General features: G+C 70.0%; 36 protein-coding genes, 1 tRNA gene and 1 riboswitch. Of the genes, 11 read left to right on the top strand and 26 right to left on the bottom strand.

Translation table 11 applies throughout. The annotated features are described in order from the left end of the window. Positions 1 to 2,365, bottom strand: a 2,365-nt coding sequence (locus tag ACWDR4_RS42755; protein ID WP_450416656.1) for a FlgD immunoglobulin-like domain containing protein, incomplete at its 3' end; no start/stop codon positions are given. Between the two features lie 316 nt (positions 2,366 to 2,681). On the opposite strand from ACWDR4_RS42755, the gene ACWDR4_RS42750 reads away from it, so the two are divergent. Both ACWDR4_RS42750 and ACWDR4_RS42745 read left to right on the top strand, forming a co-directional pair. Further along, positions 2,682 to 3,914, top strand: a complete 1,233-nt coding sequence (locus ACWDR4_RS42750) for an IS701 family transposase (protein WP_450416654.1) — start codon at positions 2,682 to 2,684, stop codon at positions 3,912 to 3,914. Further along, on the top strand, positions 3,911 to 4,072 hold the full coding sequence (locus tag ACWDR4_RS42745) for a hypothetical protein (RefSeq protein WP_266796903.1): 162 nt from the start codon (positions 3,911 to 3,913) through the stop codon (positions 4,070 to 4,072). The genes ACWDR4_RS42750 and ACWDR4_RS42745 overlap by 4 nt, the downstream gene beginning before the upstream one ends. Positions 4,073 to 4,109: 37 nt before the next feature. Here ACWDR4_RS42745 and ACWDR4_RS42740 read toward each other — a convergent pair whose 3' ends face one another. From ACWDR4_RS42740 to ACWDR4_RS42730, 3 genes are read right to left on the bottom strand one after another with little or no spacing between them, the layout of a single operon-like run. Further along, positions 4,110 to 4,709, bottom strand: a complete 600-nt coding sequence (locus ACWDR4_RS42740; protein ID WP_450416652.1) for a hypothetical protein — start codon at positions 4,707 to 4,709, stop codon at positions 4,110 to 4,112. Further along, positions 4,706 to 4,906, bottom strand: coding sequence for a hypothetical protein (locus tag ACWDR4_RS42735; RefSeq protein WP_450416650.1), 201 nt, complete (start codon positions 4,904 to 4,906; stop codon positions 4,706 to 4,708). Before ACWDR4_RS42735 ends, ACWDR4_RS42740 begins: the two co-directional genes overlap by 4 nt. After that, positions 4,903 to 5,088 carry a hypothetical protein gene (locus tag ACWDR4_RS42730; protein ID WP_450416649.1) on the bottom strand — a complete coding sequence of 62 codons (186 nt, stop codon included), beginning with the start codon at positions 5,086 to 5,088 and terminating at the stop codon, positions 4,903 to 4,905. Before ACWDR4_RS42730 ends, ACWDR4_RS42735 begins: the two co-directional genes overlap by 4 nt. Positions 5,089 to 5,397: 309 nt before the next feature. Here ACWDR4_RS42730 and ACWDR4_RS42725 point away from each other — a divergent pair, with 309 nt between their 5' ends. Beyond that, on the top strand, positions 5,398 to 5,670 hold the full coding sequence (locus ACWDR4_RS42725) for a GntR family transcriptional regulator (protein WP_450416647.1): 273 nt from the start codon (positions 5,398 to 5,400) through the stop codon (positions 5,668 to 5,670). A gap of 121 nt (positions 5,671 to 5,791) precedes the next feature. Here ACWDR4_RS42725 and ACWDR4_RS42720 read toward each other — a convergent pair whose 3' ends face one another. Further along, on the bottom strand, positions 5,792 to 9,151 hold the full coding sequence (locus ACWDR4_RS42720; protein ID WP_450416645.1) for a S8 family serine peptidase: 3,360 nt from the start codon (positions 9,149 to 9,151) through the stop codon (positions 5,792 to 5,794). Between the two features lie 105 nt (positions 9,152 to 9,256). Here ACWDR4_RS42720 and ACWDR4_RS42715 point away from each other — a divergent pair, with 105 nt between their 5' ends. The 3 genes from ACWDR4_RS42715 to ACWDR4_RS42705 all read left to right on the top strand — a co-directional run bounded on the left by ACWDR4_RS42715 (position 9,257) and on the right by ACWDR4_RS42705 (position 12,680). Continuing rightward, entirely contained in the window at positions 9,257 to 10,237 is a 981-nt protein-coding gene (locus ACWDR4_RS42715) for a LysR family transcriptional regulator (RefSeq protein ID WP_450416644.1), read from the top strand. A gap of 138 nt (positions 10,238 to 10,375) precedes the next feature. Next, positions 10,376 to 11,596, top strand: a complete 1,221-nt coding sequence (locus tag ACWDR4_RS42710) for an acetyl-CoA C-acetyltransferase (RefSeq protein ID WP_450416643.1) — start codon at positions 10,376 to 10,378, stop codon at positions 11,594 to 11,596. A gap of 286 nt (positions 11,597 to 11,882) precedes the next feature. Then, positions 11,883 to 12,680 (top strand): hypothetical protein, encoded by a 798-nt coding sequence (locus ACWDR4_RS42705; RefSeq protein ID WP_450416641.1) that lies wholly within the window; start codon positions 11,883 to 11,885, stop codon positions 12,678 to 12,680. Positions 12,681 to 12,785: 105 nt separating this feature from the next. On the opposite strand, the gene ACWDR4_RS42700 is transcribed toward ACWDR4_RS42705, so the two are convergent. Next, positions 12,786 to 13,097: a hypothetical protein gene (locus ACWDR4_RS42700; RefSeq protein ID WP_450416639.1), complete on the bottom strand. Its 312-nt coding sequence runs from the start codon at positions 13,095 to 13,097 to the stop codon at positions 12,786 to 12,788. A gap of 104 nt (positions 13,098 to 13,201) precedes the next feature. Here ACWDR4_RS42700 and ACWDR4_RS42695 point away from each other — a divergent pair, with 104 nt between their 5' ends. Beyond that, the gene (locus ACWDR4_RS42695; protein WP_235478137.1) at positions 13,202 to 13,432 is read left to right on the top strand and encodes a DUF4287 domain-containing protein; all 231 of its coding nucleotides are present in this window, start codon (positions 13,202 to 13,204) and stop codon (positions 13,430 to 13,432) included. 118 nt (positions 13,433 to 13,550) lie between these two features. Here the strand turns inward: ACWDR4_RS42695 and ACWDR4_RS42690 are convergent, their stop codons facing one another. The 3 genes from ACWDR4_RS42690 to ACWDR4_RS42680 all read right to left on the bottom strand — a co-directional run bounded on the left by ACWDR4_RS42690 (position 13,551) and on the right by ACWDR4_RS42680 (position 16,107). Further along, on the bottom strand, positions 13,551 to 14,459 hold the full coding sequence (locus ACWDR4_RS42690) for a Bax inhibitor-1/YccA family protein (protein ID WP_450416637.1): 909 nt from the start codon (positions 14,457 to 14,459) through the stop codon (positions 13,551 to 13,553). A 217-nt stretch (positions 14,460 to 14,676) separates the two neighbouring features. Further along, positions 14,677 to 15,852: a 4-hydroxybenzoate 3-monooxygenase gene (locus ACWDR4_RS42685; protein ID WP_450416635.1), complete on the bottom strand. Its 1,176-nt coding sequence runs from the start codon at positions 15,850 to 15,852 to the stop codon at positions 14,677 to 14,679. Between the two features lie 171 nt (positions 15,853 to 16,023). After that, positions 16,024 to 16,107 (bottom strand) — tRNA-Leu (locus ACWDR4_RS42680). A gap of 435 nt (positions 16,108 to 16,542) precedes the next feature. Between ACWDR4_RS42680 and ACWDR4_RS42675 the strand changes: the two genes are divergently transcribed. Beyond that, complete coding sequence (locus ACWDR4_RS42675; protein WP_450416633.1) at positions 16,543 to 17,322, top strand: ABC transporter ATP-binding protein; 780 nt, start codon at positions 16,543 to 16,545, stop codon at positions 17,320 to 17,322. Positions 17,323 to 17,421: 99 nt separating this feature from the next. Then, entirely contained in the window at positions 17,422 to 19,959 is a 2,538-nt protein-coding gene (locus ACWDR4_RS42670) for an ABC transporter permease (RefSeq protein WP_450416631.1), read from the top strand. Positions 19,960 to 20,035: 76 nt separating this feature from the next. On the opposite strand, the gene ACWDR4_RS42665 is transcribed toward ACWDR4_RS42670, so the two are convergent. From ACWDR4_RS42665 to ACWDR4_RS42590, 16 genes are all read right to left on the bottom strand, one after another. Continuing rightward, positions 20,036 to 21,349, bottom strand: coding sequence for a class I SAM-dependent methyltransferase (locus tag ACWDR4_RS42665; protein ID WP_450416629.1), 1,314 nt, complete (start codon positions 21,347 to 21,349; stop codon positions 20,036 to 20,038). Between the two features lie 291 nt (positions 21,350 to 21,640). Next, entirely contained in the window at positions 21,641 to 23,029 is a 1,389-nt protein-coding gene (locus ACWDR4_RS42660) for an NAD(P)/FAD-dependent oxidoreductase (RefSeq protein ID WP_450416628.1), read from the bottom strand. A 409-nt stretch (positions 23,030 to 23,438) separates the two neighbouring features. Then, positions 23,439 to 24,392 (bottom strand): Ppx/GppA phosphatase family protein, encoded by a 954-nt coding sequence (locus ACWDR4_RS42655; protein ID WP_450416626.1) that lies wholly within the window; start codon positions 24,390 to 24,392, stop codon positions 23,439 to 23,441. Between the two features lie 155 nt (positions 24,393 to 24,547). Beyond that, on the bottom strand, positions 24,548 to 25,066 hold the full coding sequence (locus ACWDR4_RS42650) for a DUF501 domain-containing protein (protein ID WP_389352847.1): 519 nt from the start codon (positions 25,064 to 25,066) through the stop codon (positions 24,548 to 24,550). Between the two features lie 42 nt (positions 25,067 to 25,108). Then, positions 25,109 to 25,603, bottom strand: coding sequence for an FtsB family cell division protein (locus ACWDR4_RS42645; protein ID WP_450416624.1), 495 nt, complete (start codon positions 25,601 to 25,603; stop codon positions 25,109 to 25,111). Between the two features lie 117 nt (positions 25,604 to 25,720). Beyond that, positions 25,721 to 27,001 carry a phosphopyruvate hydratase gene (eno, locus tag ACWDR4_RS42640; RefSeq protein ID WP_006382731.1) on the bottom strand — a complete coding sequence of 427 codons (1,281 nt, stop codon included), beginning with the start codon at positions 26,999 to 27,001 and terminating at the stop codon, positions 25,721 to 25,723. A 332-nt stretch (positions 27,002 to 27,333) separates the two neighbouring features. Beyond that, entirely contained in the window at positions 27,334 to 28,044 is a 711-nt protein-coding gene (locus ACWDR4_RS42635) for a transglycosylase family protein (protein ID WP_450416623.1), read from the bottom strand. A 3-nt stretch (positions 28,045 to 28,047) separates the two neighbouring features. Then, positions 28,048 to 28,219: riboswitch (cyclic di-AMP (ydaO/yuaA leader) on the bottom strand. Between the two features lie 183 nt (positions 28,220 to 28,402). Then, positions 28,403 to 29,209 (bottom strand): transglycosylase family protein, encoded by an 807-nt coding sequence (locus ACWDR4_RS42630; RefSeq protein WP_450416621.1) that lies wholly within the window; start codon positions 29,207 to 29,209, stop codon positions 28,403 to 28,405. Between the two features lie 241 nt (positions 29,210 to 29,450). Then, positions 29,451 to 30,767: a cytochrome P450 family protein gene (locus tag ACWDR4_RS42625; RefSeq protein WP_450416620.1), complete on the bottom strand. Its 1,317-nt coding sequence runs from the start codon at positions 30,765 to 30,767 to the stop codon at positions 29,451 to 29,453. 30 nt (positions 30,768 to 30,797) lie between these two features. Beyond that, positions 30,798 to 32,690: a tetratricopeptide repeat protein gene (locus ACWDR4_RS42620; protein ID WP_450416618.1), complete on the bottom strand. Its 1,893-nt coding sequence runs from the start codon at positions 32,688 to 32,690 to the stop codon at positions 30,798 to 30,800. A gap of 72 nt (positions 32,691 to 32,762) precedes the next feature. Next, complete coding sequence (locus ACWDR4_RS42615; protein ID WP_450416616.1) at positions 32,763 to 33,791, bottom strand: nucleoside triphosphate pyrophosphohydrolase; 1,029 nt, start codon at positions 33,789 to 33,791, stop codon at positions 32,763 to 32,765. 98 nt (positions 33,792 to 33,889) lie between these two features. Next, a complete protein-coding gene (locus ACWDR4_RS42610; protein WP_450416615.1) occupies positions 33,890 to 34,552 on the bottom strand; it encodes a SurA N-terminal domain-containing protein in 663 nt (220 codons plus the stop codon). Between the two features lie 160 nt (positions 34,553 to 34,712). Next, the gene (locus ACWDR4_RS42605; protein WP_450416614.1) at positions 34,713 to 35,546 is read right to left on the bottom strand and encodes a glycoside hydrolase domain-containing protein; all 834 of its coding nucleotides are present in this window, start codon (positions 35,544 to 35,546) and stop codon (positions 34,713 to 34,715) included. Positions 35,547 to 35,683: 137 nt separating this feature from the next. After that, positions 35,684 to 37,168, bottom strand: a complete 1,485-nt coding sequence (locus ACWDR4_RS42600) for a protein kinase domain-containing protein (protein ID WP_450416658.1) — start codon at positions 37,166 to 37,168, stop codon at positions 35,684 to 35,686. A gap of 41 nt (positions 37,169 to 37,209) precedes the next feature. Further along, entirely contained in the window at positions 37,210 to 37,866 is a 657-nt protein-coding gene (locus ACWDR4_RS42595; RefSeq protein ID WP_450416613.1) for a hypothetical protein, read from the bottom strand. A gap of 186 nt (positions 37,867 to 38,052) precedes the next feature. Continuing rightward, complete coding sequence (locus tag ACWDR4_RS42590) at positions 38,053 to 40,521, bottom strand: N-6 DNA methylase (protein WP_450416612.1); 2,469 nt, start codon at positions 40,519 to 40,521, stop codon at positions 38,053 to 38,055. Between the two features lie 278 nt (positions 40,522 to 40,799). Between ACWDR4_RS42590 and ACWDR4_RS42585 the strand changes: the two genes are divergently transcribed. Together ACWDR4_RS42585 and ACWDR4_RS42580 are read left to right on the top strand one after the other, a co-directional pair. Next, positions 40,800 to 41,528 carry a hypothetical protein gene (locus ACWDR4_RS42585; RefSeq protein WP_450416610.1) on the top strand — a complete coding sequence of 243 codons (729 nt, stop codon included), beginning with the start codon at positions 40,800 to 40,802 and terminating at the stop codon, positions 41,526 to 41,528. Positions 41,529 to 41,721: 193 nt separating this feature from the next. Next, positions 41,722 to 42,519 (top strand): hypothetical protein, encoded by a 798-nt coding sequence (locus tag ACWDR4_RS42580; RefSeq protein ID WP_450416608.1) that lies wholly within the window; start codon positions 41,722 to 41,724, stop codon positions 42,517 to 42,519. Positions 42,520 to 42,564: 45 nt separating this feature from the next. On the opposite strand, the gene ACWDR4_RS42575 is transcribed toward ACWDR4_RS42580, so the two are convergent. Continuing rightward, positions 42,565 to 43,305, bottom strand: coding sequence for an N-acetyltransferase (locus tag ACWDR4_RS42575; RefSeq protein WP_450416606.1), 741 nt, complete (start codon positions 43,303 to 43,305; stop codon positions 42,565 to 42,567). Positions 43,306 to 43,502: the final 197 nt, after the last annotated feature.

Here is a 43,502-nt window from a genome sequence, read left to right as displayed (position 1 = left end):
GGCCCGCGCTGTCGAAGGTGACCAGGTCGCCGATGCCGTCCCGGCCGAAGTCGTGGCGCTCCGGGGAGCGGACCGACAGCGGCTTGTCGTAGATCACCGTGTCCGAGTCCGCGGTTATCTCGCTCGCGACCCGGGCGGTCAACTTCACGCGGTAGATACCAGTGCGGACCAGTGCCCCGTTCTCGGCGCGTCCGTCCCAGGCCGCGGTGACCTTCCCGCGCGCCAGGCCGCCGGTGACGGTCCGCACGACGGCCCCGGCGGAGGTGGCGACGGTCAGCTTCCAGCTCGCGGCCGGCCTGGTCAGGTGCCAGACGCCCTTGAAGTGGGTGCCCTGGCGCAGATCGACGGAGGTGGGGGCGGTGGCGTCGGTCGCCGCGAGCGGGGACGTGGTCACCTGCGGCCACTTCACCGCCAGATCACCGGACACCGTCGAGTAGGCGACCGGACCACCGAACCGGTCCACGTTCCAGAACCGGCCGCGCAGATCGGCCGGAGCATACGCCGGGGACGGCAGCGGGCCGAGGTTCTCCGTACCGACCCGGTCAGCGGGGACCGCGCCCCGCAGATAGGTGATCAGCAGCTTGCCTGCGTTGTCGTCCTGGGAGACCAGGTAGCCGTCGCCCAGCCGCGCGTAGCCGCGCGGTACGTCCTGCTCCGCGTGGGTCGTCTGGTCGTAGACGCCCGCTTGTTTGTTCGGTCCGCAGGACCAGTAGACGTACCGGCCCACCACCTGCAGATCGGTCGGGACGCAGGAGCCGAAGAACAGGCTGTCCAGCTTCCGCATCGACGGCAGCGAGTACCTCTCGTACTCGCCCAGCGAGTCGGTCCGGGCCGTCCACAAGGTGTTCCCCCACAGGGCGACGGCCGGCCAGGAGCCGGTGGCCAGCACCTTGCTCCCGTCCCGCACCTGCTGGGTACCCCCCGCCCGGACCACCGAGTACGAACCGGACGCCGCCACGACCGCCGACACCTTGTCGTCCGAGTGAAGGATGTTGCCCTCGCCCGTGCCGGTGAACCGCAGGCACTCGCTGCTGCACTGGACGTGGACGGGGCTGCCGAAGGGGTCTTCCACGTCGTACCCGAGGTCGCCCAGGTTCTCCGGCGGTGCGGCGGTCAGCGTGCCGTCGGCCGCCAGGGAGAGCGCGGAGGCGGTGAGATCGGTGGCGGACCTGTCCATGCGCTCGGTGCCGAGCAGCACCCGCCCCTGGTCGACCGCGACGCCTCCGACCTCGTACACCGAGACCGCGGGCAGCGGCGCCACCGGCTCGACGACCGGGACCCCGTCCGCGCCCAGGGTGACGCGTTGGACCGCCCAGTGCTCGGCGTCCGTACCGCCCTCGATGGAGAAACTGCCGTCGTCGCCGTCGACGAAGTCGCCGGCCGAGGCGGTCAGCAGGGTCCGCGCCGGGCCGCCGGTCACCGGCACGGCGAGGATCGCGTTCGTGGCGTTGTCGACCGGTTCGGGGTACAGCACCCAGTCGCCGATCGCACGGGCCTTGAGGAGGGCGGATTCCGGGACATCGACCAGGTGCCCAGGGGTCTCCGGGTGCTCGCGGTCGACGACGTACAGCCGCGAGGTGTCGAACGCTTTGTCGATGGCGTAGAAGAGCACCGTGTCGCCGGCCAGGTGGGGGTATTCCAGCATGCCGAAGTCGTCGGTCGGCACGTACGTCAGCGCGGCGGTGTCGAAGTCGAGCAGCGCGGTGCGCCAGGGGTGGTTGACGTCGTCCGGCTGGTACCCGAACGTGGCCCCCTGCGTGTCCGACGCCTCTTCGCGCGTCCACCCGTTGAAGTCGTCGTCCACGCCGGTCACCGGCCGCTCGACCAGCTGCCCGCCGCCCGCCGGCATCTCCAGCAGGATGAGCGTCCACTTGCCGCCGACCTGGCGGGAGACCAGCAGACGGTTCTCGGCGAAGACCTTGGTGACCCGGTCGCCGGCCGGCACGTAGAACCGCGTCACCTTGTTGGTGGAGTAGCGCCGGATCTCGTACACGTTCGTCGTCCCCGGGACCTTTTCCAGACCGAGGCCGCCGTTGTAGGCGGTCGTGGACCCGTGGCTCGGGATGTCCCTGGTCGAGCCGTCGCGGCCGGTCCACACCGCCGGGGAGTCCGTCGAGTACGGCTGCGGTACGGACAGGTACCCGGAGTCGTCCACCGCGGCCAGGGACGCTGACCTCGGCTGCGTCCGGTGCACGCCGGTCAGCGTGACGGTCGGCATGTCCCCGCCGTCCGCCGCGACGGCCGGCACCGACGTGAACTGCAGCAGCCCGGCCACGATGACCAGGGCAGCCCCGACGGAGACGACGGCACCCCTGGCCCGTCTGCTTCTACTTCTCAACACCGTACGCAGAGTCGTACGTCTCATGCGTCCCACCCCCATTGGTCTCCCCTGCCAGCCCTGTCAGCCGCATCGACACTGCGCTGCAGCCACTGCCGTGAGAAACGGCCGCTCCAGCCCATGCCGCACCGTCAGACTCACGCGGGGGCAGAGACGTTGTACGGAAAGGGCAAGGAGCGAGACCCGCCCATGCGTCCCACCGGGGGCAGGGAACGGACGGAGCGTCGGCCGATCCCGCTGAGTGTTGCCAGACGTCCAGCGGGTCGAGGGTGTCCGGCCATGGGACTAGTACTACAGCCGGTGGTTCACGTGACGTGACGGCGGTTGGCTCGTTGCTCCGTTCGTGGGATTGAGACTGCCGCTGGGCGTGGTGCGGACGGACGAGCTGACCGAGGGGCAAGTGCTGGAGCTTGAGGGGGAGTTGGAGGCGCTGTGCGCCTCAGTGGACGATGTGTTCGCGCGTCCGGCCTCCCGGGAGAATCTGCGGGCGATGGTGCGTGGGCTGCTGAGCGAGGTGCCGCGCAAGAACCTGTGGCAGCTTGCCGAGGCGGCCGGCCACCCCAATCCGGACCGGTTGCAGGGCTTCCTGGCCAAGGCCGCGTGGGACGCGGGTGCCCTGCGCGACCGGGTCCGCGCCGTCGCGGTCGCCTCCCTGGCCGCCGACGACGCGGTGCTGATCGCGGACGAGACCGGCGACATCAAGAAGGGCACCAAGACCGCCGGGGTGCAGCGGCAGTACACCGGGACTGCGGGCAGAATCGAGAACGCCCAGGTCAGCGTGCACCTGTCCTATGGATCCCGCCGGGGTCGCACGCTGATCGACGCCGAGCTCTACCTCGGCAGGAACTGGGCCGGCGCCACCGCGGAGCACGAACGCCGGTGCGCCGAGCAGGGCATCCCGCCCGAACGCGCGAACGCGGTGGCCACCAAGCCGGAGCTGGCCCGGCGGATGCTGGAGCGCGCGCTGGCCGCCCCGGTGCCGTTCACCTACTTCCTGGCCGACGAGGCATACGGGCAGTGCCGGGCGCTGCGCGCCTGGCTGGAGGAACACCAGGTCCGCTACGTGCTCGCCGTCCCGAAGGACGAGGTGCTGCCGCTGCCCGACGGCCGCACCCGGCAGGCCCGCGAACTGTGGGCGCTGGTACCCGAGGAGACCTTCGAGCGCCGCTCGTGCGCGGACGGCGCCAAGGGCCCTCGCGAGTACGACTGGGCCGCCGTCCAACTCGCCGCCACCGCCCACGATCTGGAGCGCCACCTACTGATCCGCCGCTCGACCGTGCCCAACAAGAAGGACAAGAAGACCGGCGAACTCGTCCGGGAGATCGCCTACTTCCTGTGCCACACCCACCCCGGCGCCACCGTGGCTGAGCTGGTGGTCGCCGCCGGACAGCGCTGGATGGTGGAGGAGTCGTTCCAGGTCGCGAAGGGGCAGGTGGGGCTGGACGAGCACGAGGTACGCAAGTGGTGCTCGTGGTACCGGCACACCACCGTGTGCATGCTCGCCATGGCCTTCCTGGTCACCGTCCGGAGCCGGCTCATACCGGCCCCGCCGATGACTCCCGACCCCCGACCGTGAACGAGATCCGCCGCCTGTACGACCGGATCGTCCTCGCCCCCGCCCGCACCGCCCGGACCTGGCTGGCCATGCACTGGCACCGCTGGCGCACCCGCCACCAGACCCGAGCCCGAACCAGCCACTACCGCACCCGAGCCGCACGCGCTCACTCACCGTGAAACCACCGGCTGTAGTACTAGTGGGCTCGGATGTTCGTTACGGGTTCTCGCCGGAAAGGCCGCCCTCCTTGGCGGTGAGCGCAGGCGGCGCAGGGGTCACCGGGGCGGGGTTGGGGCGCCAGGCGGTGGTGAACGGGAAGTCGTTGTTCACCCAAAGAACGCCTGCCAGCTCGGGGGGCATGGTCCAGCGCGGCGGGTTGAACGGGTCGACCTCGACGGGGTGGTGGATGAACGAGTCGCCGAAGTTGAACTGCACGCTCAGCCTGAAGACACCTTCGAGCAGATCGTCGAGGTGCTGGACCTGAAGTCCGGTGAACTTGTCCGCGCCGACTGCCACGATCAGCGGGAGTCCGGCTTCCTGGGCGAGCGCGCGGTACTTGCTGACCTTCCTCTCGATCCCGGCGGTGACCGGCCCGGCGGAGACGACACCGGCCATGTTGCTCGGGGGGACGAGGATCGTGCGCATTCCCGGGGGGCGCATGGTCTGGCCCGTACTCGGGTCGGCCTGGAGCAGAAAGGTGTAGCCCTGGCTCCGGAAGACGCACGCTCCGGTCTCGCTGAGAATCGGCGCCCGATAGAACAGCGAGGCGCGGACCGTTCCGCAGGTGTCGATCTGGCCGGTGGGGCGAGTGGTCATCCGGCGCCTCCGTCGTACGCCTGCCGGTAGGCGCCCCACAGCTCTTGTCCCGTCTCGCACCCGTCCATGGCCCTGCGGGCGGGCTTGCAGCCGACGCACTTGCGGGCGTGCTCGAACCAGAGCCGGTAGGCACGCAGCATGGGCAGCTCGGCCTGCCGTACGGCGGCTCGGACCCTGGTACCCCGCTGGCCGGTCATCGGGCCACCACCGCACTCAGCTCGGCGTGGACGACAAGGTCCGTGAAGGCGGGGAGGTAGGGCCGGGACAGTCGGGACGCGGAACCGTCCAGGGGTGCTCGATCGACGCTGTACGGCGACCGCTGCTGGGACGGCACCCGCTTCACCAGACGCACGGGACGCTTCACGTTCATGCTGGTCATGACATTCCGGATTGGTTCCAAAGCCGCCTTCCGCCGCCTGCCGGTCCCTGGCAGGACCCAGCACAGCAGTGGCAGCAACAATCCAACGAATACGACCGCGCTACGCTCTCGCATGTCGTCAACCTCCCAACAGTTGAGGGCCACGCCCCCGGACTGGTCGCACAGTCGCGGGGGTCTCGCCTTCTCCATCTGCTTGCTCCAGCCACCATAGCTACTTTCGAAAGCTGTCGGCAGTAGACGGCAGTGGTTGACAGCAGTTGACAGTTTTCGAGGATGCACGCAAGTTGCCGAACGCTTACGTTCGAGTACGTGGAAGAGAAGATCAATCCCGCCGCCGCGACCTACCACTACGAGCAGCTCGCGAAGATCATCGAGAACAAGATCCGGACCGGTGAGTTCGCCGCAGGGTCGCGCCTGCCTGGTGAGTTGATCCTGTCTCAGGAATACGGCGTCGGCTCCAACACGGTCCGCCGGTCGTTGGACATCCTGAGGGAACGTGGACTGATCGTCACCGTGAGAGCGCGCGGATCGTTCGTGGTCGAACAGCTTCCCGACGTCGATGACGGCCGGGGCGAGGAGTAGGGGCGGCATCTGCTGCTGTCTCATGGGACCAGGCTGGGTACGCCAGTCCCCCTGGGACTACGAACTTGTGCCAACTTGCGCTGCGACTACCCGAGTCGCAGCGCCGCCGACATGAGACCCCTCACCCCACCCGATACCCCCGAATCACCCGATACTCCACCGCACCTCCATCAGCGAACCCCGCACTCGCCCGCACCGACACATACCCCCCACCCTTGGGCAGCCCCCGCCCGCCCCCAGCCAGCGGCACCACCCACGCATCCCGCCCCACCCTCACCAGCCGCACCTTCCGCCAGCTCCCCCCGTCGTCGTACGACACCTCCACCGACACCGACCGCACCGCCGAGGAAGCCGCCCCCGGCTGCCGCACCAACCGCATCGGCAGTACCGGCGAGCGCCCCGTATTGGTCCGGTCGACAACCGGTGCGAAGTCGAAGGCCGACAGACCGACCGGCGTACGTCCGCTCGCCTCCCCCGACCGGAAGGTCCACGAGCCGCTGATGCTCGTACCGAGTTCGAAGCCTCCGTTGGCCGCGCTGCGCTCCGACGAGTACTCCAGGCGGTAGGTCGATTCGGCTGCCGGGACGGTGCCCGAGGCGTCGGTCCAGGGGTAGTTCAGCTCTACGAGTTGCTGGTCGCCGTAGTAGAAGGCGACCCTGCTCCTGTCGTAGAGGGAGTAGCCGGTGTGGCCCGCCTGGTCGCCGGCCATCGGCATGTTGAAGGAGAGGCGGTTGCCCTCGCGGGCGACGAAGGTCGCGCGGGCGAAGCGGGGGCCGGGTACCGCCTTCTGCCAGGTGATCGTGTAGCGCTTGCCGGGCCGGTAGGTCTCGTAGTTCGTGAAGAACTGCGTCTGGAAGGTGCCGTCGGCCGCGTACTGGTTGTACCGCGTCTCCCACATCGTGTCGTCGGCCTTGTAGTACAGGGTCCGGCTGCTGCCCGGGGTGTCGAACCAGATCGCGCCCGCCGACAGCGCGCTCCCACCCTCCGGCGGGAAGCCGAAGTTGTGCTGGAACGCCCGTGACGGTGCCCCTGGCGTCACCGAGTAGTACTGCTGCTTCACCTCGGCCAGTTCGCTCTGCCGCACCACCCTGCTGAAGTTCGTCGGCAGATGACCTCGCTCGAACCACACCAGCACGTATTCGTACGGCGAGTCGTTGTACGTGCCGTCCGCGCCCTTCTTCGCCCAGAAGCCGCGTACGTCTGCCACCAACCCGCCCTCGCCCGGGCCCACGTCGTCTCCCAGTGCCGCCGTGAACAGCTTGTCGAAGGAGTCGGCGGTGGCCCGCATGCCGAAGCCCGTCCCGTTGGTGAGCTGGCGGCGGAAGCCGACCGCCGCCAGGCGCAGGCTCGCGTCCTTGCGCGGGAGGATCGCCGAGACGGGTGTGGCCTTGCGGGCGTCGAGGACGATCTCGCTGTCGCCGGTCACCGTGAGGGTGGGGCGGGCCAGGAGTGTCGTGCTGCCGTCCGTCGGCGTGACGACCGACGCGTCCACCGTGTAGCGGCCCGCCGGGAGCGACACCGTGCCCGAGCCCGACGGGTCGTACACGAAGCGGTACGTCGAGCCGTCCAGGCTCATGATGTCGGTCCAGTAGCTGGCCGCCGGGTTGCCCGCGCGGTCGATGACCCTGACCGTCAGCTTGTGGGTGGGCGTGGCCTTCGTGATCGTCAGCGGTACGCGGACCGACACGCCACCCGCCGTATCCGCGCCCACCAGCGCGCCCTCGAACACCCCCGTACCGCTCTGCACGCGTGTGTCCGCGGTCACCGTCACCGTCGTCGACCCGCCCGCCGGGACGGTCGCGCGCTCGGGGCTCGCCTCGAACATGCCTGCCGGGGCAGCCGAGCCGTCCGGGCCTGTCACCTTCGCCGCGAAGTCCAGAGTCACCGGGTCCGCGCCCTCGTTCCGGTACGTCACCGTCCTGACCACCGGTACGTCGTCGTCGGCCGGGGCCTCCTGGGTGCCCAGGGGGAGGGTGGTGGGGGTGGCGAGGACGGCCTGCTGGACCGCTCGGGCCGCGTCCACCCGGCCCGCGCCCTGCGCGTTGACGTTCGCGCCGGGGGTCGGCGTCGCCGACGCCATCAGGGCCGCCTTCAGTTCGGCCGCCCGCCAGGACGGGTGCTGGCCGGCGAGCAGCGCCGCTGCCCCCGCCACGTGCGGAGTGGCCATGGACGTGCCGGAGACCGAGGTGTAACCCGGCTCGACCTCCACATAGTCGCTGCCCGCGTGCGCCGCCCGCGCCGCGACGATGTCGACACCCGGCGCCGTGATCTCCGGCTTGACCGCGCCGTCCACGCGCGGCCCCCGGCTGGAGAAGGACGCCATCACGTCCTGCTTGTCGACGGCGCCCACGGAGAGCGCGGCGTCCGCGGTGGACGGGGAGTCGACCGAGCCGTCCGCGCTGCCGTCGTTGCCCGCGGCGAGGACGAAGAGGGCGCCGGTCTTCGCCGTCAGCGTGTTCACGGCCTCTTCGAGGACGTCCTCGCCCGGGGTGTCGTCACCGCCGAGGCTCATGCTGACGACCTGTGCCCGGGGCGCGGCCCACTCCATCCCGGCCAGGATCGCCGAGTCGGGGCAGGACCGGTCGGGGCACACCTTGCCGATCAGCAGGGACGCGCCCGGCGCGACCCCCTTGTACTTCGCGCCACCGCCCGCGACCGTCGACGCGACATGCGTGCCGTGCCCGACCGTGTCGTCGGTGTCGGGCGCGTCCGTGAAGTTCACGGCCTCCTTGATCCGCCCGGCCAGGTCGGGATGGGTGGCGTCGACACCGGTGTCGAGGACGGCGACCGTGACGCCGGTGCCGTCGTACCCGGCCTGCCAGGCGGTGGGCGCGCCGATCTGCGGCACACTCCGGTCCAGGCTGACCTGCCGCTTGCCGTCCAGCCAGAGCTTGGCGATGCCGGTCGCGGTACGCAGTCCGGTCGTACGGCCGCCCGCGGTCACCCCGTCCCAGAAGGCGCCCGCGGTCTCCTTCGCCACGGCCACCGCGGCGCCGTCGACGGCGGTCAGGGTACGGGTCACCCGGCCCGCCCCGTCCGTCGCGCGCAGGCTCCGGCCGCCGAGCGTCGCGTCGGCGTACGTCACGATCGTGGGCAGTACGGCCGTACTCGCGTCGTCGTACCCGGCCGCGACCAGGCCCGTCACGTCGAACAGCCGCTCGTCGACCTGACCGCCGGCGACGAGGCGGAGGGCGTCGTTCGGGACGACGTACTGGTGGCCGTCCCGCTCGAACTGCTGGAAGCCGATCGCCTCCCGGCCGGGGCCGGGCTCGATGGCCACACCGGCGCCCGACACGTCCACGCGGTCGCCGGTGACGAGGGTGATCCGGTGGGTGGCGGCGGCCTGTTGTCCGGTTCCGTGGGTCCAGTCGGAGGCAACGGCGGCAGCGGACACGGCGGTTGCGGGCGCGGTCGCCGCAACTCCCTGCACCAGCAAGGCGGTTGTCAGTACGCCGACCAGTCTGCGGGACATGCGGGACATACGGCCTCCACTGCTGCGGTGGTGACGGTCGTGACTACGGTTACGGTCGACTGTCCCGGCCGGTGCGATCTTCCCGGTACTCCCAACCGCCCATAACATCGCGCTATGGATCTGGAGATCCGCCACCTACGCGTCCTGAACGCCATCGCCGACACCGGTTCCATCAGCCGCGCCGCCGCGGCCCTCGGCTTCACCCAGCCCGCCCTGACCGCCCAACTCCAGCGCATCGAGCGGGTGTTGGGCGGCTCCTTGTTCGTACGGGACGGCAGTGGCTCCCGGCCCACGGCGTTCGGCGCGATGGTGCTGGCCCATGCGCACGGCATCCTCACGGCCCACGAGGACCTCATGCGTGACGTACGGCAGCGGGGCCCCGACGACTCCGACCTGACCGCCGTACGGCTCGGCTCGGTCCCCGGCCCGCTCACCGCCGTACTGGTGACCACCGCACGCCGACTCCTCCCCCGGGCCGAGATCACCCTGCACACCTGCGACACGGAGGAGGAGCAGCTCGAACTGCTCGCCGGCGGCCGGCTCGACTTCGGGCTCGTCGTCGACTACCCGGAGTACGAGCTGGCGCTGCGCCCCGGACTCAGCGACGCCCTCCTCGCCGTCGACCCCGTCTTCGTCCTGATCGCCGAACGGCACCCGCTCGCCGCCCGGCCCGAGATACCCCTCACGGCACTCTCCGGTGAGGCCTGGCTCGCCGGGGAGAACAAGGACGTACGGATGCGGGCGCAGTTCCGGGCCGCGTGCCGACGGGCCGGGTTCACCCCGCGCCGGGTGCAGCGGCTGAGCGGGAGCGTGGTGTTCCCGATGGTCGGACAGGGGCACGGGGTCGCTCTCGCGCACCCGCTGGTGACCGAGCGCGAGGGTGTCGTCGTACGGCCGCTGACCGGGGACCCGATGGGCGTGCGGCAACGGCTGGTGTGGGCGGCCCACAGCCCCCTCGCCGAGCATGCGCCCGCGCTGTTCGACGCGCTCACGAAGGCGTACTGGGCGGAGGTGCAGCGGGCGGGGGTGTACTGGGAGTGGTTGGAGGGGCGGGGCCGGGTACCCCCGGTACCCGGAGCTCCCGATGCCGAGTGAGCAAGCGCTTAGAAAAGTGCGGCCCGAGTCACACCGCCACACCCGTGACCGGGACCATACGTACGGGTAACTTCCCAAGCAGGTCCGCCCGCAACAAGCAAGAAGCCCGATCAGCCCTCGTACGCCAATGGAGCCGTCATGCCGGAAGCCGTCATCGTCTCGACCGCCCGCTCCCCCATCGGACGCGCCTTCAAGGGCTCCCTCAAGGAGCTGCGCGCCGACGATCTCACCGCCACGATCATCCAGGCCGCGCTGGCCAAGGTCCCCGAGCTGGACCCGCGGGACATCGACGACCTGATGCTCGGCTGCGGTCTGCCCGGCGGTGAGCAGGGCAACAACCTCGGGCGGATCGTCGCCGTGCAGATGGGCATGGACTACCTGCCGGGCTGCACGATCACCCGTTACTGTTCCTCGTCGCTCCAGACGTCCCGGATGGCACTGCATGCCATCAAGGCGGGCGAGGGCGACGTCTTCATCTCGGCCGGGGTCGAGATGGTCTCCCGGTTCACGAAGGGCAACTCGGACTCGCTGCCCGACACGCGCAACCCGATCTTCGCCGAGGCCGAGGCCCGTACGGCCGCCGTCGCCGAGCAGGAGGGCACTTCCTGGCACGACCCGCGCGAGGACGGTCTCGTGCCGGACGCCTACATCTCGATGGGCCAGACCGCCGAGAACCTCGCCCGCGTGAAGGGCGTGACCCGGCTGGACATGGACGAGTTCGGCGTCCGTTCGCAGAACCTCGCCGAGGAAGCCATCAAGAACGGCTTCTGGGAGCGCGAGATCACCCCGGTGACGCTGCCCGACGGCACGGTCGTCAGCAAGGACGACGGCCCGCGCGCGGGCGTGACGCTGGAGGGCACCCAGGGCCTCAAGCCGGTGTTCCGTCCGGACGGGATGGTCACGGCCGGCAACTGCTGCCCGCTGAACGACGGCGCCGCGGCGGTCGTGATCATGAGCGACACGAAGGCGCGCGAGCTGGGTCTGACCCCGCTGGCCCGGATCGTGTCCACCGGCGTCTCCGGCCTCTCCCCCGAGATCATGGGCCTCGGCCCGGTCGAGGCGTCCCAGCAGGCGCTGCGTCGCGCCGGCCTGACCATCGACGACATCGACCTGGCCGAGATCAACGAGGCGTTCGCCGCCCAGGTGATCCCCTCCTACCGCGACCTCGGCCTCCCGCTGGAGAAGCTGAACGTGAACGGCGGCGCCATCGCCGTCGGCCACCCCTTCGGCATGACTGGCGCGCGGATCACCGGCACGCTCATCAACTCCCTCCAGTTCCACGACAAGCAGTTCGGCCTGGAGACGATGTGCGTCGGCGGCGGCCAGGGCATGGCGATGGTCATCGAGCGCCTGAGCTGACCTCCACCCCCGCTTCCGGACGGTAGTTGGCCGGAAACCCTGTGTGAGACAGCGACCCGGAACCCCGTAACCACCGGGGTTCTGGGCCGTTTTGTGATCCAATCTCCCCCAGGATGTGACCTATCTCGCTCCGAAGGGGCATTTGCGCAGGTCACCTGGGGTTCGACCCCAAACATCGGGCCCAAAGTCCTGTCCGTTTCGTGACGTTACGCACTGACAGGTGGTTAGTCCACCCTTCAAGCTGATGTAGGAAGTCGGGGGTCGACTTTGAACCGGGAGTACGTCAGTGAGCGCTACGCCTCTTGCTCTGCTGCTCGCCACAGCCACCGTCACCACGGCTGTGGGCGTCGCCGTTCTGCGCACCTTGCTGGGACTGCGTCGACAGATCGCGGCTCTGCACACCGAGCTGGCCGCCCAGAGCCTCGCCGTCGGGGCGCACGGCCGCGTGCCGCAGGCCCGCACGTCCCGTGACACCGACGAGATACGCGCTGCCGTGGCCGAGGCGCTCGCGGAGGAGCGGGAGCGGGAGCTTGCCGAGGCGCGTGCCTTCTGGGCCGCCCAGGAGGCACGTGACGCCTCCGACGCCCCCTCCCTGCTCGGCCTCCCCGACAGCGAACTGTTCCTGCCGCGTCCGGCCGACTTCGCGGGCCTGGAGTCCCTGGAGCCGGTGACCGAGCCCAGCACGGAAGCCGACGAGTTCGCGGGCGAGTCCGCCGAACTGGCCGCGGCCCGCCGCCGGCACCCCTCCCACCCGGACTTCGTCCCGGCCCAGTCGCCCATCGTGAACGACCACGAACGCACGGTCGCCTGCCTGGAGGACCTCGCCGACTCCCGCACCGCCCTGGCCGACGTCCGCCCGGGCCCCCTGGGCACGCTCGACGTCTACGTCTTCACGGACGGCACGACCCTCTGCATGACCCCCGGCCACCGCGAAACCGCCGAACGCCTCTCCGCCGCCCTCCGCGCAGGCGAGGCCCCGGTCCTCCTCGGCGGCTCAGGCATCTCAGGCGCCTACGCCCTGACCTTCGAATGCGGCGAGGAGACGGTGTACGTCCTGGCGGACAGGGTCATAGCGTCTCTGTGAGACGTGGGTGGGGAAGCGCCCCTTTAGGGGCGCGGGGAACTGCGCGACAAGCCCCCACCGGCGGGCAGCCGACAACGAACCCACAACCCACCCCCACACCTACACCTACACCCCGGCCCGCTGCTGAGCCTCAGCAACAAGAGCCAACACCGACGCCAACTCCCCTTCGCTCCGAAGAACCAGCGCCAGATCATGCGCGGCAACAGTCACTTGATCCGCCCCGGCGAACATCCCCACATCAGGCATGACCCGAGGCTCCTCCCCCGGCGACTCCAACAGCTGGGCACGCCGTGCCAACTCCCTGGCCAACCCCAACGCCTCCGCCGCAGCCCCCCGCTGCAGCCGACTCTGCGGCGCCGCCCGCAAACGATCGGCAAAGTGATCCACTGCGCGCGTCAAAGGCGAGGTATCCAGCACGCCGTGAGACTAACGGTCGTACCTGGACTGTTGCCAACAACCCAACCCTCAGGCACCGTGGCGTGAAGGACCGGCTTACATCCCCTTTGCGTCCGGAGGCGCCGATGTCCCACGTCCTCTCCGAGGAGACCCACCGCAACATGCTCGCCCGCATCCCCCACTGCACCGGTCGTGAAGTATCCGACTGGCTGCGCACCGTCGACGAAGGCCCCTCCCTCTTCCGCTTCGAGGAGAAGGTCAGCTGGCTCCGGCACGAGCACAATCTCGCGTACGGCCACGCCAAGGCGATCATTCACGAGTACGACATGAGGAGGGCCGCGCGCAAGCTCCTCTGAGAGACCGAGGCGCGCACGCACCGACACCACGACGACGAAGGGCCCCGGGAGCGACCCCGGGGCCCTTCTACGCACTACTTGCTACTACTGGCTACTACTGGTCGGCGAACCGGTCGTACTAGTCGTCACCCTGAAGGATGGCGATCAGCCGCAGGAACTCCAGGTAGATCCAGACCAGCGTCATGGTCAGACCGAACGCGGCCAGCCAGGCCTCCTCGCGCGGCGCGCCGTAGGCGATGCCGTCCTCGACCTGCTTGAAGTCGAGAGCCAGGAAGCACGCACCGAGCAGGATGCCGATGATGCCGAACACGATGCCGAGGCCACCGCTGCGGAAGCCGAGGCCGTCACCGCCGCCGAACACCGCGAACAGCAGGTTCACGGCCATCAGGAGGACGAAGCCGAGCGCCGCCGCCATCACGAAGCCGTAGAAGCGGCGGTTGACGCGGATCCAGCCCGCCTTGTACGCCACGAGTACGGCGGTGAAGACCGCCAGCGTGCCGATCACGGCCTGCATGGCCGCACCGCTCGCGATGCGGTTGTCGACCACGCTGGAGACGACGCCGAGGAAGACACCCTCGAGCGCCGCGTACGTCACGATCAGCGCGGGCGAGGCCTTGCGCTTGAAGGACTGGACGAGGCCCAGGACCATCGCGACCAGACCGGCGCCGATGGCGATGCCGTAGGACCGGTTGATGTTCGCGTCGTCGACCGGCAGCAGCGCCCAGGCGAGCGCCGCCGTGACGACCAGCACGCCGAGCGTGGTGGCGGTCCGCATGACGACGTCGTCGATCGTCATCCGGCCGGTGGTGACCGGGGCCTGCGGCGGTGCGCCGTGCTGAAGGTCCTGCTGGGCGTAGGGGTTGGTCGCGTACGGGTTGCCGCCCTGCTGGGCGTGCTGGTCCGCATACGGGTTGCCCGACTGCGTGCCGACAGCGGCGCCCCCGGCCTGCGGCGCGGTGTTGAAGCCCGCCGAGCCGTTGTCGCGGCTGAACCCCCGTCGCGAGAAGACCGGGTTGCTGCTCCTCATTTCACTCCTCCATGGCCAGCCTGTGTGGCCTTGGGCTCAAGAGTAATAGGTGGGCAAAGGATTGACCCTAGTGCTTGGGGAGGATCTTTCCCCTGTCCTGTCGCGAACACGCTACGCGCCCGCCTGATTCCCGGCCACGGAGCCCCAGGACCATGACCAACCCGGTACAGACCCGAGACCGCCCCCTGATCAACCGACACCGCCGGTCAGTCCCCTGTCAGTCGAGAGGGAAGCCCGTGTACCCCTCGGCGAGATCCGTCTCCGCCGAACGGGCGCCCGCGATCCGCTCCAGCCGGGCCAGCTGCATCCGGTCGTCGAAGGGAGTGGCGTCCGGGGACCGGTGCAGGAGGGTCGTCATGTCGTACGAGAACCGCTCGGCCTGCCAGACCCGGCGCAGACAGGTCTCGGAGTAGGCGTCGAGCAGCTGCACCGACCCCGTCTCCTTCTCGTACGTCAGTGCGCGCGCGAAGGTCACGACGTCCCCTACGGCGAGGTTGAGCCCCTTGGCGCCGGTCGGCGGGACGATGTGCGCGGCGTCCCCGGCGAGGAACAGCCGTCCGTACCGCATCGGCTCGTGGACGTAACTCCGCATCGGGGTCACGGACTTCTGCGTGATGGTCCCCCGGTCGAGCTTCCAGCCGTCGGCGGTCTCGAAGCGCCGCTCCAGCTCGTCCCAGATCTCCTCGTCGCTCCACTCCTCGGCGTCGGTGCCGTCCGGCACCTGGAGGTAGAGGCGGGAGACGGACGGGGAGCGCATGGAGAGAAGGGCGAAGCCGCGGTCGTGGCGGGCGTAGACCAGCTCGTCGTGCGAGGGCGGTACGTCGGCGAGGATGCCGAGCCAGCCGAAGGGGTACGCCCGTTCGAAGACCCGGGTCAGCTCGGCGGGGATCGCCGTACGGGCCACCCCCCAGAAGCCGTCGCACCCGACGACGTACTCGCACTCCAGTACGTCCTCACGCCCCTCGTGCCGGAACCGCACACGCGGGCTGCCACCATCCGCCCCCTCCACCGCCAGCGCCTCCGCCTCGAAGAGCAGCGGGCCGCCCTCGGCCAGCTGGAGGGCGATGAGGTCCTTGCAGACCTCGGTCTGCGCGTACACCATCACGGACCGGCCGCCGGTGAGGGCGGGGAAGTCGACGCGGTGGCGCTTCCTGTCGTACCGCAGTTCGATGCCGTCGTGACGCAGTCCCTCGCGGTCCATGCGCGCGCCGGCCCCGGCGGCGCGCAGCACGTCGACGGTCCCCTGCTCCAGAATCCCGGCCCGCTGCCGCCGCTCCACGTACTCCCGGTCGCGGCTCTCCAGGACGACCGAGTCGATACCGGCGTTGTGGAGCAGCCGCGCGAGCAGGAGCCCGGCGGGGCCGGCTCCGATGATGCCGACGGTGGTACGCATCGGGCGTTCCCTTCATGCGGTACGTTCATATGCGGGGTGTTCGTACAGTGAAATTTTCTTCACTAAGTATCTGGAATGAGTGTCTGACCACATACGCCCGCTGTCAACGATTCCGCGGCCAAGTCTTCAATGGATGAAGCACCGACAAATCCGGCATACGACGGTCGGAGGTGCCCGGAGCCGGACTTGAACCGGCACGCCCGCGAAGGGGCAGCGAGGTTTAAGCTCGCCGTGTCTGCATTCCACCATCCGGGCAGGCCCTGGGCTCCGCATCGAGGTTCCGAGCCTATCGGGACCCCCCACCCGAACTGCGGGTGAGGGGACCGATGTTGTCTTATTTTATTGACGTCTGAGGGAGCATCAGCACCTGGAACGGGCCATCCGCACTTGCCAGTAGCCTTTCGCGAGGCAGCCGGGCGCGCATGCGGAATGACGGAATTTCACCGCCCGAACAAGGGGGCTCCACCTGTTCTTGTCATGGCCCCTGGCACTTGCCACGGCCCTTGTAGGGGACGCCCGTCATCCCCAGGTATGACGCGGGCCCGCCGGGTCCGTCCCAAGGCTGCCTTCGGAACCGGAACAGCGGCTGACTACACGGCGGCCCCCGGCCATGACGATGGTTCACGAGCCTCAGACGTTCACGAGCCTCAGACGTCGAAACTCGTCGAACCTCCCGACAGGAGCCCGCCCGTGACCACCGCCCCCCTCGCCGACCGGAACACCACCACCACGGTGGCCGCCCGCGCCACGGAACTGTCCAAGGTCTACGGACAGGGCGAGACCCGGGTCGTCGCCCTCGACCAGGTCTCCGTCGACTTCAGGCAGGCCGAGTTCACCGCGATCATGGGCCCGTCCGGCTCCGGCAAGTCCACGCTGATGCACTGTGTGGCGGGCCTGGACTCCTTCTCCTCCGGTTCCGTGCGCATCGGCGACACCGAGCTGGGCTCCCTCAAGGACAAGCAGCTCACCAAACTCCGCCGGGACAAGATCGGCTTCATCTTCCAGGCGTTCAACCTGCTGCCGACGCTGACCGCCCTGGAGAACATCACCCTCCCGATGGACATCGCGGGCCGTAAGCCGGACCGGCAGTGGCTGGACTCGGTGATCTCGATGATCGGCCTCGCCGACCGCCTCTCCCACCGCCCGTCCCAGCTCTCCGGCGGCCAGCAGCAGCGCGTCGCGGTCGCCCGGGCGCTGGCCTCCCGCCCCGACATCATCTTCGGCGACGAACCGACCGGAAACCTCGACTCCCGCGCGGGCGCCGAGGTACTGGGCTTCCTGCGCAACTCCGTACGGAACCTGGGTCAGACGGTCGTGATGGTCACCCACGACCCGGTGGCGGCGGCGTACGCGGACCGGGTGGTCTTCCTCGCGGACGGCCGGATCGTGGACGAGCTGTACGGCCCGACGGCGGACGGCGTACTGGACCGGATGAAGCGCCTGGACACCAGGACGGCCCGCACCAGCTGACGCTCCGCCACCGCACGGGGTCCGGGCTGACGTGCCCTCAACTCCCGTAGCCCTGCCATCACTTCACCCGACTCACCCGACGGACTGAGACGACACCCCATGTTCCGTACCGCCCTGCGCAACGTACTCGCGCACAAGGCCAGGCTTCTGATGACCGTGCTCGCCGTGATGCTCGGCGTGGCGTTCGTGTCCGGGACCCTGGTCTTCACCAACACCCTCTCGAACGCCCTCCAGAACAGCTCCGCCAAGGGCTTCGACCAGGTCGACGTCGCCGTGCAGGCGAGCGGCCAGGTCGATGTGGGCGACACGATCGGCAAGCCCCCGGAGCTGACGCAGGCCCTGCTCGACAAGAGCGCGAAGGTCCCGGGTGCCGCCTCCGCCATCGGTGTCGTGACCGGCTTCACCGCCATAGCCGACAAGGACGGCAAGCTCGTCGGCGACGGTTTCCAGTCGCAGGGCGGGAACTTCTGGGGCGACAAGGACGCCCGGTACCCGCTGAAGGACGGCACCGCGCCGCGCGGCGCCGGCCAGGTCGCCCTCGACGCGAAGACCGCCGAGCGGGCCGGTTACAAGGTCGGCGACACCGTGCGCCTGTCGGTGGACGGCCCGGTGCTCACCCCCACCGTCTCCGGCATCTTCACCACGGACGACGGCAATGTGGCGGCCGGCGGCAGCCTCGCCCTCTTCGACACGGCGACCGCGCAGCAGCTGTTCGGCAAGACGGGCACGTACGACGAGATCGACGTCAAGGCGGCGGCCGGGACGAGCCAGACCGCACTCAAGGCGGCCCTGGACAAGGCCCTGCCGCGCGACACGGTCGAGACCACGACAGGCACCCGACTGGCCGACGACCAGGCCGAGTTCATCGCCTCGTCGATGAGCGGCCTCAAGCGGGGCCTGCTGGTCTTCGCGGGCATCGCGCTCTTCGTCGGTACGTTCATCATCGCCAACACCTTCACCATGCTGGTCGCCCAGCGCACCAAGGAACTGGCGCTGCTGCGGGCGGTCGGTGCCTCGCGCCGCCAGGTCACGCGGTCGGTGCTGGTCGAGGCGTTCGTGGTCGGCACGGTGGCGGCGGTGACCGGCCTGGTCACGGGCATCGGCATCGGGGCCGGACTGAAGGCGCTCCTCGGCCTGCTCGGCGCGACCGTGCCCGACGGGCCGCTGATCGTCACGCCGGGCACGGTCGGCGCGGCCCTGGCGGTCGGCATCCTCATCACCATGCTGGCGGCCTGGCTGCCCGGCCGCCGCGCCGCGAAGATCCCCCCGGTCGCCGCGATGAGCAGCGTCCACGCGACGGCGACGACCAAGTCGCTGGTGCTGCGCAACACGCTGGGCGCGCTCTTCTCGGGCGCGGGCGTCGCCGTGGTCCTGGCGGCCACGACGATGAGCGGCTCGGACGGCCAGGCCCCCATGGGCATAGGGGCCGTCCTCCTGATCATCGGCGTCTTCATCCTCACCCCGCTCCTCTCCCGCCCCCTGATCGCCTCCGCCGCCCCGCTGATGCGCGTGTTCGGCGTCTCCGGGAAGCTGGCCCGCCAGAACTCGGTCCGCAATCCCCGTCGTACGGCCGCCACGGCCTCCGCGCTGATGATCGGGCTCACCCTCATCACCGGTATGACGGTGATGGCGGGCAGCCTCCAGAAGTCGATCGACAAGATGGCCTCGTCCTCGATCAGGGCGGACTACATCGTCTCGATGGCCAACGGCAGGGAGCTCTCCCCCGAGGTCGCCGAGAAGCTGGCGAAGACGAGCGGCGTGACCGCCCTCAGCCCCATGCGCAACACCCCCGTACGCATCGACGGCGGGACGGAGTACGCGACCGGCGTCACCGGCGCCACCTTCGGGAAGCTGACCCGACTGCCGATCGACAACGGCACGTTCAAGATCGACGGCACCCAGGTGGTCGTGGACGAGTGGACGGCCGACTCCCACGGCTGGAAGGCGGGTTCGGCCTTCACCGTCGCCTACGAGGACGGCGGGAAGCAGCAGCTGACGGTGGCGGGCGTGTACCAGGGCAACGAGATGCTCAGCGGCCTCCTCGTCGACGACAGCCTCCTGTCCCCGCACCGGACGGACGCCGCCGACGTGGGCGACATGCAGGTCATGGTGAAGACCTCGGGCGGCGCGACGGACACGACGAAGGACCGGCTCGAGCAGGCCCTGGGCGCCAACCCGGCCATCAAGATCCAGGACAAGAAGGACATCTCCAACGAGATCGCCAGCATGTTCACCCTGATGCTGAACATGCTCTACGGCCTGCTGGCGATGGCGGTCCTGGTCGCGGTCCTCGGGGTCATCAACACCCTGGCCATGTCGGTCTTCGAACGCTCCCAGGAGATCGGCATGCTCCGCGCGATCGGCCTCGACCGCAAGGGCATCAAGCGCATGGTCCGCCTGGAATCCCTGGTGATCTCCGTCTTCGGCGGCGTCCTGGGCATCGGCCTGGGCGTGTTCTTCGGCTGGGCGGCCGGCGAACTCATCGGCACGGGCATGCCGACGTACGAACTCGTCCTGCCCTGGGCCAGGATGGCGTTCTTCCTGCTCCTCGCCGCCACGGTGGGCGTCCTGGCGGCCCTGTGGCCGGCCCGCCGCGCGGCCCGCCTGAACATGCTGGCGGCGATCAAGTCGGAGTAGGGGCGGCAGCAGCGGTACGGATGTCGGGCCCCGCTCGTAAAGGGGGGGCCCGACATTGACGTACTCCCTTTCCCGGTCAGTTCCAGGTACGGGCGCGCAGGGGCATCCCGGAGTCACCCTCCTCCGAGGTCCGTACGGCGACAACCTGGTTGACGCCGATCCGGTTGTGCTCGAAGGCGAGGGCGGAGGCGGCCATGTACAGCCGCCAGACGCGGGCGCGACCCGGGCTGCTGAGCTGCTGGGCGCGTGCCCAGTCACCCTCCAGGTTGGTGACCCACTGCCGCAGCGTCAGGGCGTAGTGCTCCCGGATGGACTCGACGTCACGCACCTCGAACCCGGCCCGTTCGAGCTGGGTGACGGTGGTACCGATGGGCGCGAGTTCACCGTCCGGGAAGACATAGGCGTCGATGAACCCGTCGAGGCTGTACGCGCCCTCGTCCGTATGAGGCCGCCGGGCGATCTGATGATTGAGCAGCCGCCCACCAGGTTTCAGCAGGCCATACAGATCACGCGCGTACGTCAGATACTGCTCGCTCCCCACATGCTCGGCCATCCCCACGGAGGAGACGGCGTCGAAGGGCCCGTCGGTGACGTCCCGGTAATCCTGCACCCGGATCTCGACCCGGTCCGTGAGCCCCTGATCGGCGACGCGCTTACGGGCGTACGCGGCCTGCTCCTGCGAGAGGGTGACACCGACGACGTGTACGCCGTGCTCGCGGGCGGCATGGATGGCGAGGGAGCCCCAGCCGCAGCCGACGTCGAGGAGACGCAGGCCGGGCGTGAGGGCGAGTTTGCGGCAGACGAGTTCGAGCTTGTCGTACTGGGCGCGTTCGAGGGCGCCGGAACCGGTGTCAGGGGCTGTGCCGGGGGCATCCCAGTAGGCGCAGGAGTACACCATGGACGGGCCGAGGACGATCTCGTAGAAGTCGTTGCCGACGTCGTAGTGGTGGCTGACGGCGCGCTTGTCGGTGCGCTTGGTGTGGAGGTGCCGGCGCCGCCGCGGAACCTCTTCACGGGGAGGGGCGGGAGGTACAGGAGGCCCGGCCATCTTCACGAGGCCGCGCACCGCTGCCCGCACCTCGGGTTCGCGCAGCGCCTCGGTGAGGGTCCGGGCGTCCTCCCCGCGCTCCCAGACCAGCCCGGACACCAGATCGAGGGCGGCGTAGAAGTCCCCCTCGACGTCCAGGTCGCCGGCGACCCAGGCCCGGGCGAGCCCCAGTTCGCCCGGTTTCCACAGCAGCCGGCGCAGGGCGCGGCGGTTGCGGACGACCAGGGCGGGGGCGCCGGGCGGGCCCGCCTCCGAACCGTCCCAGGCGCGGATGCGCATCGGGAGCGGGGCACCCAGCAACTGTTCGGCGAAGCTCTGCAGCCGCGACGCGGCTTCGGGCATGGCGCACACCTCCGTTACGACATAACCGGGAATGTCCAACACCCACGAAAACACCAACGGCCCGGACTCGCAGTCCCCCATGCCGATCACAACTGTGCAAAGGGAGTACGCGGGGGGCGCCTCCGGGTTTTTTCGCCCCCGCCGCCCTTACCCGTCCCATCCCTGGGGCCTCCGCCCCCAGGGATGGGACGGGTAAGGGCGGGGGCGAGGAAACGACTGAAGGGGCCCCTCGCACCACGGATGGCGAGTGGCCCCTTCAGGCAGGGCAGCAATGCTTCGGTGAAACGGAGGTCAGGAGGCCTTGGCCTCTGTCTTCTCCTCCGCCTTCTTCGCGGCAGCGACCGGCGCCGGCTTGGCAGCCTCGTAGAACTCCTCCCGAGGAGTCTCCAACGCCCCCAGCGCAACAACCTCACGCTTCAGGAACATCGCCAGCGTCCAGTCCGCGAACACCCGGATCTTCCGGTTCCACGTCGGCATCGCCAGACCGTGGTAGCCACGGTGCATGTACCACGCCAGCCGACCCTTGAGCTTGATCTTGACCTTGCCCATGACGATCATCGCGACGCCCTTGTGCAGGCCGAGCCCCGCGACAGCACCCTTGTTGGAGTGCGAGTACTCCTTCTGCGGGAAGCCCCGCATCCCGGAGACCACGTTGTCGCCGAGCACCTTCGCCTGCCGCAGCGCGTGCTGCGCGTTCGGCGGGCACCAGGCGTTCTCCACGCCGGCCTTGCGGGCGGCCACGTCCGGCACCTGGGCGTTGTCGCCCGCGGCCCAGATGTAGTCCGTACCCGTGACCTGGAGCGTCGGCTGCGCGTCCACGTGACCGCGCGGCCCCAGCGGCAGCCCGAACCGGGACAGCACGGGGTTGGGTTTGACGCCCGCGGTCCACACGATGGTGTTGGAGTCGACCTCGAGCCCGTTCTTCAGGACCACATGGCCGTCCACACACGAGTCCATCGAAGTCGAAAGATAGATCTCGACCCCGCGGCTCTCCAGGTGCTCCTTGCCGTACTGGCCCAGCTTCGGGCCGACCTCGGGAAGGATCTTGTCGGCGGCGTCGACGAGCACGAACCGCATGTCCTCACGGGACACGCTGGGGTAGTACTTCGCCGCGTCGCGCGCCATGTCCTCGACCTCGCCGATGGTCTCCGCACCCGCGAAGCCACCGCCGATGAAGACGAAGGTGAGCGCCTTGCGGCGGATCTCCTCGTCGGTCGTGGACTCGGCCTTGTCCAGCTGCTCCAGGACGTGGTTCCGCAGGCCGATGGCCTCCTCGATGCCCTTCATACCGATGCCCTGTTCGGCGAGGCCGGGGATCGGGAAGGTGCGGGAGACCGCGCCCATGGCGATGACGAGGTAGTCGAAAGGCAGCTCGTACGCCTCACCCACGAGGGGGGCGACCGTGGCGACCTTGCGGTCCTGGTCGATGGTGGTGACCCGACCGGTCAGAACTTCCGCCTTGGGCAGCACACGTCGCAGCGGTACGACGACGTGGCGCGGCGAAATGCTGCCGGCGGCGGTTTCGGGGAGGAAGGGCTGGTAGGTCATGTACGACCGGGGGTCGACGACCGTGACGGTCGCCTCGCCGTAGCGCATCTTCTTGAGAATGCGCCGAGCTGCGTACAGGCCTACGTACCCACCGCCTACTACGAGGATCCTGGGACGCTCCGTGGTGCTCATGCCATCGAGTATCCACCCGCCCCAGGGGGGTCGCTCGTGAGCCCCTTCACAAGCATGTGCACCCCCTCTGCTACACTGCGCGGCCCGCGTGGCCGAGGCCGTGTCTCGCCGGACGAACCAGCGGGCGGTACGCCCCGATGTCAATGCCGTGTGAACTGCCCTTCCGGGTCATCGGAGTGACTGGACCAGCCTCCCGCCACACCCACCGGAAACCCCACCGAAACGCTCCCCCGAGCACGCTCCCGCCCCAGGTGAGCCCCCGAAAGGGCCCCGCGGAGCACGTTCGTCGCCCAACAGGACCGAATTCCTTGTGAAGAACTTCACGAACTTTCCCGGGAGGGCGTCACCGGGGGGCCGTAAACACCCCCGCAAGTGCGCTCATACGTTATCCGACCTGCTCAGCCGAGGGCTACTGGAGGTCCTCCGCCACCTTCCAGGCGATCCCGTCGAGAATGTCGTGCTCGCTCACCACGACCTCCGCCGCCCCGATCCGCTCCATGATCGAGAGCAGGACCAGCGCCCCCGCGCCGATCACGTCGACGCGCCCCGGATGCATGGAGGGAATGGCCGCGCGCTCGGCGTGCGTGGACCGGAGAAGGACCTCGGTGATCTCGCGGACGCGGTCGAGGGAGACCCGGGAGTGGTGGATGGCCTCGGAGTCGTACGCGGGCAGGTCCTGCGCGATCGCCGACACCGTGGTGACGGACCCGGCCAGCCCGACGAGCGTGCGCGCCTCGCCCAGCGGGACACTCTGCTCCGCCAGGTCGAGAGCGGCCTCGATGTCGGCCCGGATCGCGGCGATCTCCACATCCCCCGGCGGATCCACAACCACCCCGTCCCGCACGAGATGCCGCTCGGTCATCCGCACGCACCCGATGTCCACGGACCGCGCCCCGCGCACCTGCTCGTCCCCGACCACGAACTCGGTCGAGCCGCCGCCGATGTCCACGACCAGGTAGGGCCTGGCGAGGTCGTCGCGCCCCGTCAGTTCCTTGGTGGCCCCGGTGAAGGAGAACGCGGCCTCCTGCTCACCCGAGATCACCTCGGGCTCGACACCCAGGATGTCCAGCACCCCCCGTACGAACTCGTCCCTGTTCTCCGCGTCCCGGGAGGCGGACGTCGCGACGAACCGCAGCCGCTCGGCCCCGTGCTCCTTGATGGCGCCGGCGTACTCCCGACAGGCCGCAAAGGTCCGCTCCAGCGCCTCGGGCGCCAGCCGCCCCGTACGGTCGACCCCTTGACCGAGCCGGACGATGGTCATCCGCCGGTCCAGCTCGACAAGTTCCCCGGTGACCGGGTCAGCGTCGGCGACGAGCAGCCGGATCGAGTTCGTACCGCAGTCGATGGCGGCGACGCGAGGCATGGGCGGATCCTTCGGGTTGGTATTTCAGCCCGTCCGGCGTTTGAGGACGAGGCCGTTCAGGCCGAAAGGGGGGTCTGGGGGCGCAGCCCCCAGGAACGGGATGGGACGGGTAGGGGCGGCGGGGGCGCTGCATCCATCAGCGGCTCCGCCGCGGGTCACTCCCCCGGCACCACACACGCCCCCTTCGCCCACCACTCCGGCAGCATCGCGATCGCCTCGTCCCCCAGCGGGTTCACCCCGGGGCCGGCCGCCAGCGAGTGCCCCACCAGCACGTGCAGGCACTTCACCCGGTCCGGCATACCCCCCGCACTCGGGAAACCCTCCAGCACCTCGATCGAGTCACGGCGCGCGATGTAGTCCTCGTGCGCGGCCCGATACGCCGCGGCCAGCTCCGGATCCGTCGCCAGACGCTCCGTCATCTCCTTCATCACGCCGTTCGCCTCCAGCGTCCCGATCGCCGAGGCGGCCCGCGGGCACGTCAGGTAGTACGTCGTCGGGAAGGGCGTACCGTCCGGCAGCCGCGGTGCCGTCTCGACGACGTCCGGCTGACCGCAGGGACAGCGGTGCGCGATCGCGCGCAGCCCGCGCGGCGGACGGCCCAGCTGCTGCTTGAAGGCCTCGACGTCCGCGTCGGTGGGCTCGGTGCGCGGGGTGGGAGGCGGGGGCGTATGCATGCCTGTACGTATGTCTCTCTTGTCAGTTCACTTCGCTGCACTTCACTGGTTCACGGCGTCGGCCCGGCCGGACTGATCGGCCTTGTCCACGCCGTCCCAGACGTTCGCGTACCAGGGCCGGTCGGCCGCGCCCAGGTCGGCGCGCGACTGCTTCGCCGCGTCCGGGTCGATCACGACGTACCCGGTCTCGCCCGGCATCACATAGTGCAGCCGCTGCCGGATCTGCTGCTGCGCGTACGCGTCGTCCTGCCAGCGTGCCTTCTGGTCGCGGAGCTGCTCGACCCGCTGCCGGGCCTGGTCGCGTTCGCGCTCCAGGTCGGCGATGTCGGCGCGCTGGGAGACGTACTGCCTTATGGGGTAGGCGAGGGCCACGATCAGCGAGCAGAGGACCAGGGCGAGCAGGGCCGCCCGGCCGGTCAGACGGGAGCGGCGGGCCTGGCGCTTGGTCTGCGAACGGTAGACGCGGGCCGCCGTCTGCTCGCCGAGCAGCTTGATCCTGGTCGCGGTGGAGAACCGGTCCCGGTCCTTCACGGCCATGTCGTCCCGCCTCCCCGAACAGCTGCGCTTGTACGTGCGTACGTCCCCGCACACGGTACGGGACCGGGTACGGGGACGTACGTACGACGCTGCCTAAGCCACCACAGCTACAGCTGCTCAGCCCTTGAAGCGGGGGAAGGCCGAGCGGCCGGCGTACACCGCGGCGTCGTCGAGGATCTCCTCGATGCGCAGCAGCTGGTTGTACTTGGCGACGCGGTCCGAGCGGGCCGGGGCGCCGGTCTTGATCTGGCCGCAGTTCACCGCGACGGCGAGGTCGGCGATGGTGACGTCCTCGGTCTCGCCGGAGCGGTGGGACATCATGCACTTGAAGCCGTTGCGCTGCGCCATCTCGACGGCGTCCAGGGTCTCGGTGAGGGAGCCGATCTGGTTGACCTTGACGAGCAGGGCGTTGGCCGAGCCCTCCTCGATGCCACGGGCGAGGCGCTCCGGGTTGGTGACGAAGAGGTCGTCGCCGACGATCTGGACCTTGTCGCCCAGCTTGTCGGTGATGGTCTTCCAGCCGTCCCAGTCGTCCTCGTACAGCGGGTCCTCGATGGAGATGAGCGGGTACGCGGAGACCAGCTCCTCGTAGTACTCGGTCATCTCGGCGGCCGTACGGGACTTGCCCTCGAACTCGTACTTGCCGTCCTTGTAGAACTCGGACGCGGCGACGTCGAGCGCGAGACCGATCTGCTCACCGGGGACGTAGCCGGCCTGCTTGATGGCCTCGATGATGAGGTCGAGCGCGGCGCGGTTGGACTCCAGGTTCGGGGCGAAGCCGCCCTCGTCGCCGAGACCGGTGGACAGGCCCTTGGTCTTCAGCACCTTCTTGAGGGTGTGGTAGATCTCCGCGCCCCAGCGCAGCGCCTCGGAGAAGGACTCCGCGCCGATCGGGGCGATCATGAACTCCTGGATGTCCACGTTGGAGTCGGCGTGCGAGCCGCCGTTCAGGATGTTCATCATCGGAACGGGCAGCAGGTGCGCGTTCGGACCGCCGAGGTAGCGGAAGAGGGGGAGGTCGCTGGCCTCGGAGGCGGCGTGGGCGACGGCGAGCGAGACGCCGAGGATGGCGTTGGCGCCGAGCGAGCCCTTGTTGTCGGTGGCGTCCAGGTCGAACATCGCCTGGTCGATCAGCCGCTGCTCGGTGGCGTCGTAGCCGACCAGCTCCGGGCCGATCTGCTCGATGACGGCGAGGACGGCCTTCTCGACACCCTTGCCGAGGTAGCGGTTGGGGTCACCGTCGCGCAGCTCGATGGCCTCGAAGGCTCCGGTGGAGGCTCCGGACGGGACGGCGGCACGACCGGTGCTGCCGTCATCGAGGCCGACCTCGACCTCGACGGTGGGGTTGCCTCGCGAGTCGAGGATTTCCCGGGCTACGACGACGTCGATGGACGGCACGAGCATCTCCTTCTGGGATGTGACGCGGGTACGCGGGGCTTTTTTGCGGCCCCTGCGGGATGAGCCTAACCGTCCGAGGCCGATCGGCCAGCCGTCCGACCACCCCATGGACGGAACATGGACGGAACCGAGGGTAAACATTGTTCCTCAGGGAAACAAAAAGCCCCGCCCCGGTGCGTACGGGGGAACACGCACCGGAGCGGGGAGCCCGTGGGGGACGGGGGTGACCCTCACGAGGCCTTCACTATGGAGGGCACGGATGTGAGGGCGCTGTGGTTCACCTTCGGGCCGGCTGAGATTTGGGGGATGCTCCGGCGGGCAGGTGACCGGGGTCAGCTGAGGTGCAGCTGCTGGCCCGGGTAGATGAAGTCGGCGTCGTCGATGATGTCCTTGTTCAGCTGGAAGAGCTTCGCCCAGCCGCCCTTGACGTCGTGCGCCTCGGCGATCGCGCTCAGGGTGTCACCCTTGACGACCTTGTACTCGCCGTCGCCCTTCTCGACCTTCTTGCCGGTCGGGGTGGTGACGGTCTTCTTCGCGGCCGGTCGCTCCTGCGAACGGGAGGCCGACTGCTCGTCGGTGGAGCGGGTGGAGGTCTCGCCGGAGCCGGAGCTGGAGGGGCTGGAGCTACCGGAGTCACTGGACGAGCTGTCGCTCGAACCGCCGCCGTAGGAGGCGCTGGACAGGCCCGTGCCGCAGACCGGCCAGGCACCCTTGCCCTGGCCCGCGAGGACCTTCTCGGCGATGGTTATCTGCTGGGACTTGGAGGCCTGGTCGGCGGTGGAGGCGTACGCCGAGCCGCCGTACGCGGCCCAGGTCGAGGCGGAGAACTGCAGACCGCCGTAGTAGCCGTTGCCGGTGTTGATGGACCAGTTGCCGCCGGACTCGCACTGGGCGACCGTGTCCCACTCGGCGGAGGTGGCGGCGGAGGCGGAGCCGGCCGCCAGCAGCGGAGCGGCGACCGCGGCGCCGGTCACACCGGCGATGGCGACGACACGGGTGGCCTTGGACGGACGACGGTGCTTGCCCTTACCGGAAAACAGCATGCGTGATCCCCTCACCGACGCCTGCGAGGTGAGCTGTCGGGTTCGGGCCGGTTGAGTTGCCCGGCCGTACGCCCCGTTCGGGCGGCGCACGGCTTAACCCCAAGCCGCTCCGGTCAACTGCCCGGTGCGGCACTTACCTTGGGTCCCCCGCTCCTGCCTACGGCGCTTGAAAGCGACGACTGTTCCCGTTCGGCCGTTGGCAGGATTCGGCGTTGCGACCGGCGGGGCCCACTGTGGCGGGCGTTGACGACCGTAAACAGGTGATCCCCTGAAATACAAAGACGATCAGGGCTTCTGAGACCTATCTCTCACTGCATTTATAACGGACATTCAGCGCGAAGCGTGACGTGAACTCCGGTTACTTTTGCCCCGGTTCGGCAGGGACTTCGAGGGTCTGACCGGGGAGGATGTGGTTCGGGTCCGCACCGAGGAGATCCTCGTTCTCGGCGTACAACTCGGACCATCCACCCTCAAGGCCAAGGGAGTCGGCGATGCCGCAAAGGGTGTCGCCGGGGCGGACCGTATACGAGCCTTCCCTGCTCTGCCCGGAGTTGCCCTGTTTTCCATCATTTGTCACACCCGTGGATGACCTGTCACCTTCTTGTGCGCCCCCTTCGCTCGACAGCGAGGGGGACGAGGAGGTTGAGGAGGAGGAAGAAGGGGACGGCGAGGACTCGGCGGACTTGGCCTTGACCGAGGGCGCGGAGTCGGTGGAGGGTGAGGCGGAGGGAGTAGAGGCAGGCGTAGGCGAATCCGACGTCGAGGACGAGGGCGACGCCGAAGACGACGTACCGCCCTCCCTGTCCCCACTCCCCTTCCCCTCGGCCACGCCCGTGTCGACGTCGGCCGAGCTGGTGTCCTTGCCGAGCCCGGACAGCAGCGCGCAGGCGTCCCAGACCCCGGCACCCCGGTCGGCGAGCACACTCTCGGCGACGGCGATCTGCTGCGAACGGCTGGCCTGGTCGGCGCTCGGGGCGTACGTGAGACCGCCGTACGCCTCCCAGTCCGCCTGGGTCAGCTGGAGCCCGCCGTAGAACCCGTTGCCGGAGTTGGCACTCCAGGAGCCGCCACTCTCGCACTCCGCGACCCTGTCCCACGTGGTGCCGCTTGCCGCGCTCGCGCCGGTCGCGGCGAGCAGCGGGATGGCGAGGGCGGAGCCGGTCACGCCGGCCGCGACAAGCAGAGCCGGGGCCTGACGGGGGCGACGGTGACGTCCGTTCCCGGAGAGCATGCGGTTGCCTTTCGCGAGACAGCAGGGGTCGGCGCGACGGATGCCGAAATGAATACCGCCAAGGCGTCGCACTAGTGCTCGAACGTATCGACAGGCGATCACTTGTCACAAGTTAATGCCGCGTAGATCACGTGAAGATCACATTGTTGAGGGAGTGTCACCTTCCCGTGATCTTCTACGGCACTACTGGCGGGGTATGCCCCGATTCGCGAACCGGCGTGAACTCGACGGGCAGGGTGCGCAGTCCACGCATGATGAGCCCGCCCCGCCAGCGCAACTCGCTCGGGTCTCCGGCAAGTTGAAGGTCCGGGAGACGGGTGAGGAGGGTGGCCAGCGCACTCCGCCCCTCCAGGCGGGCGAGCGGGGCGCCGAGGCAGTAGTGGATGCCGTGGCCGTATCCGAGGTGCTGGTTGTCACGGCGGGAGAGGTCGAGGGTGTCGGGGTCGGCGAACCGCGCCGGATCACGGTCGGCGGCGGCGAGAACGACGAGGACGGGATCACCGGCCGCGATGTCCTGCCCGCCGATGCTGAGCGGCTGCGTCGCGAACCGCCAGGTGGCCAGTTCGACGGGGCCGTCGTAGCGGAGGAGTTCCTCGATGCCGGTCTCGAGGAGGGAGAAGTCCTGGTGACCGTTTTCGTCAACGGCGAGGGAGTCCTGGAGCCGGGCGCGCTGCTCGGGGTGGGCGAGGAGGGTGTGTGTGCCGTTGCCGATGAGATTCACGGTGGTCTCAAACCCGGCGAACAGCAGGATGAAGGCCATGGCGGCGGCCTCGTTCTCGGTGAGGTGCTCGCCCTCGTCGGAGGCCCGGATGAGCCCGGAGATCAGATCCTCACCGGGTTCGGGCACGTCGGTCAGCGCCTCGCGCTTCCGGTGGATCAGCTCGGCGAGATAGCCCCGCATCTTCTTGACCGACCGGGCGACCCCGCCCCGGGGCCCGCCCCCGTGCCGGATCATCATCCCGGCCCAGTCCCGGAAGTCGTCCTGGTCCTCGCGGGGTACGCCCAGCAGGTCGCAGATCGCGTAGATGGGCAGCGGGAACGCGAACTCGTGGATGAGATCGGCGGAGCCGCGCGCCGCGAACTGGTCGATGAGCTGATCGGTGAGTTCCTGCACGCGGGGCGCGAACTCGGCAACACGACGGGGCGTGAACGCCTTGGCGACGAGCCGACGGAGCCTGGTGTGGTCCGGCGGATCGATATTGAGCAGATGGGTCATGAGGTTGGCGCCGCGCTCACCGGGGATCCCGGTCTTGCCCTTGGCCTGCGTGGGCTCGTCGTGATGGGCGGGGTTCTTGGAGAGCCGGGGATCGGCGAGGGCCTGCTTGGCATCGCCGTAACGGGTGACCAGCCAGGCCTCGACGCCACTGGGGAGTTTCGTCCGGTGCACGGGCGCGTGCTCACGGAGCCAGGCGTAGGCGGGGTAGGGGTCGGTGGCGAACTCCCAGGTGAAGAGTTCGGGGGCGGGGGGCGTGGAAGGGGGCTGGTTGGTCACTCGGTGACGGTATCGGGAGGGTCGGGGGGCTTACTCCTGGCCCAACGGATGGCTTGCAGTCACGCTTTGCCAGGCGTGTCGGGCAGCGATTTCTCTCTCAGAAGACCCAGCCTTCGCCTCGGTCACGTCGCGGTCCGACGTCCCAGGGACATGACCGGACAGCCAGAGGATCGCGCTCACCAGCGCCGGATCTGCCACTCCCCTTTTCGCCCACTGCTCCGACCGGTCCGCAAGCAACTTCCCGAGCAAGGTCGCCGCCCGGCGGTTGCCTGCTTCCGCAGCCGTCTCCAGGAACGCCTCCGCCTCCCTACGGTCTCCCCGCCTCACCAGCAGCAGCCCCAGATGCCACGCGGCCTCCGTCAGTCCGGCCTCCGCCGCCCTCCGGAACCAGGCCTCGGCCTCCTCGTTCTCCAAGGCACCCTGGGCAAGCAGTGCCAGATCGAACATGGCCTGCCCGTCCCCAGCCGTGGCAGCCGCCCGAAACGCCTCCTTCGCCCCCGCCAGGACCACCTCGAAGTCGTACGCCGAGTCCTGCAGGGCCGCATCCATGGCGGCGCTCCACACCACCCGGTCCACCACCGGAAACGTCTCGTCCCGGGACGCGGTGTCCACCAGATAAGGGGACGCCTCCCACATGCTCGCGCCGCTTCTCCGCAGCATCGGCAGCACGCCGTCCCGCTTCTCCGCCGCCCAGGCCAGCGCGTCGTCCACGGACTCCCGTTCCAGGTCGGCAACGCCCTCGTACCCCTCGTGGACCTTCACCAACAGGTCCTGCGGCAACGGTCCCCGCAGTCCGCACCGAGCCAGATCAACGGCCGCCCGGACCAGGGCGTACCCGCGCGGATGCCGGTCCGCCCGCCGAGCCCGCTGCCACTCCTCCCACAGCATCGGACCGACCGCGAGGTAGGCCGCCACGCCCTCCGCCCCGCACCGACGGGCGGCCTCCGTCAACCGAGGGTCGCCGACCTCCCCCGCCCGCTTCCGCTCCCCGTGACTCCAGTCCCGGGGCAGCTCCACGATGTGCGCCAGGTCGAGCACTCGCCCCCGGGACGACCTGCGGAACTTGTCGTACGTGTCCTCTCTCATCGTCGCGATCACCGGCACCCCCTGCGCCGCCAACTGCGCCAGCAGCCTCGGCTCCAGGCCGTCGGCTCCGATGTGACCGTCGAGGTCGTCGAGCCACAGCGCGCAGCGTTCGCCCGGCAGACCTCTCAACAGGGCGGGCAGCCCGCGCAGGTTCTCGTGCCGGGCGGGCGCGAACACCCGTACGCCGGGGAGTGCTTCGGCCATCGCCGCGAGTGCCGTGCGCGACTTGCCGACGTACGCGTCCCCTTGTACGACGACCAGCCCGCCCTCGGAAGCGGCCGACTCCACCGCCGCCTTGACCGCCGGATCGGCGTCCCGCTCGACGTACGGCGGCAGTTGGGGCAGGCCCTTGTCTCGCCGTGTCGGCCGCACCCCGTACGCCAGCGGCGCCATGCTCTCCGCCGACGGCCAGTCCACTGACCCGGGCTGAGTAGCGGCGGCCGGCGTCTGCTGGACGTGCTGCACACCGACGAACGGCCCGTTGACAGTGATGTCTTTGAAGTCGAAGTGGTCTCCCGGCACCACGGGCGCCGGAGCGGGGGCCGGTTCCTCGGGAGGCGTGGGCACGTCGAACTCGTCGATGAGAGAGGCGAGTTCGTCGGAGCCGTCCACGTCCCACGCGTCGGCGAGGCCCTCGGTCAGCCGAAAGCGCCACTCCAGCTTCCCGGACCCCGTACGAGGCCCCAACGGCCCTTTCAGGCTCTGGAGTTCATGGACCCATTCGTCCTGCCCCCGCAGCGTGAACCACTCCACGAACCGGTCCCGTACCCGCTCCCAGTCCGCCGACCTGAGCCCATTGACCAGCGTTCTGGCACCCTCAGCCGCCAGCTCGTTCATCGAGCGTTCCACTCATGCCCCCACGCCTCAACACCACCGTGGGTCAACGGTACTGACAAACCGTCGGAGCGATCAGGACCCCGCCACCCCTTCCCGCACCCGCACCGCATCCCGGTAAGCCCGCGCGGCGACCCTCAGCGCGGCCTCCGGATCCACGCCCTCCGCCTCCGCCCGTACCGCCAGTTCCAGCAGCTCGTATCCGATGCCCTCGCCCTGCGGCAGCGGGACGTCCAGGGACGCCGTGTGCACCCGGGACGCCAGTTTCGCCGTGAGAGCCAGGGCGGGCTGGCCGAGGGGGATGCCGTCCGTCACCGACTCCCGTTGCTTCTCGACCGCCTTGGTGCGCAGCCAGTGCTCCTTCACCTCCTCCGGTGTCGTCGCCGTCTCGTCGCCGAAGACGTGCGGGTGGCGGTGGATCAGCTTGGTGACGATGCCGGCGGCGACGTCGTCGATCGAGAAGGGGGTCGAGTCGTCCTCCTCGTCTCCCTCACCATCGCTCCCCTCCTCCGCGATGCGCGCATGGAACACCACCTGGAGCAGGACGTCCCCCAACTCCTCGCGCAGCTCGTCCCGGTCGCCCTCCTCGATCGCCTCGACGAGTTCGTACGCCTCCTCGATGCCGTACTTCGCGAGGCCCTTGTGGGTCTGGCGGGACGACCAGGGGCACTCCAGGCGGATGCGGTCCATGACCTGGACGAGGTCGAGGAGGCGGGCGCCGGGGAGGTCGTAGGAGGCGGGGAGGAGTTCCAGGTCCGGCATCCGGACGCGGCCGGAGCCCGCGAGGCGTGCCAGGCCGTCCGTGAGGGCCGGGTCGCCCTCGCCCGTCGTCACGACCACGACCGTCCGGCCGCCGGCGCAGGCGTCGATCAGCTCCTCGGCGGTCGGGGCGGTCTCGTCGACCGATATGCCGGCCTCCCGCAGATACGGCAGCTGCGGATGCGTACCGTCAGCGCACAGCACCCTGTCTGCCGCGTGCAGCGTCTGCCAGGCGGGCCAGGACAGCAGGCCGGGCGCGACTCGGTGGCTGGTGGTGAGCAGGACGACACGACCGGGGTCGGTCCCCGTCTCCGGAGCGGTCTCGAAGCCGCTGGTTGCGTTCACCCTCCGAACGTAACCCACGCCACCGACAGCCCCACGAGTTATCCACAGGCCAGGGGCGCGGGGGCACATCGGCGCCCGTACACCCGTACGGACAACCGTTACGCCGTGCCCTGTGCAGCGTTCGCCGCCGTGATCTCCCGTACCCACGGCGTCTTCGCGTCGATGCGGCTGCTCTTCTGGACGTCCCAGGTGCCGTAGCGCGGGTTGAGGTCGACGTCGAGGGTCTTCGAGGCCTCGGACATCGCCTTCCAGAAGGTGGCCTGGCCGTCCGTCGTGTTCATGTCGGCGCCGAGCGCGGCGGCCAGTTTCTGGGCCACGATCTCGGTGTGCAGGCTGTCCTCGAGGCGGGCCGGAGCGACGCCGTACTGCTGGAGCCAGGCCGTCTCCAGCTCCTTCGCGCCGCCCGCCTGCTGCTCCAGGGCCGCGCGCAGGCTCTGGACGTCCTTGCGGGTCACGGTCACGCCCGCGTTCTTCGCGGCCTGATTCAGGACACGGTCGAGGACCATGGTGTGCAGGGTGTCCCGGGTGAGGCTGCCGGTTCTTGCGACGGTCTGCGCGTACTGGGCCTGGTCCGGGGTGGCCGCCCGCTGTGCCGTGCGTACCTCGTTCACCCTGCTCTCCAGCTGCGCGACCGTGATCCGCTGCCCGCCGACGACGGCCGCCGCGCCGGGATGCGCGTCGTTTCCGCAGGCGGTGAGGAGGGGTGCCGCGGCGACGATCGCGGCGGAGAGAAGGAGCGCGGTGCGACGACGGCGGTGCAAGGGGGCCTCCTGAGGAGATTGTGCGGCGGTGCACAAAGTCTTGCGGTGATCGATGGTAGGCAGTGGCCGGGCTCTGGCCAAGCCATTCGACCAACGATTCACCGGGACTTCAGGCACCGCCGCGCCCGTCCCGCGCTGCCCCGAGGGCCTCCGGCCCGCCTCAGCCGGTGATCGCCACCGGTGCGTCCCACGCGTCGCGGTCCACGGTGATCGTGTAACCGCCGCGCTTCTCCTTGCTGTTCACCATGTACTGGTGGGCCCGGCTGTGGTTGGTCCACTGCGTGGCGCCGAACGGCCAGTCCGCGGTGGTGGTGTTCTGCTGGTCCCACAGCGCGTACCACATGTTGCCCGGCAGGTCCGTGCGGTCGGTGGCCTGGGCGATCGCCTTCGCGCTGGAGCTGCGGAAGCCGTAGAAGCCGGTGCGGTACGTCTTGGCGTGCAGCGCCTTGTCGAAGGCGCGTACGTACGTCAGTACGGCGTCGTTGCACGCCTTGTTCGTGATGTCGTACGACTCCATGTCGAGGTAGACCGGGCTGCCGGCCTTCATGCCGAGCGCCGAGGCCTTGGTCACCGCGTCCGCCGCGTCCTTCGCGCCGAGGGAGGCGGCCGTGGCGGCGGTGAGCTTCTCGGGGCTGGAGCCGGTCTGGCAGGACGGCTGGGCGCCGACGTACAGGGGGATGAGTTTCCAGCCCTGGGCGCTGACCGACTTCACCCAGGACGCGGTGAGGTTGGGCTGGGCGCAGCCGCGGTTCTTGCCGCCGATGTAGACGGCGGCGGCGCCGTAGAAGTTGTTGGCGCGCCAGGCCTTCATCGCGGCGAGGGAGGGTGCGGCGCAGGTGTCGAACGCGCGGCCGGTGTAGGTGCGCTGGGCGGGCCAGGTGGTGGCGGCCATCGAGGACTGCGCGGCGAGCCCGGCCCCGGCGACGACGGCCGCACCGGCCACCGCCCAGGTGACGTATCTGCGCTTCTTGGACTGACGGTGACTGGACGCCATATGACCCACCCCTGGTTCTGTGCACGAAAGCAGGTCGCAACGTAACCGGCGGCGCTCCCGTGTTCGGGAAACACCCGCCCCAGAGGCCCACAAGTTTCCCTCACGGCACGGCAAAATCCGGCCACTGACCGGTTTGGCTAGCCGCGTACCTGCCCCAGCCACTCCAGGGTCCGCCGGATCTCCGCCGCCAGCGGGTGCCCGGGGCCGCGCAGGCGGTCCACGTCGTGGAGGAGGCGGGCGAGGGTGTCGCGGGCGGCGGTGCGGTCGCCGAGGGCGAGGAGGAGGTGGCCGATACGGCGGCGGACGTCGAGGGAGAGTTCGGGGTCGCCGGCGACGTACTGGTTCTCGTAGTACGGCAGCAGAGCGCGGTACTCGGCGAGGGCCGCCGCCGGTTCGCCGAGCTGTTCGAGGCACTGGGCGGCCTCGTAGCGGAAGCGCAGCGACTGGGGGTCGGCCTGGCCCGCCTCGGCGGCGCGTTCGTCGGCGAGGCGGCGCAGTTCGGGCAGGGCGCGGCGGAACTGGCCGTCGTCCATGAGGGTGGCCGCGTACTGCTTGCGGAGGGTGCGGACCACCGGGGAGTGCTCGCCGTGCTGATCGGCGGCGGCGGGCAGGATCGAGCCGAGGATGTCGACGGCCTGGGTGATGCGGCCCTCGCCGAGGAGACGCTTGACCTCGTCGACGGCTCCGGCGACGTCGGGCCGCTCGGCGGCGACGGGAGCGGCCGTCGGCTGGGGCGCGGGGGTGCGGGCGCGGTCCGGCCAGGGGGCGTGCGGACGCAGGAAGGGGCGCGTGGGGTCGAGGGGCGCTCCGGTGGGCATCCCGCGCTCCGGGAGGAGCAGCGCCAGGTGCTCGTACACCTCCTGCGCGGAGGCGGGCCGGTGCTGCGGGTCCTTGGCGAGCAGCCGCAGGACGAGCGCCTCCAGCGCCTCGGGCACCTCGGGTCTGAGTCGGCGCACGGGCAGCGGCGGCTCGTACAGGTGCCGGTGGAGCACGCCGAGGGCCGTCGAACCCGAGAACGGCACGTCCCCGCTGAGGAGTTCGTGGAGGAGTACGCCGAGTGCGTACAGGTCCGTGTACGGGCCGACCGCGCCGCCCATCGCCTGCTCGGGGGCCATGTAGGCGGGCGAGCCGATGGGTGAACCGGTGTGCGTGAGGCGGGTCGTGTCCGTGTCCATGACCGAGGCGACGCCCAGGTCGAGGACGGTGACCGTGCCGTCCTGCTTCACCATCACGTTGCGCGGCTTGAGGTCGCGGTGGACGATCGGCACGGCGTGCACGGCGCTCAGCACGGCGCACAGTTGCGCGGCCACCGCGACCGCCCACTGCCAGGGGTACGGGTCGTGTTCGGCGTGGTGGTCGGCGAGGTCGGCGCCGTCGACGTACTGCATGACGAGGAACAGTTCCTCGCCCTCGCTGCCCGCGTCGTGGACCGTGACGAGCCCGGGGTGGTCCACCTGCGCGGTCACCCGGCACTCGCGCACGAAGCGGCGGCGCAGTTCGTCGGCCTCCTGGCCGGCCACCTTGTCCGGCCGCAGCAGTTTCACGGCCACCCGCCGGTCGAGCCGCTGGTCGTACGCCGTCCACACCTGGCCCATGCCGCCCTGCCCGATGAGCGTGGACAGTTCGTACCGGTCGGCGATGACGCGTCCCGTCGTCCCCACGCTCACCGTCCGCCCTCGTGGTTGCCACCTTGGCTGCCACCGTGGTTACCGCCTTGGCTGCCACCCTGACTGCCTTCGTGCTTGCGCAGGTAGTCGCTCAACTCGTCGAGTTCGGCGCGGACCTGGTCGATACGGGCGGGCGCGGGGCGCTGCGGCGGGGGCGGCGGAACCTGGGGCTGGGGTATCGGCGTGTGGGGCATGGCGGGCGGCGTGTGGGGCTGCGGCCCGGGCTGCACGCGCGCGTACGGCGACGAGGGCGGGGGCGAGGCCGGGTAGCCGTACCCGGAGGGCACGGTCGGGGCCTGGGCGGGCGCGTAACCGGCGTACTGCCGCCGTTGGCTGTCCACCGACCGGATGTCCATGACCAGGAAGTACACGCTGCTCAGGGCACCCAGGATCATGACGGTGGCGAGGGCGACGCTCCCCCTGGTGTCGCTCTCCTTCAGGGTGCCGACGACCGCGAAGCACACGATGGCCAGCGGCAGGCTCACCCAGGCCGCCGTCCAGTTGAACCACCGGCCGCGCAGCATGGCGACCCGGAACAGCGGCACACACGCGAGGAAGCCGCACGTGAGCAGGCCCGCCGCGACGAACAGCACGCGCAGGGTGATGACGGTGCTCTCGCTGCGGATGGGCGGCGGCGCGCCGGGGCCGTACATGACTGCTCCTGGACCGGATGATGCCGACGGGACGGACGGACAAGTGACAGGTACGAGTGACAGGTTCGATGTCGGAGTCCGAGCGTATAGGCCGACACCGACAACGGGTCCGGGTTGTACCGAACCGTTGTCGTGATCGTTGCCGCGCTGATCGCGGCCCGTGAGACGGCGGAAGCCATCGGTACGTCAGTCGGGCGCGACGGTCCCGTCGGTCAGCCCGTCGTACATGCCCCGGACGAGCTGTCCGCCGAGCCGGCCCGCGTGCCGCAGGGCCTCCTCGAACTCGGCGAGCGCCCTGAACCGCGCACCGTAGCGCCGCTGTTCGTCCAGGGTCAGCCGGGGCAGTTGCAGACGGCGTACGTCGAGCCGGGTCGCGGTGGACGCGTAGCTGCTGGCCTGCCGGTTGTTGGCGGTGCCGCGCAGGAAACCGGCGAGGAACCACGGGTCGAGGGCGGCCGGATCGGGTCGCAGGAGGACGAGGCTGCGGCCGAGAACGGCCCCCGCGGTCGCGTCGTCGACCACGCGCGCGACGGACCCGCCGCCCAGCACCGGAACGACGACGTCACCGGCCTCGACGAGCACGGCCTCCTCGTCGCTCTCGGGCAGCGTTCCGGAGGGGGCGGTTCCGGCGAGGACGTCGTGGTCGGTGAGCACGGGCACGCGCGCGTGGCCGCCGTTTCCGCCCGTACGCATCACCAGGGCGCCCCCGCGCGCGAGTTCACCGATGGTGATGAGCGGCCAGCGCCCTGCCTGCCCCTCGGCGGGTCCGGTGGGGGTGGGCGGGGTGAGATCGGCGGTCAGGCGGAGGGTCTCGCCGAGCCGTTCCCGTACGTCGCCCAGGTGCTCGCCGTCGCCCGCGGTGGCCGGCGGGAGGTGACGGGCGGGGGCGAGGTCGACGTCGTCGTCGAGGAGTTCGATGACGGGCACGGAACGCGACACCCCTGGCTGCTCGACCGCCGTACCGGCCCGCTCGAAGGGCCGCCAGGCGCCGAGAACGGCGCTGCGCACGGTCTCCCAGTCGAGCCCGCCCCGCCCGGTGTGCTCGGCGACGGTCCCGGTGTCGGCGAGCAGCACCTCGGGCTGCGCGGGCGCCTTGTCGGGCCGCCGCAGCACCCACAGATGCAACGGGATGTTGTACGGGGGCGCCGCACCGACCGGCAGCGCGATCACCGCGCGCAGCGCCCCGCGCCGCAGCAGATCGGCCCGGATACGGCGCCCCGAACGCCGGGACGCCGCGGCCGGCGGCATCAGCAGTACGGCGGTGCCCCCGTCCCGGAGCCGCGCGAGCGCGTGCTGCACCCAGGCCAGCTCGGACTCGTTCCGCGCCGGGAAGCCGTACTCCCAGCGGGCGTCGTACGCGAGTTCGTCGTGCCCCCAGTTCCGCTCGTTGAACGGCGGATGGCAGAGCACGACATCGGCCCTGAGCCCGGGATACGCGTCGGCCCGGAGCGTGTCCCCGACAGCCGTACGCACGACCACGTTCCGCCCCTGGAGCGCGAGCCGGAGCGCGGTGAGCGCGGCCAGCTCGGGGGCACTGTCCTGCCCGTACAACTCCCGCTCGGCATCCTCCCGTTCGGCCTCCCGCGCCCCCGGCACGGGAACGGCCCGCAACAGCGCCCCGGTGCCACAGGCCGGATCGAGCACGGTACGCGCCGCCCCGGCGAGGTCTCCCATGAGCCGGGCCAGCTCGGCCGGGGTGAGCGTGTACTGCCGCGGATTGGCATCAAGATGCCGCCCGACCAGGAACTCGTACGCCTGCCGCGCCCCCATCTCGGCCGCGAGCTCGGCGACACCCCGGAGGAGGGGGACGGAGGGGAGGAGTTCGGGGCCGGTGGGGGTGTGAACGGCGGGGGCGGCGGGGGTTGTGTGTACCGGGGCCGAGCTGTGTACGTGGGGTGGGGCGGGGGCGTTGTGTACGCCGGACGCGGCGGGCGTCCTGTGTACGCCGGGGTCGGCGGGCGCTGCGGACGCAGCGTGGCCGCTGTGTACGCCCGATGCGGGCGGCGAAGCGTGAACGCCGGGCTGCGTGTTCACGGCACCCGGGGTGTTCACACCCGGCGAGCCGGCGGGGGCGCCGGGTGAGGCGTGTACAGCGCCCGGACTGTTCACACCACCCGGCCCGTTCACACTCACCCCGCCCCCCGCACCCGACGGAGTGTGAACCCCCCGAACATCAGTCGGACTGTGAACTCCTTGCGCGACGGACGGCGTGTGAACTCCCCGCCCCCCACCCGGCCTGTGAACACCGCGCTTCCCGGCGACGCCGAAGCGCGGGACGATCACCTGCTCCAGCGTGCCGGGGAGGCGGGCGGCGAGGCGTTCGTCGGAGACGGCGCCCAGTTCCAGCCAGACGGTCGGGCGGTCGTGGATGAGCAGCAGGACGCAGCCCGCGTGGACGAGGGCGGTGGCCGGGCCCTCGGGGTGGCCGACGAGTTGTTGCCAGACGCGTTCACGGAGGGGTACTTCGGCGAGTTTTCCCTGGCGGCGGAGCCAGGACTCGACCTCGGCGAGGGCGAAGGCGGGGCTGGTCTCGGTGCCGCCGACCGGCTTGGGGAAGTCGGCGTGACGGCGGCGCCAGTTGCTGACGGCGGCGCGGCCGACGCCCGCGAGCCGTGCGATGCCGGCGGCGGTCACTTCCGTGGCGTTGTCCTGCACGCGCCGCGCTCCCCTCGTCCCGTGCACGGTCCCGGCGTTCCCGCGTACGGCTCTGGTCACCCGTACACAGCCCTCACAGCCTGGTCGTGCAGCCCTCGTTTCACATGTGACGCCGAGCATAGCGGCGTACGCAAGATCTACCCATTCACGGGCGTGTACATATGACATCGCGTGAACCGTGTTGACTCGGTTCACACGCTCTGGTCTTATTGACCCAGCGAACGAGCGGGCCGCCACAAGGAGTGCGGTCGCGTCGCCGTAACGGGGAGGGGACTGTCATGGGTATGAAGGGCAAGGTCGCGCTGGGGGCCGTCGTGGGGATCGTCGTCATCGGGGTCGCGTCGGCGACGTCGGGGGGCGACGGGGACGGCGGTTCCGGGGGCAGCGGTGACAAGGGGTCGTCGGCGTCGGCGGGGCAGAAGCCCGGGGGCAGCGGGGCGAGCGCGGACTCCGCGGACGGCTCGGGTGGCTCGGGTGGCTCGGACTCCGTGGAGGTCGCCGACAAGGTGGTCGCGATCGAGGGGGACGGGGACTTCCAGGTCGGCAGTGATGTCAAGCCCGGTACCTATCGGACCAGCGGGAACACCGACGACATGTGCTACTGGGAGCGGGCCAAGGACGCCTCCGGCGAGATCGACTCGCTGCTCGCCAACGACAACGTCAGCGGCACCAGTTACGTGACGATCCTGGCGACCGACAAGCTCTTCAAGTCCAGCGGCTGCAAGGACTGGGAGGCAGTCGACCTGAAGGCGAAGGGCACGCCCGCGGCGAAGATGGCCGGCAACGGCGGCATGTTCAGGGTGGGCGCGGACATCGCGCCGGGGACGTACAAGTCCACGGGCAACGCCGACGACCTCTGCTACTGGGAGCGGTCGAAGGACGCCTCGCACTCGGTCGACTCGATCGTCGCGAACAACAACGTGAACGGCACAGCCGTCGCGACGATCAGCGCCTCCGACGGCTACTTCAAGACGACGGGCTGCAAGGACTGGGTGAAGACGGGCTGACGTCCGGTTCCCGTCCCGCCCCGCCCCGTTTCTTCTTCTCCGCCCTCCTCTCCTCTTACCCCCTCTCCCTTCCCCCTTCCCCCTTCCCAGCCGGGCGGCGGTGGCGCAGCGCCGGGGACCGCGCCGCCGCCCGCGTTTCTCAGCTCAGCCCAGCCCAGTTCGTCCCTCACCAGGAAACCTCGAAGGAACTCCCATGCGCCGAACCACACTCGCCGCCCTCTGTCTCACCGCCGTCACCGTCGCCGGAGTCGCCGGGTGTCTGCCCGGTGAGGACAAGACGGCCGACAAGACAGCAGAGAAGACCGCGGACAACGCAGCCTCCAAGCCGAAGGGCCCGTTCGACGGGCTGACCGGTGGCGAGATAGCCGAGCGTGCCCTGACGGCGACCTCGGGTGCCTCGTCGCTCCGCATGACGGGCGATGTGGCGGACGACGAGAGCGGCGGCACGATCCGGATCGACATGGCGCTCGACAAGCGGGGCGAGTGCGCCGGAACGATGAGCATGAACGGTGAGGGCAAGGCCGACGTCGTGAAGACCGCCACCACCCTCTATATGCGGTACGACGAGAAGTTCCTGCGGGCGCAGAGCGAGGGCTCGTCGAAGGAGGAGACCGACGGGGTCGTGGCCATGCTCGCCGGGAAGTGGACCAAGATGGCCGCGACCGGCTCCGACGCCAAGGACATCGCGGGCTTCTGCGACCTGGACAGCGTGCTCACCGACTTCAAGGACGCCGGTTCCGGGCCCGGCGCCGGGGTGACGCGCGGCGCCACGACCACCGTGGACGGTACGCCGGCCCTCGTCGTCAACGAGAAGGACGGCAAGGACAGTTACACGCTGTACGTCGCCACGAAGGGCAAGCCCTACATCCTCCGGCTCGAAAGCAAGTCCGCGAAGGACCCGGGGACCATCGCCTTCAGCGAGTACGACAAGCCGGTCGCGGCCAAGAAGCCCACAGGCGAGATCCTCGACCTGGACGCGCTGGGCGGCTGACCGGGGCCACCGTGTCTCCGGGCCGCTGTGCCTCCGAGCCGCCGGTCACAGCTGGTGCCGCATCCACACATTCGGCTCTACGTAGACCCCGTACCCGTGTTCCAGGTCGCACCGCACCGGTGCCAGCGCCCCGGGCACCTCCACCTCGCCCTCGCTGTCGAAGGGCAGCCCCGTCCAGGCGCGCCACTCCTCCAGTGAGGCCGCGACGCACATCGACGCCGGTGCCATGGCGACAATCGTGGCGCCGGCCCGTGCGTGCACGCGCAGCCACGGGTCGTGGGGCAGTCCGTCGGCGCGGACCCGGTACGCGTACTCGGCGATCGGGGTCCGTGGCTCCAGGTGCTTGGCGCTGGGCCGGACCGGGGCGACGACCTCGCGGAAGCCGTGTGCGGCGGCGTTGTTCCGCATCGCCGCGAGCATCCGTCCGGACAGCCCCGTGCCCTGCGTGTGCGGGGAGACGACGATCGAGATCGCGCTCACCGTGTCCGGCCGGGTCCCGGCGCGCAGGTCCTGGAACGCCCACACCAGCACCTGGTCCCAGCCACGGGCGGGCAGTTCGCCCCCGCGCCGGCCGAGCGCGAAGGGCACGGCGTAGGCGTGGGCGACGACCTCGCCCCGCTCGTCCTCCGCGAACAGGACGTACTCGGGGAGTTCGGTGGCGATCCGGTCGTAGTGGGCGTTGCCCGTGAAGTCGTGCTGCATGAACTCCGGCCAGGTGTCGGGCATTTCGACGACCTGGCGGTACATCTCGGGGCGTTCGGCGAGCGACGAGACCTTCAACTCCATGGAGAGTCACGGTAGCTGGATCGGGGCCGCGACCCCAGCCCCACGCGGCGCCATCCAGCTCCGAGTGGGCGCCATCCAGCCCCGGCCCGCATTTCCACCAGCCCCCGGAAGAAGCCCTGGCAGAAGCCCCGGAGAATGTCAGGGAAGCCGCCCTGGAGGATGTCCGGGAAGCAGTCGCACCCCGCACAGAAGACGAG

This window comes from Streptomyces sp. NPDC000878 (genome assembly GCF_053599695.1).
The sequence above is the reverse complement of the archived record's forward strand: the minus strand, read 5'-3'. Positions and strand labels throughout refer to the sequence as shown.

Bases quoted from the DNA above. Each gene is read 5' to 3' on its own strand.
- ACWDR4_RS42740 (WP_450416652.1), bottom strand. From the start codon at position 4,709: ATGACCACTCGCCCCACCGGCCAGATCGACACCTGCGGAACGGTCCGC.
- ACWDR4_RS42735 (WP_450416650.1), bottom strand. From the start codon at position 4,906: ATGACCGGCCAGCGGGGTACCAGGGTCCGAGCCGCCGTACGGCAGGCC.
- ACWDR4_RS42730 (WP_450416649.1), bottom strand. From the start codon at position 5,088: ATGACCAGCATGAACGTGAAGCGTCCCGTGCGTCTGGTGAAGCGGGTG.
- ACWDR4_RS42720 (WP_450416645.1), bottom strand. From the start codon at position 9,151: ATGTCCCGCATGTCCCGCAGACTGGTCGGCGTACTGACAACCGCCTTG.
- ACWDR4_RS42715 (WP_450416644.1), top strand. From the start codon at position 9,257: ATGGATCTGGAGATCCGCCACCTACGCGTCCTGAACGCCATCGCCGAC.
- ACWDR4_RS42710 (WP_450416643.1), top strand. From the start codon at position 10,376: ATGCCGGAAGCCGTCATCGTCTCGACCGCCCGCTCCCCCATCGGACGC.
- ACWDR4_RS42695 (WP_235478137.1), top strand. From the start codon at position 13,202: ATGTCCCACGTCCTCTCCGAGGAGACCCACCGCAACATGCTCGCCCGC.
- ACWDR4_RS42690 (WP_450416637.1), bottom strand. From the start codon at position 14,459: ATGAGGAGCAGCAACCCGGTCTTCTCGCGACGGGGGTTCAGCCGCGAC.
- ACWDR4_RS42685 (WP_450416635.1), bottom strand. From the start codon at position 15,852: ATGCGTACCACCGTCGGCATCATCGGAGCCGGCCCCGCCGGGCTCCTG.
- ACWDR4_RS42670 (WP_450416631.1), top strand. From the start codon at position 17,422: ATGTTCCGTACCGCCCTGCGCAACGTACTCGCGCACAAGGCCAGGCTT.
- ACWDR4_RS42665 (WP_450416629.1), bottom strand. From the start codon at position 21,349: ATGCCCGAAGCCGCGTCGCGGCTGCAGAGCTTCGCCGAACAGTTGCTG.
- ACWDR4_RS42660 (WP_450416628.1), bottom strand. From the start codon at position 23,029: ATGAGCACCACGGAGCGTCCCAGGATCCTCGTAGTAGGCGGTGGGTAC.
- ACWDR4_RS42655 (WP_450416626.1), bottom strand. From the start codon at position 24,392: ATGCCTCGCGTCGCCGCCATCGACTGCGGTACGAACTCGATCCGGCTG.
- ACWDR4_RS42650 (WP_389352847.1), bottom strand. From the start codon at position 25,066: ATGCATACGCCCCCGCCTCCCACCCCGCGCACCGAGCCCACCGACGCG.
- ACWDR4_RS42645 (WP_450416624.1), bottom strand. From the start codon at position 25,603: ATGGCCGTGAAGGACCGGGACCGGTTCTCCACCGCGACCAGGATCAAG.
- ACWDR4_RS42635 (WP_450416623.1), bottom strand. From the start codon at position 28,044: ATGCTGTTTTCCGGTAAGGGCAAGCACCGTCGTCCGTCCAAGGCCACC.
- ACWDR4_RS42620 (WP_450416618.1), bottom strand. From the start codon at position 32,690: ATGAACGAGCTGGCGGCTGAGGGTGCCAGAACGCTGGTCAATGGGCTC.
- ACWDR4_RS42605 (WP_450416614.1), bottom strand. From the start codon at position 35,546: ATGGCGTCCAGTCACCGTCAGTCCAAGAAGCGCAGATACGTCACCTGG.
- ACWDR4_RS42595 (WP_450416613.1), bottom strand. From the start codon at position 37,866: ATGTACGGCCCCGGCGCGCCGCCGCCCATCCGCAGCGAGAGCACCGTC.
- ACWDR4_RS42585 (WP_450416610.1), top strand. From the start codon at position 40,800: ATGGGTATGAAGGGCAAGGTCGCGCTGGGGGCCGTCGTGGGGATCGTC.
- ACWDR4_RS42580 (WP_450416608.1), top strand. From the start codon at position 41,722: ATGCGCCGAACCACACTCGCCGCCCTCTGTCTCACCGCCGTCACCGTC.
- ACWDR4_RS42575 (WP_450416606.1), bottom strand. From the start codon at position 43,305: ATGGAGTTGAAGGTCTCGTCGCTCGCCGAACGCCCCGAGATGTACCGC.